This window comes from Streptomyces sp. NPDC043870 (assembly GCF_056435785.1).
In genome coordinates this window covers 342,369-391,157 of record NZ_JBWKDT010000003.1, presented here as the reverse complement: position 1 = coordinate 391,157, position 48,789 = coordinate 342,369, and the positions used below count along the sequence as shown (strand labels likewise).

Genomic DNA, 48,789 nt, shown 5'->3' with positions numbered 1-48,789 from the left:
TTGGGGGTGGTCCGTCCGGTCCTTTTCTGATCGCTAAGCGTTCGCAGTGTCGTCTTCGTGGTCCCTTGTGGAGTGGGGTTCACCTCCTGGGGGGCGCCCCCCCCCCCCCCCCCCTGGGTCCCACCAGGCGAAGCTCCGGGGGAGATCGAGGACACGACCGAAGGGCGTACGAAGGTCTGGGGGCTCCCCCCATGCGGCGGAGCCGCACATCGAGCACAGCCGGGAAGGGGCGGGGAGGGGAAACCGCACGCGCCCTATGGCTTGACGAGGACCTTCAGCGCGGTGCGCTCGTCCATGGCCCGGTAGCCGTCGGGTACACCGTCCAGGCCGACCGTCACGTCGAAGACCGGGGACGGGTCGACCATGCCGTCCAGGACGTCCGGGAGCAGCTCGGGGATGTACGCCCGGACCGGGGCGACGCCCCCGCGCAGTGCGATGTTGCGGTCGAACATGACGCCGAGGTCGAGACCGGTGCCGCTGCCGTGCGGGACGCCGACGTAGCCGATGGCGCCGCCGTCGCGGGTGATCCCGACCGCCGTGCGCATGGACTGCTCGGTGCCGACGGCCTCGATGACGGCGTGCGCGCCCTGGCCGCCGGTCAGCTCGCGCACGGCCGCGACGGCCTCGTCGCCGCGCGCCGCGACGACGTCCGTGGCACCGAAGGTCCGCGCGATATCGGTACGGACCTGATGCCGGCCGAGCGCGATGATCTGTTCGGCGCCGAGCCGCCTGGCGGCGAGCACCCCGCACAGGCCGACCGCTCCGTCACCGACGACGGCGACCGTGCTGCCCTTCGTGACGCCGGCGCCGACGGCGGCATGGTGGCCGGTACCCAGCACGTCGGAGAGCGCGAGGAGCGCGGTCAGCAGCCGGTCGTCGGAGGCGGCGGCCGCGGGGAGCTTGACGAGGGTGCCGTCGGCGAAGGGCACGCGCACGGCCTCGCCCTGGCCGCCGTCGCTGCCGGGCGAGCCCCAGAAACCGCCTCGCGGGCAGGACGTGTGCAGCCCCTCCGCGCAGTACTCACAGGTGCCGTCGGACCACACGAACGGCGCGACGACCAGATCGCCGGGCACGAACCCGGTCACCCCGGCGCCCGCCTCCTCGACGATGCCCAGGAACTCGTGGCCGATGCGCTGCCCGGGCTGCCGCTCCGACTCGCCGCGGTACGCCCACAGGTCGCTGCCGCATATACAGGCTCGCAGGACCCGCACCACGACGTCGCCCGGCTCCTGCAGCCTCGGGTCGGGCACGTCCTCCACGCGCATGTCGAACGGGGCGTGGATCGTGGTGGCGCGCATGTCGGACGGGTCCTTGCTGTTCAGACGGCGGTACGCGCCTCACGGTACGCCCGGTCGGGTACGGGCGCGCACCCGAGTGTGCCCAGGGCACCCCGCGTCAGCAGATACTGCGCACCCGCGTACGTGAGCATGATCCAGAAGTCGGGCGCGGGAAGCTGCGGCCATCCGGCGATCCCGGTCGCCAGGAGCAGGTCGGAGAGCAGGAACAGCGCTCCGCCCGCCGCGGCGGTGCGCCCGAGGGCGCTCGACCGGTAGGCCATGGCGGTCAGCAGCAGCGAGTACCCGGCGACGGGGATCCGCAACTCCGCCGGCAGGTCGGCCCAGAGCAGCCCGATGGCACCGGCGAGGACCGCGCCGTACGCGATGCCCAGGGCCTGGCTCGTGCCCCTCCGGCCGAAGAGCACGAGGTAGCAGACGTGCCCTGCGGCGAAGAGCCCCATCCCGACAAGGAACACCCAGTCGGCGTCGGCCATCAGGAACACGTCCCCGCCCCAGCCGCAGAGCAGCGCCGCGACGAGCAGCCGGGGCGCGCCCCGGGTCGCCGCGTATGCCGCGAGCAGCGCCATCAGCAGCGGCTTGGCGATCAGATGCCCGGAGTCCCGGCCGGCGAGCAGCGCGCTCAGGTCGGCGGCGAGCGCCACCCAGAACGCGCCCGGCAGCACGCGGGCCAGGCGCTCCCGGTTCACGAGGAACGCTCCTGCCCGGCGGCCGCGGCCACGACCCCCTCGGCGGGCTGCCATCCGGGCCCCCGGAACAGCCGCCCGGCGCGCTCGTGCCAGTTGCTCGCCGCCCGTACGTCACGGGCGATGGAGACGTACTCGTGCGTGGCGACGCGCAGCGGGTTGTATGTCGCGATGTTCTTGGTGAGCCCGTACACGGGCCGCTCGGTCTCGGCCGCGAACGACCGGAAGAGCCGGTCCCAGATGATCAGGATCCCGCCGAAGTTCCGGTCCAGATAGCCGCCTTGGGAAGCGTGGTGCACCCGGTGGTGGGAGGGGGTGTTCAGCACGTACTCGAAGGGCCGCGGCAGTTTGTCGATCCGCTCGGTGTGGACCCAGAACTGGTACACGAGGTTCGCGGAGGAGCAGAACGCGAGGGCGGCCGGGTGGACGCCGCAGGCGATCAGCGGCAGGTAGAACGGCCAGGAGGTGAACCCGGTCCACGGCTGGCGCAGCGCGGTACTGAGGTTGAACTTCCGGCTGGAGTGGTGGACGACGTGGCAGGCCCACAGGATCCGGATGACGTGATGACCGCGATGGGACCAGTAGTAGAAGAAGTCCTGCGCGAGCAGCATCAGCAGGACCGTCCACCAGAGGACGGGGACGCGGAGCGGGGTGAGCTCGTACACCCCGGTGTAGATCGCGACGACCGGGACCTTCCACAGGAGGTCGAAGCCGAGGCTGCCGAGCCCCATGCTGATGCTGGTGGCGGCGTCCTTGGCCTCGTAGCCGGCGGCGTCCTCGTCGGGATGGAGCCGGTAGCTCACCATCTCCACGACGGTGAGCAGGACGAAGGCGGGTATCGACCAGAGGACGGCATCGGGCAGGTTGGGCGGCATGCGGGCACCGTAGAGGCGGGTCCGGTGGCTCGGCCAGATGGTGTTACCGACAAGTTTGTGAGACGACTTGTCAGCAGGTTTTGGTGACTTCTGCCAAGGCGGCGGCCGTAGTCTTCTGTGTCCGGGGGACGAGACACGGGACACCTACGGGGGAACTGTCGTGCAGGGACTGGAAGTTGCGTTGGTCCGGCTCGCGGGGACGGTGCTCGGCGCCATGGCCAAGTCCCTCCTCGCGCCGCGGCCGGGGGCCGGCCTGGTGAAGGCGCCGGTGCGTCCCTTCCCGCGCCCGGCGGGCGCGGACCGGCTGGCGAAGGTGCTGGGCGGGCGGCTCACGAACGCGTACGCCGGGCTGCCGGAGCACGAGCGGCTGGCGGCGGTCGACGCGGTACGGGACACCTTCGCGACGGCGGGGGTCATCGACCCCGACCGGCTCTTCGCGGTGGACCTCGACCCCGGGCGGTTACGGGCCGAGCTGCGGGCGCCGGCCGGCGCCGGGCTGAGCGCTCGCGCGGCAGATTTGTACGAGGAGCTGCTGGGTCTGTGCTGCGCGCATGTGGTGGAGCAGGCGACCGCCCATCCGTCGTTCGCGGCGCGGGCGGCGGTGGAGCACGTACGGGCGGCGGGCCGGACCCGGGACGTGGTGGAGACGCTGACGGGGCGCAGCCCGGACGCGGTGGCGCTGGAGTTCGAGCAGCGTTACGCGGACTACGTGGCGGCGACGCACGGGCGGCTGGAGCTGTTCGGGCTGACGCTTGGGCGATCGGCGCGGGAGTGGCCGCTGGACACGGCGTACATCAGTCTGGCGGTGAGCGGTGGGCCCGTGCACCAGGAGGGTTTCGGTCTGCCGCGCACGGGCCAGGTGGCCGTCAGGGCCGAGCAGATCCTGACCACCACCGACCGGCTGCTGCTGCGCGGGCCCGCGGGCTCCGGCAAGAGCACGCTGGTGCAGTGGCTGGCGCTGAACGCGGCCCGGCGCAGCTTCCGGGGCGACCCGGGGGACTGGAACCTGTGCGTCCCTTTCGTGCTGCGGCTGCGCGCCTTCACGTCGGCCGCCGGTCTGCCCACCCCCGAGGACTTCCTGCGGGCGGCCGGGGTCCCGCTGAGCGCGCCCGCGGGATGGACCGAGCGCATATTCACCGAGGGCCGGGCGTTGATTCTGGTCGACGGCGTGGACGAGGTCCCGACGCGTCTGCGGACCCGTACCGAGGCATGGCTGAAGTCGCTGATCGCGGCCTATCCGGACGCCCGCTACGTGGTGACGACCCGGCCGTCAGCGGTGCCGGAGGACTGGCTCGCGCGGCTCGGTTTCACGGCACACTCGCTGCTTCCCATGGACCGCGACGACATCCGCTCGTTCATCGGCCACTGGCACGACGCGGCCCGCCTGGAATGCCTCTCCGATGCCGAGCACGGTGAACTGGAGGCATACGAGGCGTCTTTGCGCCAAGCCGTCGCCACCCGCCGGGATCTGGGCCGGCTCGCCACCAACCCGCTGATGTGCGCCCTGCTGTGCGCGCTGAACCGCGATCGCCGGATGCAGCTGCCACGGGCCCGGAAGGAGCTGTACGACGCGGCTCTGGACATGCTGCTCGTACGCCGTGACACGGAGCGGGAGATCACCGGCGTCGAGGGCGTCGGCCTCACGCGGGAGGAGCAGACGGCGCTGCTGCAGCGGCTCGCGTACTGGCTCATCCGCAACGGGCAGGTGGAGGCGGACCGGTCCGAGGTCGTGGAGATGCTGGCCGAGTGGCTGGCCGCGATGCCACAGGTGCAGGGCACGGCCGGGCAGGTTTTCGCGCATCTGCTGATCCGCAGCGGGCTGCTGCGCGAACCCGCGCCGGGCGCCGTGGACTTCGTGCACCGGACCTTCCAGGACTATCTGGGGGCCAAGGCGGCGGTGGAGTCCCGGGACATCGGGGTGCTGGTGCGCAACGCCCACGACGACCAGTGGGACGACGTCGTGCAGATGGCGGTCGGGCACGCACGGCCGGAGGAACGAGCCCGGCTGCTGAAGCAGTTGCTGCGACGGGCCGACCGGGCACCGAAGCTGCGACACCGGCTGGTGCTGCTGGCGGCGGCGTGTCTGGAGCATGCGCCGGAGCTGGACCCGCAGGTGCGAGCGGATGTGCAGGTGCGCGCGCAGGAGCTGGTGCCGCCGCGGAGCCTGGAGGAGGCGGAGGACCTGGCGAAGGTCGGCGAGCTGGTGCTGGAGCTGCTGCCGGGGCCGGAGGGGCTGGACGAGGACACGGCGGCGGCGGTGGTGCGGACGGCGGCCTTGGTCGGCGGTGATGCCGGGATGCGGGTGATCGCGCGGTTCGCCGGGGACACGCGCTTCAAGGTGGGTTACGAGGTGTCGTACAGGTGGAGCACGTTCGACACCCGGGAGTACGCGAGAACGGTGCTCGCGGACGCGAAACTGCACGAGACGTACCTCAAGGTGCACACGGCCGAGCAGCTCGCGGAGCTCGCACACCTGCGGCATCTCACCTGGCTACACCTCACGGGCAACCACTCGATTCCGTCCGAGATCGCGGAGCACACCACACTCAAGGCGCTGTTCCTCAACCGTGACAGCGGGCTGAACGATCTGTCCCTGCTCGCCGCACTGCCCCAGCTGGCTCAGCTCGGTGTCGCCGAATGTCCCGCACTCACTGATCTCGGCTCGCTGCGGGGCCTGGCACTGCGGAAGCTGTGGCTCTACGACCTTGTCGAAGGCCTTTCCCTCGCTCCGGTCGAGGACCTGCCCGCGCTCCAGTTGCTGGTGTTCAATTTTCCGGTGGATGCCTCCCGCGTCGCGGAGATACCCGCACCGGCGGGGCTCACACGGCTCGGTCTCTTCGACGGTGCCCGGACCATCAGTCTCGACGGCCTCGAACGCTGGCCCGGCCTGGAGTGGCTGACGATCGCCGGGGACGCCCAGGCCGAAGAGCTGTCCCGTCATCCGCATCACTTCCCGCTCGGCACTCTGCAGATCACCGACCAGTCCGCGCTTGACCTCGCCACTGTCGTGCGTCATCAGGAGCTCACCGAGTTGTACGTGGGTGGCAGCCGGCTGGTCTCCGGTGTCGAACCGCTGCGGGAACTACCCGAGCTGACCCGGTTGTCATTCGGCGACTGCGGTTTCGTGGACATCTCGCCGCTCGCGGGCAACCAGCAACTTGAGGTCGTCGCCCACAACGGGACGGTGCTCACCGGCGCCGAGCTGTTCCCGCCAGGCCAGGTGACCTGGAAGCCCTAAACCCCCGCCGCTCCCAGCAACGACCCCGCCGCGTACGTCACCCCCATCGCCAGCGCTCCCCCGCCCACGTTCCGCACCACCGCCCGCCCCACCGGCGCCGCCCCCAGCCGCGCGCTCCACCAGCCGGTGAAGCTCAGCGCGACGAGCACCGACACCACGGTCACCCACAGCCGCACGGACGCGGGCGGGAGCACGATGGCCAGCAGCGGCAGCAGCGCGCCCACCGTGAACGCGAGGAAGCTCGCGCCCGCGGCGTGCCAGGGGTTGGCCAGCTCGTCGGGGTTGATGCCCAGCTCGACCCGCGCATGCGCGCGCAGGGCGTCGCGTTCGGTGAGCTGGACCGCGGCCTCGCGGGCCACCTCGCGCGAGAGGCCGCGGTCCTGCAACAGGTCCGTGAGCTCGTCGAGTTCGGCCTCCGGCTGCTCCCGCAGTTCGCGTTTCTCGACGGCCAGCGCCGCCTTCTCGGAGTCGCGCTGGGTGGAGACCGAGACGTACTCGCCGGCCGCCATGGACATGGAGCCGGCGAGCAGTCCGGCGAGGCCGGCGGTGAGCAGGGCCGCCCGGTCGCTGGTCGCGCCCGCGACGCCGACGACGAGGCCCGCGGTGGAGACGATGCCGTCGTTGGCGCCGAGGACTGCGGCGCGGAGCCAGTTGAGGCGGGTGCCGAGGGGTTCGCCGTGGGGCTCGTGGTGCGTCGGTTCGGTCACTCGGGGAGGGTCTCATCCCGGGCGGTCACCAGACGCGTACCGACCCGCCCGGCGCGAAGGCGGGGCTCGTGGCGTCGGCCGGGACCTCCTTCAGGGGTTCGGCGATTTCCGAGACCGTGGGACCGACTTGCGCCGCGATGCCGTCCAGCAGATCGAGGTCGAAGCCGTACACCCGGGCGGCGTTCCCGCCCGCCATCGCCGCGATCTCCTCGCGCGGCAGGCCCGCGTAGGCGATGCGGAGGCCTTCGCGGGAGTACGGGGTCGTGCCCTCGTCGTGCGGGTAGTCGCTCCCCCACATGATCTTGTCGAGGCCGATCCGGTCGCGCAGCGGCACCTCGTGGGGGCGCATGAAGCTCGCGCCGACGAAGCAGTTGTCGCGCCAGACCTCGCTCGGGCCCTTGCCCATGGAGGCGGCGAGACCGGCGCCGAACTTGGACTCCGCGGTGGAGGCCCGGGAGGCCGCGGCGACGAGCCGCCCGTGGTAGTAGTCGAGCATCTCGACGACCGCCGGGATCCAGCCCGAGCCCTGTTCGGTCAGCACCAGTTTCAGCCCGGGGTGGCGGCGGAAGGCACCGCCGAAGATCAGGTGCCAGAGCGCCCGGTGCGAGAACCACGTCGTCTCCACCATGAAGACGGCCCGCGCGGCCGGTTCGTCGCCGAGCGGCGGGGAGGCGGACCCGCCGTGGTGATTGACCGGTACGTCGAGCTCCTCGCAGACCGCCCACAGCGGGTCGTAGGTCGCCGAGTACAGCTCCGGGACGCCGGACCCGGGCGGGGCGCCGGGCAGCAGGATCCCCCCGGTGAGGCCCGCCTCCCTGCTGCGGCGGACCTCGGCGACCGCCTCGTCCACGTCGTTCAGCAGGATCTGCGCGACACCCGCCCGGCGGCCGGGGACGAGGGAGCAGAAGTCGGCGAGCCAGCGGTTGTGGGCGCGCAGCCCGGCCCAGCGCTGCTCGTACTCCTCGCGTGTCGGCGCCGGAGCCATCAGCGATGCGGAGGGGAAGAACGGCGGGATGGTGTTGGGGAAGACGACCTCGGCGACGATGCCGTCGGCCTCCAGTTCGGCGACCCTGCGGTCCGAGTTCCAGTTGCGGTCGGCGGTGTCGGCGAGGAGGTCCTCGTACGGATTGACGTATGTCGCCGCCCATGCGTCGAAGTCGTCGTGGTGGCGCTTCTCCAGATACGGCTTGTAGTCGAGGAGATCGGCGCCCGCGTGGCAGTCGGCGGAGATGACCGTGTAGCGGTCCTCGCTCATGAGGACACCCCCAGGGACGGGAAGTCGTGGTCGGTCAGCCAGTGGCGGCCGACCTCGCGCGACCTGGCCCATGACGCCTCGACGGCCGACTGGTCGTCGGACTGGCCGAGATCGGCCGGGGTCGGGCCGATACGGCGGGCGATCGGGGCCAGCTTGTCGGTGTCGAAGCCGAAGACCTCGGCGGCCGCGAGGCCCAGGATGCGACGGGTCTCCGCGACGGGGATGTCATGGAAGGTGTTCTTCAGCCAGGCACGGGTGTTGGGCCAGGTGCCCTCCGGGTGGGGGAAGTCGGAGCCCCAGAGGATGTTGTCGACGCCGATCTCGTACCGCTGGGCGAGTTCGCGCCGTTTGGTGTTGGTGGCGCAGATGAAGATCTGCCGGTCCAGATACTCGCTCGGCGGCCGCTTCAGCTCGGCGAAGGGCGAGAGCTTCTTGCCGCCGTGCGCGCCGAGGTACAGCCGGTCCATGAACCACAACAGGTTGGGCAGCCACCAGCAGCCCGACTCGGCGACGCCGAACTTCAGTCCGGGGTGGCGCTCGAAGACCCCGGACCAGAGCAGGAACCAGAGCGGCCTGGCCGGCCACCAGGTGACCTCGGAGACGTAGATGCCCAGGTGGTCTCCGTACTCGTGGCGGGGAGCGGCGCCGGAGTGGGTGACCAGCGGCATGGCGGTCTCGGCGGCGGCCGCCCAGACGGGGTCGTAACGCCGGTCGTGGTACGGGGCCTTGTCCACCCACATGGAGGGGATCATGAGCGCGCCGAGACCGGTTTCCCTGGCCCGGTGGATCTCGGCGACGACACGGTCGACGTCGCCGGTGACGGGGAGGAGGGCGACTCCGCAGTGCCGCTCGGGATTCTCGGAGACGAACTCGGCGAGCCAGCGGTTGTGCGCCTGCGCGCCCGCCATGCCGAGGTCGGGGTCCTGGTCGCCGGAGAGACCGAGTCCGACGCCGAAGGGGGCGGCGGTCTGGCTGTCGACGGCGTCCGCGTCCGGGAAGACGACCTCGGCGGCCACCCCGTCGCCGTCGAGTTCCTTGAGCCGCTGCGCGGTGTCCCAGCCGCCGCGCAGGCCTTCCTCGTTGTCGCTGAACCACTTGCTCGCGAAGGCCTCGTTGCGTACGCCGAGGCGGGTCATCTCCTCGCGGCGGCGGTCGCGCCCGGCGAGGAATTCGTCGAAGTCGCGGTGGAAGCGGGAGTCGAGGTAGGGCCGGTACTGCTCGGTGGGCAGGCCGGCGTGGCAGTCGGAGGAAATGATCAGATACGGGTCGTTCGGCTCTGTCAACGGGCTCACCTCGATCGGGATCGCTGCGGGATGGCTGCGAAATGGCCGCGGGCTCGCCGCGGACTGCTGCGGATCGCCGCGGACCGCTGCGAAATCACCGCGGATTCGCGGGATCGCGGGGGATTCGCCGCGAATTCGCGGGGGATTCGCCGCGGACGTGCTCGACGCTCAGTCGAGAATGAAGCTCTCCAAGTAGTCCGGCGCGGAGCGGTTCAGCATCGACTGCGAGCGCGCCCGGATCTGCCGGTCGCTGTGCTCGCTCGCCGGGAGCATCCAGAAGCGGTCGGCCCTGATCCCGTCCACGACATGCGCGGCGACCTCCTCCACCGGTGTGAACGCCACCTCGTGCCCGGCGGCCCTCATCGCCGCCTCCCACTGGTCGAGGCTGCGGTACGGGGTCTTCCGCGGCCGCTCCTTGGCGTAGCGCGACGGCCGGTTGCGGTGCGATTCCCACAGGCCGGTGCGGAGCATGTGCGGGCCGGGAAAGAGGACCGAGGCCCCCACACACGCGCCTTCCGCCTTCAGATGCGCGTACAGCGACTCGGTCATCGTCACCACCGCCGCCTTGGTGACGGCGTACACGGACGCGGTGGGCAGCGGGGCGATACCGCCGTCTCCCGATGAGGTGTTGACCACGTGGCCGGGCTCACCGCCGGCGATCATCCGGGGGACGAAGGCCTGGATGCCGTGGAAGACACCCCACACGTTCACGGCGAACGCCCACTTCCAGTCGTTCGGCTCGTGCTCCCACATCCGGCCCTCCGCGCCGGAGCCGACGCCCGCGTTGTTGCACAGCACATGCACGGCGCCGAAGGCCTCGTAGGCCACGTCGGCCAGGCGCTGTACGGAGTCCCGGTCCGAGACGTCCACGACCTGTGCGAGGACGTCCGCACCGCCCGCACCGAGATCGTCCACGGCCTTGCGCAGCGCCCCCTCCTCGACGTCCGCGAGAACGACCCTCAGGCCCTCCCCCGCGAACCTCCGCGCCATCGCCAGTCCGATGCCGCTCGCCGCGCCGGTGACGACGGCGACCTGTCCAGGCGCCAGCCTCATCGGACGCTCCCCTCCGGCGGCCCGTCGAGGATCTGCTGCGGGTCGTCGTAGCGCTGATGGACGTACGGCAGGAGAGCCTGTGCGCTGACCCGTTCCGCCACGCGACCCTTCTGGTCGGTGGTCTTCTCGCCGATGGTGAGCTCCACCAGCTTCCGTACCGGCAGGTCGGCGACCGGGTCGTACATCGACTCGCGCAGCACGACGTCGCCGGTGAGCTGCTCCAGTTTGCGGATCTTCTCGTTGCGCCCGCAGTGGACGAGGACCGGCTCGGCGTCGAAGCCGGAGCCGGCACCGTCCACGGCCGGAAGGAACTTGAAGTAGAAGTCCACCTTCTCGGTGGGCTCGGGCAGTGGCAGCGGGCCGCTCACCGCGCCCCGCACCTCCACGAAAGCGATCCCGTGCCGGGCGAGGGCCGCCCGGACGAGCAGGCCTTCGCGGTCGACGGTCACCTCGCCCAGCTTCTTCGGCTCACCGAAGACCTCACGGCCGCCGATGAGCGCCCGCTCATGGGTCATCGGCATGACGAGCGGATACCAGCCCTGCTGGTCGCCGTGGGCGGCGGCGACGGCGACAGAGCCCGCGCCGAGCGGATAGCCGGGCAGATCGACCTTGCTGATGTTGGCTCGTACGAGAGGGCGTTCGGTGGGTTTGAGCGGCGGCGGCAGAACGGCCGCGACCACGTCCGGGTCGGTCTCCCACACCGCCACGACGCCCGTGGACCAGATGTCGGGGAGTTTTGCGCCGGCTGCGCGGGCGGCCGCGATCTCGGCCTCGGTGCGCGCGCCGTACCGTACGCGTGTCATGTCGTACCACCCTTCGTCGTTCGTCGTCGGGGGTCGTCGTCGGGGGTTGGGGCTGCGGTTCTGTAACACAGTTACACCGGCCTCGATGAAGGGTAAAGAGCCGTGCACGTACTGGATTTGGGGGCTTCATGCCACGCACCGCGCTGACCCGCGACGAGGTGTTGGAGGCGGCTGCGGACCTCGTCAAGCAGCACGGCCCGGACGCCCTCACGATGCGCAAGCTCGCGGCCGAGCTGGGCACGGCCGTCACATCGATCTACTGGCACGTCGGCAATCGCGAGTCGCTGCTCGACGCGCTCGTCGAGCGGACGGTCCAGGAGATGGGCGCGATCCGTCCCACCGGAGGCACTCCGGCCGCCCGGATCGTCTCCGTGGCCCGTCGGCTGCGCCGCGAACTGCGGGCCCGTCCGCATCTGATCGCGATGGTCCATGAACGGGGCCTGACCGAGCGGATGTTCCTTCCCGCGCAACGGGCGCTCGTCCATGAGGTGCACGCCGCCGGGCTGCGCGGGGCGCGCGCCGCCGAAGCCGTGCGGGCCGTGCAGTTCCAGATCGTCGGCTTCGTCCTGGTGGAGCGGAACCGGGAGCGCGGGCCCGTGCAGTCACCCGGCGAGGAGGAGCTGTGGGGCACCGAGAGCGCGGAGGACGACCCCGCCCTGGCCCGCGCGCTGGCCCGTCCGACCGACCCGGAGAAGCTGTTCGCCACGTCCGTGAAGGCGCTGGTGGAGGCGCTGCTCGCATGACCGGGGGCAGCCCGCCGGCCCCCGCCCCTCCGCATCACCCGATGCGGTGGCAGCCCGCGCCCCAGATCCCTCACCCGTACGGGCAGGATCAGGGCCGCCCCCAGGGCCGCCCCCGGGTGACTCAGGGGCCGTCATGTGCCGTGCGAACGGAAGCTGTTCTCCTGACCGGCTGCCGCCGGGTTCCCGGACGGGCCGGGACAGCGCTGTCAGTGGTGGCCCGTAAGCTCTGTGACCATGCTCGACGACCGTACGACAGCAGCAGCGTGGCCGACCGCGTACCCACAGGGGTATGCGGTCGTCGACGTGGAGACCACCGGACTCGCCCGCGACGACCGGATAGTGTCGGCTGCCGTCTACCGGCTGGACGCCCTGGGCAATGTCGAGGACCACTGGTACACGCTGGTGAATCCCGAGCGGGATCCGGGTCCGGTGTGGATCCACGGCCTGACGAGCGATGTGCTGGAGGGCGCACCCCTCTTCAGTGATATCGCCCATGAGTTCGCGGACCGACTGGAGGGCCGGGTGCTCGTCGCGCACAACGCGATCTTCGACTGGTCCATGATCGCCAGGGAGTACGCACGGGCGGAGCGCGTCGCGCCCGTACGGCAGCGCCTGTGCACCATCGCACTCTCCAAGGAGCTGGCGCTCCCGCTGCCCAACCACAAGCTGGAGTCGCTCGCGGCGCACTTCGGCGTCGTGCAGCGGCGCGCACACAACGCGCTGGACGACGCACGGGTGCTGGCCGAAGCGTTCCGGCCGAGTCTGCACAAAGCGGCGGAGCGCAATGCGCGGCTGCCGCTTCTGGAGTGCCGGCCCCTGACCGAGTGGTCCTCGGCCCCTCCCGCGCCGCGCGTCGGCCACCAGACGTCGTACCGGCAGAACAGCTGGCGTCCCGCACGCAGGCGGCCCGCATGCCCGTACCCCAACCCCGGGCGTTACGAAGCAGACAAACCACTCAAGCAGGGCATGAGGGTGGCGTTCTCCGGTGATACGTCCATCGAGCGGGAGCTGCTGGAGGACCGCGCGATCGAGGCGGGCCTCCATGTCGCGACGAGCGTCTCCCGGCTGACGAGTCTGCTCGTCACGAACGATCCGGACGCGGCGACGTCGAAGACGGTGCGGGCCAAGTCGTTCGGCACGCCGATCGTCGACGAGGCCGCGTTCACGCAGTTGCTGAGGGACGTCGCTCCGGCGGAGGCCTGACGGCGCGATGTCGCCGGAGGTCCGCTGCGCCGGTCGGGTGCAGCCTCGCCGACCCGCCCGTCCGGATCTTGCTCCGGTCTCCCGTGCTCCGGACGATGCGGCGCATGGCACGTTGCGAGGTCTGCGGAAACGACTACAGCATGTCCTTCGAGGTGCACGCGCAGGGCGCGGTGCACGTCTTCGACTGCTTCTCCTGCGCCATCCACCGGATGGCGCCCATCTGTGAGCACTGCCGGGTCCAGATCATCGGCCAGGGCGTCGAGGTGGAAGGCCACTGGTACTGCGGCGGTCACTGCGCCCGCGCGGAGGGAAAGGCGGGCATCGTCGACAAAGTGTGAGCCCGCCCCCGGCAGGCCGCCCCGGGCCGCTCCCCGGAGCGCCACCCGCCAGTCCCCCGGACCGGGTCCCGGGCCACCCCGCCCCGTCCCCGGACCCTCCCTCCGAGCACCCCACGACCGAGTTGTACGGTCGTGGGGTGTACCGCTTCCTGTTGTCCCGGCAGTGGGTGATCCTCACCCTCGTCTTCCTCGTCCTCATTCCCGTGATGGTCGAGCTGGGCTTCTGGCAGCTGCACCGGCACGAGCACCGGGTCGCCCAGAACAAGCTGATCTCGGACAACCTCACCGCGCGGCCGCTCCCCGTCACCGAACTGACCGCCCCCGGTCACACCGTGCCGCGCGCCGACTACTGGCGGCGGGTCACCGCGAAGGGGACGTACGACACCGCGCACGAGGTCGTCGTACGCCGGCGCACCAACAGTGACGAACGGGTCGGCGTCCATGTGCTGACCCCGCTGGTCCTCGCCGACGGCCGCGCCGTCCTGGTCAACCGCGGCTGGGTGCCCGCCGCGGCCGACCAGACGGCGTTCCCCGTCGTGCCGCCCGCGCCCAAGGGAGAGGTCACCGTCACCGGCCGGCTGATGGCCGACGAGACGACGGATGCCAGCGGCATCAAGGACCTGCGCGGGCTGCCGCCCCGTCAGATCATGCTGATCAACAGTGAGCAGCAGGCGAAGGGCCTCGGCAGGCCCGTGCTCGGCGGCTATCTGCAGCAGACCGCGCCCGAGCCGCCCGGAAGCACGCCCGAGCTGATCCCCGACCCGGACCACGACTCCATCGGCCCTCACATGGCGTACGCCGTCCAGTGGTGGCTGTTCGCGGCCGGTGTGCCCGTCGGCTGGGTCGTTCTCGTACGCCGTGAGAAGCGGGACCGGGCGGCTGCGGCCGCGCAGCCCGCAACCGGACCCGCATCCGCATCCGCATCCGCATCCGAGCCGGCGGCCCCGGCCGAGTCGGTGTCGGCGTCCACTCCAGCGCAGGGCCCTTCCTAGGGAAGCGCGCCGCGGGAACACTCGGGGCGCGTCGGCAGCCGGTCTGCCGAACTGCCGAACTGCCGGGCTCTGACGGAACGTCCTCAGCCATATCGGACTGTTGGGATCCGGCCTCGCCCAGGCCGCGTACGAGACGGCAGGATAGGCCCATGGATCTTGGACTGAAGGACCGTGTCTACGTCGTCACCGGAGCCACCCGGGGCCTGGGGAACGCCGCTGCCCGGGCGCTGGCCGCCGACGGCGCGAAGGTGATCGTCACCGGGCGGGACGAGAAGGCAGCCGCGGACGCGGCCGCCGCGCTCGGCCCGGACGCCGTGGGCATCGGGGCGGACAACGCCGACCCGGCGGCCGCCGGGAACCTGATCGCCGCGGCGCGCGAGCACTTCGGCCGCTTCGACGGCGTTCTGATCAGTGTCGGCGGACCGGCGCCCGGGTTTGTCGCGGACAACACGGACGAGCAGTGGCAGTCGGCGTTCGATTCGGTCTTCCTGGGCGCGGTGCGGCTGGCACGCGAGGCCGCGGCGGCGCTGAGTGACGGAGGGGTCATCGCCTTCGTCCTGTCCGCCTCGGTCCACGAACCGATCCCGGGGCTGACGATCTCGAACGGCCTCCGCCCCGGCCTGGCCGGCTTCGCCAAGTCCCTCGCCGACGAGCTGGGCCCGCGCGGCATCCGCGTCGTGGGCCTCCTCCCGTCCCGCATCGACACGGACCGCGTCCGCGAACTCGACGCCCTCTCGGGCGACGCGGACGCGGCCCGCACCGCCAACGAATCCCGCATCCCGCTGCGGCGCTACGGCACCCCGGAGGAGTTCGGGCGTACGGCGGCGTTCCTGCTGTCCCCCGCGGCGTCGTACCTCACGGGCCTGATGCTCCCGGTCGACGGCGGCGCCCGGCGCGGCTTCTGACACGCCGGCTGCTCGGGTATCCGCTGCTCGGCTCGTTTCGTGCGTACGGCGCCGTCGGCTGCGTGAGGGGAATGCGCGCCCCTACGGCGCCCGGGCCGGTGCCGCTCGCGTCCGATCGTCGCGAGCCGCACCGGCCGATGACTGACTGGGGCAGGGGTCACTCCATAGGGTAAATGTCCCCCGAACCCATGGCACTCTCCTGCTCGCTCTGCTCCTTCAGCTTGCGGGCCTTGTCCTTGAGCCGCTGACGCTCCTCAGGGTCGCTCACCCTCTCCGCGGCCTGGTCCAGTTCCTCCGCCTTCTGACGCATCTGCCGGACGCGTCCGCGGGATTCGTCTGAAGCGCTCATGGTCACTCCTCGGGCGTCTGTATGAGCGGGCACCATCAGCGAACCAGCGCCTTCACGGCCTCGCATCCCGAGCGCTCACCGAACTCGATCTCCGCAGGTCGAAGCGGGTCCGCAGGGGCCACGCCACGACGTGACCACGCCACGAAGAACCGGCCCCGTCCGCCCCGCCGGCCCGGAGCCCGACCGCCACCATGGTCGGGAGACACCCGTACGCGGTGCGCGAAGCCGGCGCTCCGGGCCCCGTCACCTCACGCGGCCGCTCCAGGCCCTCGTCACGTCACGCGTTGCGCACGATGTTTCTCGGCGCGGAGGCGGACCTCCGAGGGAAGCGTCGCCAGGCCCGCCGACTCACGGGCGTGGGTCAGCGCCTCCGACGAGAGCCGTTCCAGGGTTTCGCACGGGGAGGCGTGGGGCTCCAGGAGGAGACGTACCCGGGCCGCCGGGGCCGTGCGGCGGCCGTGGAGGGCGACCTGGGCGCGGGCCACGCCTTCCAGATGCTCCGCTTCACCGGTGAGGACGGACTCCAGGGCGCGGCCCCGCAGCAGCGCGCCTTCTCCGTCACCGCTCTCGACCAGGACCTCGGCCAGCCGGGAGCGGCGGAACTGTGCGAGGAGCCACCAGAGCGCGAGTAGCACGACGATCACGAGCGCCGCGACGACCGCGGGCCACCACCAGACCTCGTCCCGCCACCGCCCCCGGTCGCCGGCGCTGAGCAGGACGTCGTCGGGCCCGTTCCAGGGCCACCAGGACGGCACCCCCAGGCCGAGGCCGGCGGCCAGCGCCGCTCCCCCGGCGGCCACCAGCACCAGCCCGGCGAGCCCCAGCAGTACGCGGTTGACCACCCCGAGCATCCTGCTCACCCCTTCTTCGGAGGCCGTCGCACATGCACGGACAGGGCCGGCGCGTGCACCAGCCCCAGCTCGCGGATCCCGACGGCGAGCACAGTGTCCAAGTCGGCGCGCACGTCGTCGAGTTCACGGAAATGGGACACCGCACGGACCGTGACCCGGGAGCGCCCCATCCGTACCCGCACGGACTGCACCCCGGACACGTCCATCGCCCGGTCGCGCAGTACCAGCGCCGCCGCCTCCCGGTACAGCCCGGCCCGGACACCCGCGGCGGCCGCGTCGCGGCGCATCGTCAGCAGCCCCCGCAGCCCCGGCGTCGTGGCGAGCACGATCAGCCACACCCCCAGCGCCACGGCGACGCCCGCGCCCACCAGCACCCAGATGTCGTCCAACTGGCGCTGCTCCAACTGACCGGCGAGGGAACGCCGCCACTGCATCCCGGGCCGGTCGGCCCGTACCGAAGCCACGTCGAACAGCAGCAGCCCCGCGCCGCCGGTCAGCACCACCGCGAGCAGCGCGGCCGGGATCCGCCGTTTGGACCAGAACCGTCCGGGACGACCGCCGTCGTCCTGTCCGGCCACCGGCACCGGCACCGGCCGGTACGCGGCGGCGGAGGCCGACTGGTCCAGTTCCCTTTCCTTGACCGGTCCGCTCTCCTTGGCCGGTCCGCTCTCCTTGACCCGTCCGCTCTCCTTGACCGGTTCGCTCATCGGAGCCTCCCCTGGGCCGCCCGACGCGTATGGACGGAGTGCAGCCGCTGGACCTCCACCGCGACTTCGGGCACCTCCATCCCCGCCAACGCCTCTACCCGCTGCGCGACGTGCCGACGCACCGCTCCGCACTGCCCGCCGATGTCGGAGGGATAGCCGAGTTCGAGGCTGATCCGTACCCGGGCGCGGTCATGGTGCACCGTGACCGCGGCGTGCGGGGCCGAGCCACCCTCCGGTGGGTGGCCGAGGGCCTCGCGCGCCGCCTGCGTGGCGATCTTCGCGACGACCCGGTCGGCGATGGTGGTCGCTCCCCGCTCGGCCGCCGCGATTCCCGTCGTCGCCGGGAGCCCGGTGGAGTCCGCGGCCACGGCGTGTCACCTCCGCCGTTCACCGTGCTCGCGGCCCCGGAAGAACTCACGCGCGTCGAGGTCGCCGTCCAGGAACCGCCCGGCCACGAACCCGACCGCCCCCAGCGCGGCCACCAGCAGAAAGGCCCCGAAGCCACCGAAGTATCCGGCGAAGCCCAGTCCCATGCCGGCCAGCAGGCCGACCACCGCCATGCTCATCGTGAGCTCCTCTCACGAGCTCCGTTCACTGGATCCGCGGCTCGGACTCTTCCTCTTCCTCTTCCGGCAGTTTCACATCGCCGACCGCGATATTGACCTCGACGACCTCGAGACCGGCCATCCGCTCGACCGCGGAGATGACGTTCTCCCGGACGGCGCGGGCGACATCACCGATCGAGACGCCGTAGTCGACGACGATTTCGAGGTCGAGCGCGGTCTGCTTCTCGCCGACCTCGGCGCTCACCCCACGGGTGACGGACGGTTTGCCGCCGGGCACCCGGTCGCGCACCGCGCCGAAGGTACGGGAGGCCCCGCTTCCCATGGCGTGGACGCCGACGACATCCCGGGCCGCGAGTGCGGCGATCTTCTCGACGACACCGTCGGCGATGGTGGTGCGGCCCCGGGTGGCCGGATCGCCGCCGCCCCGCCTGACGGGGCCGGACGGCTCCTTGGTGACATTGACGTCAGTGTCGGTCATCGCCATTCCTCCCTTTCCCAGGTGGTGGTGAACTCGGACCTCGCTGACCACACTAAGTGTGGTTACCCGGTATTGCGCCGGGGAAGCAGCAGGCTGGAGCAATGACGAGGCGAGAGCGATGACGACGGCACACGGATGGGCCGGGGCGGTACGGGCCCGGCTGGGCCTGGGCAGACTGCTTCCCCTCGGCGGCGTCGCGGACGGCGCCTGGCTGGCGGAACGGGCCGCTGACACGGTGCTCCATACGGCGGCCCAAGAGGTTCGCGGGGTGGTGCTGGGGAGCCTGCGGATCGCGCTCGCCGACCCCGCGGCGGCCGGGACGCCCGCCGTCCCGCCCCCGCCGGGCGCGCTACCGCCCGGCCCTCTCCGTATCGAGGCGGAGTTCGCGGCGGCCGGTGACGAACCCCTTCCGGCGGTCGCGGAACGGCTCCGCGCCGCCCTCTTCACCGCCTCCGTGGAGCGGCTGGATCTCGCGGTCACGGAGATCGATCTGCGGGTGACGGAGCTGCTGGACACCGCACCGGAGCCGAGCGCGGTGCCTCGCCCGTCCGGGGTGAGCGCCGCCGCATCGCCGCAGGGAGAGGTGGGCAGCACGGCGGCCGCGGTGCGGGGCGTCGCTCACCTCACGGACACGCTGGGCGTACCGGTCCGGATCGAGGAGTCCCACGTCCGCGTCGAATGTGCGACGGCACCGGGCCACCGCCCGTTGGTGGTGGCCCTGGCCGTTCGGGAGGCGGTTGCCCCGGTGCTTCCGGCACCCGTCCCGGTGGTAGTGCTGATCACGGACGTCGCCGGCTGGAGCGTGTCTTCAAAGTAGCGTCGCCCGGGCAGACGGGACTTTGAAGACGCGACCCAGGCCCAGGGCGTCGCGGACGGCGACACCTCTGCAACACGCCTCGGGCCGGCCACACCCTGGTCCTGTCCGGGCGATGTTCGAGGGGCCCGACAAGATCGCCCGGACAGGCCCTAGTCCGCGAGACCCGCGAGATCGCGAAGGCGCCGGGCCTGGGCTGCCCGCTCGGCCGTCCGCTGGTCCTCGTACGTACGGGACTGCGCGCCCCGCAGCAGTGCCTTCGTCTCGATCACGGCATCACGCGGCGCCGCAAGCAGCGCGGCGGCCAAGTCCCGTACGGACGCGTCGAGTTCCTCGCCGGGCACGGCGAGGTTGGCGAGGCCGATGCGCTGCGCCTCGTCGGCGTGGACGAACCGGCCCGTGGCGCAGATCTCCAGCGCACGGGCGTAGCCGACGAGCGAGACGAGCGGGTGGGTCCCCGTGAGATCGGGGACCAGGCCCAGGCTGGTCTCGCGCATGGCGAACTGCACGTCCTGCGCCACGACCCGCAGATCGCAGGCGAGGGCAAGCTGGAAACCGGCACCGATCGCATGCCCCTGAACCGCCGCGATCGACACGATGTCGTTGCGGCGCCACCAGGTGAACGCGTCCTGGTACTCGGCGATGACGGCGTCGAGCTCCTCGTCGGAGCCGCGCGCGAGATCGAGGAACGACGGCTCGCCGTCAAAGCCCTCGGGCGTGAACGCCTGCCGGTCGAGCCCCGCGGAGAAGGACTTGCCCTCGCCACGCAGCACGACAACCCGCACACTGCCCGGCAGCGACCGCCCGGCTTCCGCCAACGCCCGCCAGAGAGCGGGAGATTGGGCATTGCGCTTGGCCGGATTGGTGAGGGTCACCGTGGCCACCGCGTCATCGACGGTGAGCCGTACGCCGTCCTTGTCGAGCACAGAGTCGAGCGAAGTCATGAGGGCCTCCGGTTCCGGTGCGGTCAGTGCAGCACAGATTAAGCGACTGCACAGTAACCACCCGGCCGACCGCACGATCGGCCGGGTGGCCGACACCGGAAACCGGCCGGCCTCAGACGCCGCTCAGGATCGTCTGGCGTCAGGCCGTGGCGGCCTTCTTGCCTCGTGTCGCTCCGCCGCGTCCACGCAGCGTGACTCCGGACTCGCTGAGCATCCGGTGGACGAATCCATAGGAGCGGCCGGTCTCTTCGGCCAACGCCCGGATGCTCGCACCGGAGTCGTACTTCTTCTTCAGGTCTGCCGCGAGCTTGTCGCGCGCGGCGCCGGTCACCCGGCTGCCCTTCTTCAGAGTCTCGGCCACCCGTGCCTCCTCATGGGAAGTGCGCTCTGGACTCTCATGATCACCCCTCAAGGGCTTCATGGCCACCCATTCGACAAGGTCTGTGCGACCAGCTTTTGCGGCCACAAGGCCGCCAGCGCCTCCGGAATCAAACATTCCGGGTAAGGGCGCCGTGACGTTTCGGCGCCCCAGAGGACGAAATTCCAGGTCAGGGCCACAGTCGTCCGGACCGGACGGTTCCGCATGCCTGCCCGGGCGTGGCGGACCGTTTCAGCGGACCGCCACGCCGGGGTACGAGACGCACTCACTCAGATGAAGGATCACCCGTGAGCCGAATGATCCATATGGAGTGGATCAATCCGGTTGGATCACTCGCAGACAGCCCGGCCGGGCGAGCGCGACGGGGCCGGGCAGGAACGACAGGGCCGGGGCGGGAGCTACAAGGTCAGGCGAGAGCGACGAGATCCGCGTAGTCCGCGCCCCACAGGTCCTCCACGCCGTCCGGCAGCAGAATGATCCGCTCCGGCTGCAGCGCCTCGACCGCGCCTTCGTCGTGGGTGACCAGGACGACAGCGCCCTTGTACGTGCGCAGCGCGCCGAGGATCTCCTCGCGGCTGGCCGGGTCCAGGTTGTTCGTCGGCTCGTCGAGCAGCAGCACGTTCGCCGAGGAGACCACCAGCGTGGCCAGGGCCAGCCGGGTCTTCTCACCGCCGGAGAGCACCCCGGCCGGCTTGTCGACGTCGTCGCCGGAGAACAGGAAGGAGCCCAGCGTCTTGCGGATCTCGACCAGGTCGAGGTCCGGCGCGGAGGAGCGCATGTTCTCCAGGACCGTGCGGTCCGGGTCGAGGGTCTCGTGCTCCTGGGCGTAGTAGCCGAGCTTGAGGCCGTGGCCCTCGACGACCTGGCCGGTGTCGGGGTTCTCCACACCGCCGAGCAGGCGCAGCAGCGTGGTCTTGCCCGCGCCGTTGAGGCCGAGGATGACGACGCGGGAGCCCTTGTCGATGGCGAGGTCCACGTCGGTGAAGATTTCGAGTGACCCGTACGACTTGGACAGCCCCTCGGCCATCAAGGGCGTCCTGCCGCAGGGCGCGGGCTCGGGGAAGCGCAGCTTGGCGACCTTGTCGGCGACCCGGGCCTCCTCGAGGCCGGAGAGCAGCCGCTCGGCGCGCCGCGCCATGTTCTGCGCGGCGACGGTCTTGGTGGCCTTGGCACGCATCTTGTCGGCCTGGGCGTTGAGCGCGGCGGCCTTCTTCTCCGCGTTCTGACGCTCGCGCTTGCGGCGCTTCTCGTCGGCCTCGCGCTGCTGCTGGTAGAGCTTCCAGCCCATGTTGTAGACGTCGATCGTCGAGCGGTTCGCGTCGAGGTAGAACACCTTGTTGACGACGGTCTCGACGAGGTCCACGTCGTGGGAGATGACGATGAAGCCGCCCCGGTACGTCTTCAGATAGTCGCGCAGCCAGACGATCGAGTCGGCGTCGAGGTGGTTGGTCGGCTCGTCGAGCAGGAGCGTGTCGGCGTCCGAGAAGAGGATCCGGGCGAGCTCGACACGGCGGCGCTGACCGCCGGAGAGCGTGTGGAGAGGCTGGCCGAGCACGCGGTCGGGCAGGTTGAGCGCGGCGGCGATGGTGGCGGCCTCGGCCTCGGCCGCGTAACCGCCCTTCGTCAGGAACTCGGTCTCCTGGCGCTCGTACTGCTTCATCGCCTTGTCGCGCGTGGCGCCCTTGCCGCTGGCGATGCGCTGCTCGTTCTCACGCATCTTGCGGATCAGGACGTCGAGGCCGCGCGCGGAGAGGATGCGGTCGCGGGCGAGGACGTCGAGGTCGCCCGTGCGCGGGTCCTGCGGGAGATAGCCGACTTCGCCGGAGCGGGCGATCTGGCCGGCGGCGGGGATGCCCTCACCGGCGAGGCACTTGGTGAGGGTGGTCTTGCCCGCTCCGTTGCGGCCGACCAGGCCGATGCGGTCGCCCTTGGCGATACGGAAGGTGGCGGACTCGATGAGGACGCGGGCGCCGGCACGCAGCTCGACGCCGGAAGCGGTGATCACGGAAAGACTCCAGAACGGATGGACGGCGGAAGGACGACGGGGCGTGCGGAAGCTTCGACGCCGTCTAATCCATGAGGAGAATTGCCATACGGCCAGTCTACCGGGACTGTGCAACTGGTTTTCTGTGGTGCTGCCCACGGTCGCGGCCGCGGGCGGGCTCCCCCGGGGCCGGGGCGAACAGGGCGACAAGCCGGGGCGAGCGGGGCGACAAAAGGGGCGGGACATACCCCACTGATCGATACTCGGGACATGCAGTTCGACGACGACGCCGACCTGGACACTTCAGAGGTCCAGGATGTGCGTCGCAACCGTGTCCCGGGCGGGAGGGCCACCATCGGGGGCGGCATTGTCGGCGTCATCGCGGTGATCCTGAGCCTGCTCTTCGGGGTGGGCCCGGACCAGCTGGGGCTGACGGACGGTGGCACGGCCCCGGAGCCGTACGCGTCGTCCGCCGGGCAGGTCGACCGGACCTGCATGAAGGGCAGGGACGCGAACACTCGGGAGGACTGCCGGATCGTCGCGGTGGTCAACAACGTGCAGGACTTCTGGCGCGAGGAGCTCGCGCGGCGCGGCGGGAACTACATGAACGCGACGACCGTCATGTTCACGGGCCGGGTGGCCACCGCGTGCGGCACGGCCACGGCGGAGGTCGGGCCGTTCTACTGCCCCGCGGACCAGAAGGTCTATCTGGACCTCGACTTCTTCAACGATCTGCGGGACAGGTTCGGGGCGACCGGCGGCCCGTTCGCGCAGGCGTACGTCGTCGCTCACGAGTACGGCCACCACATCCAGAACATGACGGGCACGCTGGCCCGGGCGCAGGACAGGCAGCAGGGTGCGGGCAGCAACGCGGTGCGCGTGGAGCTGCAGGCGGACTGCTACGCCGGGGTGTGGGCGCGCCACGCGACGACCTCCCCGGACGAGAAGACGGGGCGTCTGCTGCTGACGCGGCTGACGGACGCCGACATCCAGGACGGCCTGAACGCTGCCGCGTCGGTCGGCGACGACCGGATCCAGGAGAAGCTGCAGGGCCGGGTCACTCCCGAGTCATGGACGCACGGTTCGGCGGCGCAGCGCCAGCAGTGGTTCTACAACGGCTACCGCACGGGCGACATGGCCCGGTGCAACACCTTCCGCTGACTGTCAGTGGGCCCTGCCAGACTGAGACTCAGATCACATTCCTGTCGTCGAGCGAGGAGAAGGAGTGGTCGAGATGGCGGAGGCACCGGGCATCTGTCCGACGCTGCTGTACGCGGACGCCACGGCCGCGATCAAGCAGCTCACCGAGGCCTTCGGCTTCACCGAGAACGCGGTGTACGAGGGCGAGGACGGCAAGGTCGTCCACGCCGAGCTGTCCTACGGGAACGGGATGGTGATGCTGGGCAGCAAGGGCACGGGCAGCGAGTTCGGCAAGGTGATGGAGGGGGCAGGGCCGGCCGGTGTGTTCGTCCACGTCGACGATGTCGACGCGCATCACAACAGGGCTGTGGAGCACGCCGTGGAGATCCTGATGCCGCCCACCGACCAGGACTACGGCTCCCGGGAGTACATGAGCCGTGATCTGGAGGGGAACGTGTGGAGCTTCGGGACGTACAGGCCGGGGGCGGCGGAGTCGTAGACCGCCCGCCCTTCCGCGTCCTCGTCCTCGTTCCTCTCTTCGTTCGTTCTCGTCCTCGTTCGCGAGCGTCCGCCCGCGGGCGGACCCGCGGTCAGGCTCCTCCGGTGTGCACCTGGAAGGCCGCGCGGCGGACGGCCTTGGCCAGCGCAGGGTCGGGATGGGCGGCCGCGAGAGCCACGAGGACCTGCACGGTGCGAGGGTGGCCGACGGCTCTGACCTCGTCGAGCAGTGCGGGGACGGTGCCCTGGACCGCCGAGTCGAGATGGCGGACCAGCAGGGCGCTCTCGCCGTGGTCGGCCACAGCCGCCGCGGTGTCCACCCAGAGCCAGGTCGTCTCTTCGCGGGTGAGCACCTCGGTGGCGTCCTCCGGGTCCGCTCCCTCGTACTCGGCGAGCCAGAGCAGGGCGTACGGCCGCAGGGAGGGCTCTTCGGCGGCGGCGCGCACTCCGGCCTCAGCGGGAGCGCCGACGACGCGGAGCGCCTCGAACGCGAGCCCGCGCAGCAGGGCGTCCTCACCGCGGGCGGCGGCGAGCAGTTCCGTGACGGCGCTGGAGACGGTGCGGGCCGCGAGCCACGCGCGGTACTCGGCGCGGGCGGGTCCCGGGGTGAGCCGGGCGCAGCCGCGGAGCATGTCCTCGGCGGACTGCTCGATATGGCCTGCGGGGCTCTGGGCGGCGACGCAGATCTGTTCGAGTTTGACCCAGACCGCCCAGTTGCCGAGCGGGGTGAGGGTGGCGCAGCCCTCGCCCAGGGTCAGCGCGCCCACGGCGGCCAGGCCCTCCAGGGCCCAGTCGAGCAGGGCGGAGAGGGGGACGTCGGCGGGCGGGCCGTCGGGCGCGGCCGCGGCCGGGCCGGACTGCGGACCGTAAGGCACTTCGCAGCGCTCCTCGCGGAGTTCCGCGACGCGCTGCTGGAGCAGATCGAGCAGGGCCGGCACGAGCACGGGTCCCGCGGAGAGCTGGAGGAGGGAGAGCACCTGGGGGAAGGCCTCGACGACCTCCGCGACGGCGGCGGGGGCGACGCCGGCGGGGGCGGGATGGACGAGGGACCAGGCGTCGAAGAGGGCGACCCAGCCGCGCAGTACGGCGGTGTCGTCGCGGTCCCATGCGTTCAGCCGCCAGCCGGGGCGAGCGGTCCCGCCGTGCAGTTCGACGAGTCCGGCGAGCCGGGCGCGGTCCCAGCCCGCGTGTGTCTGGTCCGGCGTCAGTTCCAGCTCCTCGGCGGCCCGTTCCCGCTCGGCGGGTCCGCCCGCCGCGCTGTGTGCGGCCGCCCAGCGGGCGACACGTACCGCGTCGGCGAGGACTCCGCGCGCCTGGCGGGCCAGTTCCGCGGGGGGCGGGGTGCCCTCGGGCGGGCGCGGAGCAGGTCGGGTACGCCGGTTCGTCACGGCGTGGCGCGCCGTGGCGGTGGGCCGTGGGCGGACAAGACGGAGCCTGGAGTCGCGCAGGTTACGGGACGTCACGGGGAGCAGTCTTCCCGCTGTCGGCCCGAAAGCCCAATCGGAATGCGGGATCCCCTGGGAAGGGCCTGCTGCGGGCAGCTGGATCAGCCGTGCAACACCACTGGATCAAGCGTGCTCACCGCGAGATCAAGGGGTGAGGAAGCGGCTAGATCAAGGGGGTGAGGAAGCGGCGGAGGGCCTCCTCGTAGCGCGCCGGGCCCGCGTTCCACATGGCGGCGTGCGGGGCGTGGGGCACGGTCTGGAGGGTGACCAGGTCGGGGCGGCGGGCCGCGAAGTCGCGGGAGGGCCCCCACGGGGCGAGGGTGTCGTCGGGGCCGTGGAAGACGATGGTGGGCACGCGCAGCGCGTCCGGGTCCGCGGCTGCCTTCAGCCGGTCGGCGTGCAGTCCGGTGCGGCCTTCGGCGGCGTGCACGGCGAGCGGCAGCAGGGGGCCCGGGAGGCGCCGGGCGGCGGCGAGGGCGCGCAGCGTCGCCTCCCAGTCGAGCACCGGGGAGTCCAGGACGAGCCCGGCGATCCGGTCCCGGAGCGCGGAGTTGGCGGCCGCGTGGAGAGCCATCGAGGCGCCGGTGGACCAGCCGTGCAGGATCACGCGCTCGGCGCCGTCGCGGACGGCGAAGCGGATGGCCGCGTCGAGGTCGCGCCATTCGGAGTCGCCGAGGTGGCCGAGGCCGTCCGGGGAGCCCGGTGCGCCGGGGTCGCCGCGGTAGGCCAGGGCCAGCACGGGGAAGCGCCGTTCGGCGAGGAACGGCATGAGGTTCATGGCGTGTTCCCGGGTGGCGCCGAGGCCGTGCACCGCGATGATCCAGGTGGAGCGGGGGCCCGGGACGAGCCAGGCGGGCAGGGAGCCCAGTTCACCGGGGATCTCGACGTCCTCGTGGTCGATCCCCAGGGCTTCCGCCGGGTTGCCGGTGTGGACCTGCGGGGTGAACCGCACCTTGGTGCCGGTGTCGAGACTGCCGTGCTCGACGCGCTCCAGCCGGCGGACGACGGTGTCCGCGGCGTGCGGCACATTGTCGAGGACGGGGCCCACGACCGCGTGCAGACCGGGGCCGGTGAGTCCGTAGGTACCGGGCCGCAGGGAGACGAGGCTGCGGGTGAGTGTGATCCGGCCGGGTCCGGTGGCGTGCACCGTGAGCCGGGACTCACCGGGCAGGGGCCGTCCCGGGGACGCCTTGAGCGCGGCGTCGCTGGCGTACCGGCCGGCCGCGAAAGCGGCCGCGCCGATACCGATCAGGGTGGTGACGGCCGCTGCCGTCGCTGTAGCCGGGCGCACCGTTCCAGTGTCGGTACGTCTTCGCCGGGCTGCCAGTGGGCGGGTACGGCACGGGTGATGCCGCAGGGGCCGGCGTCAGCGCGACTGGCCGTAGCCGCGGAGCTTCTCCGCCACGTCCTGGAGCTGGGAGCGGGAGAGCAGGGAGGGTTCCCGGCCGGGCAGCGAGCCGGCGGCGAGCCAGAGCCGGCACATCCACTCCAGCTGGGCGGTCCGGTCGTAGGCCTGGTCGAGTGAGTTTCCGTAAGTGATGGTTCCGTGGTTCTGGAGGAGACATCCCGTGCGGTCCTGGAGCGCCCGGAGCACGTTCTCGGCCAACTCTTCCGTTCCGTACAGGGCGTACGGAGCGACGCGGACGGGGCCGCCGAGGGCCGCGGCCATGTAGTGGATCAGCGGCACCTCGCTGACCAGGGTGGAGACGGCGGTGGCGTGCACGGCGTGGGTGTGCACGACGGCGACGGCGTCCGTTCCGCGGTAGATCGCGAGGTGCAGCGGCAGCTCACTGGTGGGCGTGAGGTTCCCGAGGATCTGCCGCCCGTCGAGCCCGACCCCGACGGCGTCCTCGGCGGCGAGCCGGTCGTACGGCACTCCGCTCGGCGTGACCAGGACGATGTCGCCCGCGTCGGTCGCGACCCGTACGGAGACGTTGCCCGAGGTCCCGACGACGAGTCCGTCGGCGGCGGTTCTGCGGGCGGTGGCCACGAGCTCCGCCCACGCCTGCGAAATCGCTTCCTGCCCCTGCTGTGTCATGGGGCGATCCTGTCAGGCCGCCCTGCCGGACCGGTCCTCGGGCGAGGCGGCCCGCTGCCGGCGGGCCGGTCGTACCGGACGATCCGGCAGTACGACAGCGGCGGCGGAAGCCTGCCGGGTGACCAGGATCTCTTCAACGGATCCGCGGCGCAGCCGAGGGGGTTCGCCGCGCGGTGGCGAAATGTCCCCAGCGGCCGTACTGGGGCCGGTTCTGCCGGGTTTCCGCTGCCCGCCCCGCTTCGCCTCCGTCGCTCCACTTCACAAGCGGAGTGACGGAAACTCACCCGGCGACACTGCGAAGCCGGACTCAGTTCACCTTCCGTTCATCCAGGTTGCCTACGTTCAGCGCGCCACTGACGTCCAATAGAAGCCTGGGCAAATGGAAAACATCACGCTTCTCCTCGGGATCGTGATCATTACCGCTCTCGTGTTCGATTTCACGAACGGTTTCCACGACACAGCCAACGCGATGGCGACGACCATCTCGACCGGTGCACTCAGACCAAAGACGGCGGTGGCCATGTCCGCCGTGCTCAATCTCGTAGGCGCCTTCCTGTCCGTCGAGGTCGCGAAGACGATCTCCGGCGGGATGATCAACGAGAGCGGCATCCGCACGGAGGTGATCTTCGCGGCGCTCGTGGGCGCGATCCTGTGGAACCTCTTCACCTGGCTGCTCGGCCTGCCGTCCAGCTCCTCCCACGCGCTGTTCGGCGGCCTCATCGGCGCCGCCGTGATGTCCGCCGGCTTCTCGGCGGTGAACGGCGGCACCATCGTCACCAAGGTCCTGATCCCGGCCGTCGCCGCGCCGATCGTCGCCGGTCTCGCCGCGCTGCTCGCGACGAAGCTGACGTACAAGATCGGCAGCAGGGCCGACGACAAGGCCACCTCGAAGGGCTACCGCGCCGGCCAGATCGCCTCCGCCGGCCTCGTCTCCCTCGCCCACGGCACCAATGACGCGCAGAAGACCATGGGTGTCATCACGCTGGCCCTGGTCACCGGCGGCGTCCTCGCCCCCGGCTCGAACCCCCCGATGTGGGTCATCGTCTCCGCCGGCCTGGCGATCGCGCTCGGTACGTACCTGGGCGGCTGGCGCATCATCCGCACCATGGGCAAGGGCCTGACCGACCTCCGGCCGCAGCAGGGCTTCGCCGCCCAGACCAGCGCCGCGACGGTCATCCTGGCCTCCTCGAACCTCGGCTTCTCGCTCTCCACCACCCAGTCCTGCTCCGGGGCCGTGATGGGCGCGGGCCTCGGCCGCAAGGGCGGCGTGGTCCGCTGGTCCACCGCCACCCGGATGTTCGTCGCCTGGGGTCTGACCCTGCCGGCCGCCGGTCTGGTCGGTGCCGGGGCCGAGTTCCTGACCAGTCAGGGCACCTGGGGCGTCGTCGCCGTCGGCGTGCTGCTGGTCGCGAGCTCCGCTGTGATCTGGTCGCTCTCGCGCCGCAAGCCGGTCGACCACACGAACGTCACCGACGACGAGGCCGCCGACGCCGAGCAGGCAGGCGCCACGGCGCTGGACGGCCTGAAGGTCACCATCCCCGCCCCGGCCGCCCCCGCCGGCGAGCCCGCCCCCACCGCCGCGGTGTAAGGAGGAAACGAAAGCATGAAGATCGACTGGGCAGCTCTCGGCTCCGTCTTCGGCGTGAGCCTCGTCGTCACCGTCGCCCTGGTGGGCTTGTTCACCCTGGGCATCGTGGGCCTCTCCAAGCAGGAAGCCGCCTCCGCGCAGGGAGGCTCCGCGGTCCTGGCCCGCACGGGTGCCTACGCCTGCTTCGCGCTGTGCGCGGCGGCGGTCGCGTACGGGATCTTCCTGATCGTCGCCTGATCCGGCAGCCCGCTTCGTCCGGTCCTGTGCCCCATCACCGGGGCGGAGGACCGGACGAAGGCCGTTGCAGCGCGGAAGGCCGGGCCCCCACGGCTACTGCCGCGGCGCAGGTCAGTGTTGATGACTGGAGTAGTCGAGGTACCCGGTGTCGCCGCCCTGGTACCACGTCTCCTGGTCGCTCTCGCGCAGCGGGAGTCCGAGACGGAGCCGCTCCACCAGGTCCGGGTTGGCGAGGTAGGCGCGGCCGTAGCTGATCAGGTCCGCTCCGAGGGCGAGCCAGTGCTCGCCGAGCGCCTTGTCGGTCGGCTTCGGGCCGATCTGCCCGCCCGGGTTGACGACGAACGCGCCGGGCCACGCCTTGCGCAGCCCGATGAGCACGTCGTCCTCGGCTGTGACCAGCGTATGGACGTAGGCGAGACCGATCGGGGCGAGCGCGTCCAACAGGGCCCCGTACAGCTGCGGCACGTCGTCCTCGACCATGTCCCAGACCTGGCCCCCGGGGGAGAGACGGATGCCGACACGGTCGGCGCCGATGGCGTCGGCGGTCGCCTCCACCGCCTCGACGGCGAAGCGGATGCGTCCGGTGATGGAGCCGCCGTAGGCGTCGGTGCGGCGGTTGGCGTTGGAGGACAGGAACTGCTGGATCAGATAGCCGTTCGCCCCGTGCAGCTCGACGCCGTCGAAACCGGCGTCGATCGCCCGGCGCGCCGCGTCGGCGAACACTTGCACCTCGCGCTTGACCTCGTCGGTCGACAGGGCCCGGGGGACGGGGGCGGGCAGGAGTCCCTTGGGGCCGGTGAACAGTTCGCCCTTCAGCGCGATCGCGGACGGTGCGACGGGGTGGTGGCCGACGGTCTCGGGATGCGCGACCCGGCCGGAGTGCATGAGCTGGGCGAAGATCCTCCCGCCGTTGGCGTGCACCGCGTCGGTCACCGGCCGCCACGCCGCGACCTGCTCATCACTGTGCAACCCGGGGGTGTTGGGGTTCGACTGCCCCTGCAGGCTCGGCTGCACCCCTTCGCTGACGATCAGGCCGGCGGTGGCGCGCTGGGCGTAGTAGGTCGCCGCCGACGCGGCGGGTATGCCGTCCTGTGTGGCGCGAGCCCGGGTCATAGGGGCCATCACGACCCGGTTGGGCAGTCGGAGGTTTGCTAGCTGGTAGCTCTCGAACAGGCTGGTCACAGTCATTCCCTTTGCTCTCGAGGAGGTGCTGGCCGGTCGTGAGTTACGCTAAAACCTGACGTTGACGTCAGAGGCAAGTCCTGTGGTCCGGATCATCGGTGGGGTCCCGATCACCGGGGAGGCATCGGGAGGCAATGTGCGCATCGGCGAGCTCGCCACCAGGACGGCCGTGAGCGTGCGCGCCCTGCGGTACTACGAGGAGCAGCAACTGCTCGCGTCGGAACGCAGCCCCAGCGGACAGCGCCGGTATCCGGAGAGCGCGATCGAGCGCGTCATCCTGATCCAGCAGCTGTATGCCGCGGGGCTGTCGAGCAAGACGATCCGGGGGCTCCTTCCCTGCATCAACACGGGAGTCAGCACACCGGAGTCCCTGGCGCTGCTGAAGGCCGAACGCGACCGGATCGGCGACCGGATCGGCGAACTGGTCAGCACCCGGGACCGGCTCGACGCCGTGATCGCCGCGGCCGAGGGGACGGAGCACTAGGTCGCGCGCCCGCGTGTGGGACTCCGTGCGGCTCCGTGTGGGACTCCGCACACTGTCCCGTCGCAGGTCAAGGGCGAGTTGACGGGTGTTCTCAGCCCGTGGTGGACTTCCGGAGCCATTTACGGCGGCAGAAGAGGAAGCCGGTGCGAATCCGGCGCGGTCCCGCCACTGTCACGGGCGCGTCCCCCTTCAACGGGACGCTCCCCGAAGCCAGGAACTCTCTCCCGCCGGTCACGTCGAGCCAGGGCGCGGACCCTGAGTGAGGACGAACATGCGTACAGAGCGGACCTTTGCATGCGGTGCCGCTGCCGGACTCGCCGGCGACCTGCTCCTCGGCGATCCGCGCCGTGGGCATCCGGTCGCCGCGTTCGGCCGGGCCGCCGCTGCCGTCGAGCGGGCGCTGTGGCGCGACCACCGAGGGTGGGGCGCGGTGCACACCGCTGTGTGCGCCGGGGGCGCCGTCGTCGCGGGCGCGCTGGCCGCTGCTTCCGTGCGCCGTTCCCGTACGGCATCGATCGCGCTGACCGCGGCCGCCACCTGGGCCGTGGTCGGCGGCACGTCGCTGGGGCGGGAGGCCCGGGCGATCGGCGGGGCGCTGGCGGCCGGGGACATCGAAGTCGCCCGGGAGCGGCTGCCCCATCTGTGCGGGCGTGACCCGCAGGCGCTGGACGGACCGGGGATCGCCCGGGCGGTCGTCGAGTCCGTCGCCGAGAACACCTCCGACGCGGTCGTCGGCGCCCTGGTGTGGGGGGCGCTCGGCGGGGTGCCGGGGCTCGTGGGCTTCCGTGCCGTGAACACCCTGGACGCGATGGTGGGCCACAAGTCGCCCCGCTACCGGCGGTACGGCTGGGCGTCGGCGCGGCTCGACGACGTCGCGGGCTGGCCGGGCGCCCGGCTGACTGCGGCACTGGCGACGGTCGCCGGCGGGAATCCCCGGGGTGCGGTACGGGCCTGGCGCGTGGATGCCGCGAAGCATCCGAGCCCCAACGCCGGCCCGGTGGAGGCGTCGTTCGCGGGGGCGCTCGGAGTGAGGCTCGGCGGGACCCTGTCCTACGGTGGGCGGGTCGAGCACCGGCCCGTACTCAACGGGGACGGCCGGGCCGTCGAAGTCGCGGACATCGAACGTGCGGTGCGGCTGTCGCGCCGCGTGGGGGTGCTGGCACTCGCGGCGTGCGCGGGCGCTCGGCTCGTATACGGGGCTGTCAGGGGGAGGCGTACATGAGTGGCGGTGGACTGCTGGTCGCCGGGACGACGTCGGACGCGGGCAAGAGCGTCGTCACGGCGGGGATCTGCCGATGGCTGGTGCGCCAGGGCGTGAAGGTCGCGCCCTTCAAGGGACAGAACATGTCCCTGAATTCGTTCGTGACGCGCGAGGGCGCGGAGATCGGCCGTGCGCAGGCCATGCAGGCGCAGGCGGCGCGGGTGGAGCCCTCAGCGCTGATGAACCCCGTACTGCTCAAGCCGGGCAGCGACCGGTCCAGCCAAGTCGTGCTGATGGGCAAGCCGGTGGGCGAGATGAGTGCGCGCGGGTTCTTCGGGGGGTCCGGGCCCACGGCGCAGCCGCAATCAGGTGCTGTGTCCCCCGGGAAAATGCTGCACGGCGGGCGGCAGCAGGCGCTGTTCGGGCCCGTCATGGAGTGCCTGGAGGAGCTGCGGGGCACCTATGACGCCGTGATCTGCGAGGGAGCCGGCAGCCCGGCCGAGATCAATCTGCGGCGCACGGACATCGTGAACATGGGCATCGCCCGGGCTGCGGGCTTCCCCGTGGTGGTGGTCGGGGACATCGACCGGGGCGGGGTGTTCGCGCAGTTCTTCGGTACGACGGCGCTGCTCGCCCCTGAGGACCAGGAGCTGATCGCCGGCTATCTGGTGAACAAGTTCCGCGGTGACGTCACGCTCCTGGAGCCGGGGCTGGAGATGCTGCACGGGCTCACCGGGCGGCGGACGTACGGTGTGCTGCCCTACGCACACGGGCTCGGCATCGACGAGGAGGACGGCCTGCGCGTCTCCCTGCGGGGTGCGGTACGCGAGTCCGTCGTCGCCCCGCCGGTCGGTGAGGACGTGCTGCGCGTCGCGGTCTGCGCCGTACCGCTGATGTCCAACTTCACCGATGTGGACGCACTGGCTGCCGAGCCGGGCGTGGTCGTGCGCTTCGTGGACCGCGCCGAGGAGCTCGCCGACGCCGACCTGGTCGTCGTGCCCGGAACACGCGGCACCGTGCGCGCCCTGGAGTGGCTGCGCGAACGGGGCCTCGCGGACGCGATCGCCCGCCGCGCGGCGCAGGGCCGTCCGGTGCTCGGCATCTGCGGTGGCTTCCAGGTGCTGGGCGAGCGGATCGAGGACGAGGTCGAGTCACGGGCCGGGTCCGTGGCGGGGTTCGGGCTGCTGCCGGTGCGGGTGCGGTTCGCGCCCGGGAAGACCCTCGCACGGCCGGTGGGCGAGGCGCTCGGCGAGCCGGTCGAGGGGTACGAGATCCACCACGGTGTCGCCGAAGTCCTCGGCGGAGAGGCCTTCTTGGACGGCTGCCGGGTCGGATCGGTGTGGGGCACCCACTGGCACGGCTCGCTGGAGAGCGACGGCTTCCGGCGGGCGTTCCTGCGCGAGGTGGCCGCGGCCGCCGGGCGCCGTTTCGTACCGGCCCCCGACACGAACTTCGGCGCGCTGCGCGAGGAACAGCTGGACCGGCTCGGCGACCTGATCGAGGAACACGCCGACACCGACGCGCTGCTCGGCCTGATCGAGGGCGGCGCGCCGTCCGGGCTGCCGTTCATCGCGCCGGGCGCGCCGTGAGCGCCCGCGGCGGGGCTCCTTCGGAGCCCGCTCGGGGGTACCTCCACGACGCTGGGGGTCCCCCCATGCCCGCAGGGCATAGGGGGAGCTTGAGGACGGGCCCCGGAGAAGCCCCGCCCCACCCGGCGCTACCGGTTCCGGACGGAGCCGAACGGAGTCGGCAGGGTACGAACGAGCCGCGCAACCGGCGTGGCTCCAGCGAAGGAGTGATCACCCGATGAGCACCCCCTACCCGTTCACCGCGATCGTCGGAATGGACGATCTGCGGCTCGGGCTCCTGTTGAACGCGGTCTCGCCCGCGGTCGGCGGTGTGCTCGTACGCGGTGAGAAGGGCACCGCCAAGTCGACCGCGGTGCGGGCGCTCGCGGCGCTCATGCCGGATGTCGACGTCGTCGCCGGGTGCCGGTTCTCCTGCGCGCCCGGTGCGCCCGACCCGACGTGTCCGGACGGGCCGCACGAGGCGGCTCCCGGTACGCCGCGGCCCGCCCGGATGGTCGAACTCCCCGTCGGCGCTTCGGAGGACCGGCTCGTCGGCGCGCTCGACATCGAGCGGGCGCTCGCGGACGGCGTGAAGGCCTTCGAGCCGGGGCTCCTCGCGGACGCGCACCGCGGGGTGCTGTACGTCGACGAGGTCAACCTGCTCCACGACCACCTGGTGGATCTGCTGCTGGACGCCGCCGCGATGGGCGCGTCGTACGTCGAGCGCGAAGGTGTCTCCGTACGGCATGCCGCGCGCTTCCTGCTGGTCGGGACGATGAACCCCGAAGAGGGTGAACTGCGGCCGCAGTTGCTCGACCGGTTCGGCCTCACCGTGGAGGTCGCGGCGTCGCGGGAGCCGGAGCAGCGGGTCGAGGTCGTGCGGCGGAGGCTCGCGTACGACGAGGACCCGGCTGCCTTCGCGACGCGCTGGGCGGACGAGGAGGAGGCGCTGCGCGAGCGGATCGTGGCGGCGCGGACGCTGCTGCCTTCCGTCGTACTCGGTGACGCCGCGCTGCGGCAGATCGCGGCGACGTGCGCGGCGTTCGAGGTGGACGGTATGCGCGCCGACATCGTGATGGCCAGGACCGCCACGGCACTGGCCGCGTGGGCAGGGCGTACGGACGTCCTCGAGGAGGACGTACGGCAGGCCGCGCTGCTGGCGCTCCCCCACCGGCGGCGCCGCAACCCGTTCGACGCACCGGGCCTCGACGAGGACAAACTCGACGAGACGCTGGAGCAGTTCGGCGGGGACGACGAGCCGGAGCCCGATCCTGAGCCCGATCCGGACCCCGGCCCGGACGGCGGCCCGGACGGCGGGCCCGGCGGCGGCATTCCGCCGCAGGGACAGGGACCCGATGCCGCGCCGCCCGCCGAGCAGCCGGGGCAACCGCAGCCGTCCGCCTCCCGGACCCCCTCCGGTGCGGGCGAGCAGGCCGCCGTACGGGCCGCCGAGCCGTTCCGTACGAAGATGCTGAGCGTGCCCGGCCTCGGCGAAGGGGCCGCGGGGCGTCGCTCCCGGGCGCGTACCGAGCACGGCAGGACCACCGGTGCCCGCCGCCCCCGGGGAACGCTCACCAAGCTGCACTTGGCGGCGACGGTGCAGGCCGCGGCCCCGCACCAGCGGGCGCGCGGGCGTTCGGGCCCGGGGCTCGTGGTCCGGCGCGACGATCTGCGCCAGGCGACCCGCGAGGGCCGCGAGGGCAATCTCGTGCTGTTCGTCGTGGACGCCTCCGGCTCGATGGCGGCCCGGCAGCGCATGAGCTCCGTGAAGGGCGCGGTGCTGTCGCTGCTGCTCGACGCCTACCAGCGGCGCGACAAGGTCGGTCTGGTCACCTTCCGCGGCACGGGCGCGGACGTGGCGCTGCCGCCGACGTCGTCCGTGGACGCGGCCGCCGCACGCCTGGAGCAGCTGCCGACGGGCGGGCGGACCCCGCTGGCCGCAGGCCTGCTCAAGGCGCACGACGTGTTGCGCGTGGAGCGTCTGCGCGATCCGTCGCGCCGGCCGCTGCTGGTGGTGGTGACGGACGGCCGCGCGACCGGCGCACGCGGCGGTGACGCCCTCGCGCTCGCGGCACGCGCCGCACGGCTGCACGCCGACGGGAACACCGCGGCCGTGGTCGTGGACTGCGAGGCGGGGCCGGTACGGCTCGGGCTCGCCGGGAATCTCGCCCGCGAACTCGGCGGTACCGCCGTCACCCTCGACGAGCTCCGCGCCGACAGCATCGCGGGGCTGGTCAGAGACGTACAGGCAGCAACCACGGGAAGCAACAGGAGGGCCGCGTAGTGCCACAGGGACAGCCGACCGTCGTTCCGGACGACGGACTCACCACCCGCCAGCGCCGTAACCGCCCGCTGGTCATGGTGCACACGGGCATCGGCAAGGGGAAGTCGACGGCCGCCTTCGGAATGGCGCTGCGCGCCTGGAACCAGGGCTGGCCGGTCGGGGTGTTCCAGTTCGTCAAGTCGGCGAAATGGAAGGTCGGCGAGGAGAACGCGCTGAAGGTCCTCGGCGCGAGCGGCGAGGGCGGCGCCGTCGACTGGCACAAAATGGGCGAGGGCTGGTCCTGGATCCAGCGGGCCCCGGCGGACGGCGAGCAGTCCCACGAGGACAAGGCGCGCGAGGGCTGGGAGCAGGTCAAGCGGGATCTGGCCGCGGAGAAGTACACGTTCTACGTCCTCGACGAGTTCGCGTATCTGCTGCACTGGGGCTGGATCGACACGGCCGAGGTGATCCAGGTGCTGCGCGACCGTCCCGGCACCCAGCACGTCGTCATCACCGGCCGCAACGCGCCGCAGGAGCTGGTCGACTTCGCCGATCTCGTCACCGACATGTCCAAGGTCAAGCATCCGATGGACGCCGGCCAGAAGGGCCAGCGGGGCATCGAATGGTAGGCACCCAGTGGTAGGCATCAAGTGGTAGCACGTCTCGTCATCGCCGCACCGGCCTCCGGCAGCGGCAAGACCACCGTCGCGACGGGCCTGATGGCTGCCTTCGCGGCGGCCGGTCTTGCCGTGTCCCCGCACAAGGTGGGCCCCGACTACATCGACCCGGGCTATCACGCGCTGGCCACGGGCCGCCCGGGCCGCAACCTCGACGCGTACATGTGCGGTACGGACCTGATCGCGCCGCTCTTCGCGCACGGCGCGCGCGGCTGCGACCTGGCCGTGATCGAGGGCGTGATGGGGCTGTACGACGGCGCGGCGGGCGCCGGTGAGCTGGCGTCGACGGCTCAGGTCGCGAAGCTGCTGCGGGCGCCGGTGGTGCTGGTCGTGGACGCGTCGTCGCAGTCGCGGTCGGTGGCGGCGCTGGTGCACGGCTTCGCGTCCTGGGACCCGGAGGTCCGGCTCGGCGGGGTGATCCTCAACAAGGTCGCCACGGACCGGCATGAGGCGCTGCTGCGGGAGGCGCTGGAGGAGTCGGGCGTACCGGTGCTGGGCGTGCTGCGGCGCGCCCCCGCGGTCGCGACGCCCTCCCGGCACCTGGGGCTGGTGCCGGTGGCGGAGCGGCACGCGGATGCGGTCGACGCGGTGGCCGCGCAGGCGGAGCAGGTGCGGTCGGGCTGCGATCTGGAGGGGTTGCTGGCGCTGGCGCGGAGTGCGCCGCCGGTGAGCGCAGAGGCGTGGGAGCCCGAGGTCGCTGTCCGGGCGCACGCCGGTGGCAGGGTGGTGCCCACCAGTCCCGGCCTGCGGAACGACTGCCCACAACGGCCTGTGATCGCCGTGGCCGGAGGAGCCGCGTTCACGTTCTCGTACGCCGAGCACGCGGAGTTGCTGAAGGCCGCGGGCGCGGAGGTCGTCCCCTTCGATCCCCTCCGCGACGAAGAACTGCCCGACGGCACCCGCGGCATCGTCATCGGGGGCGGTTTCCCCGAGATGTACGCCCCCGAGCTGTCCGCCAACTCCCGGCTCCGCAAGGCGGTCGCCGAGCTGGCACAGGCGGGCGCGCCGGTCGCCGCCGAGTGCGCCGGGCTGCTGTATCTGGCGCGTTCACTGGACGGGAAGCCCATGTGCGGGGTGCTGGACGCCGACGCGCGGATGTCGGAGCGGCTCACCCTCGGCTACCGGGACGCGGTCGCCGTGAGCGACAGCGTGCTGGCCGCGGCCGGGACCCGGATGCGCGGGCACGAGTTCCACCGCACGGTACTGGAGCCGGGTGCGGGCCCGAGCCCGGCCTGGGGGCTGCGGCAGCCGGAGCGGCGTGTGGAGGGCTTCGTACAGCAGGGTGTGCACGCGAGTTATGTGCATACGCACTGGGCGGCCGTGCCCGACACGGCGAGCCGCCTCGTGCGGCGGTGCGCGGAATGGTCCGGGCAGGCATGAGGTACGGCCGGGGGTGGGCATGAGGCACGGGCGGCCGTCACTCCGCCAGGCCCGTCACCAGCCAGATGAACGCCACACCCGCGATCGTGCACAGCAGGGTGGAGCGGGCGGGATGCTCATGGTGCGCCTCGGGCAGGATCTCGGCGGCGGCGAGGTAGAGCAACGCGCCGCCGAAGAAACCGAGGTAGCTGCCGAGCAGCTCCTGCGGCATCGTGAACAGCAGGGTGGAGGCGGCACCGACCACCGGGGCGAGGGCCCCGGCGAAGAGCATCGCGAGGGCCTTGCGGCGTTCGTTCCCGTAGAGGCTGGCGATCGTGTACGTGTTGAATCCGTCCGCGAAGTCGTGGGTGATGACGGCGAGCGCGACGGTGGGGCCCATTCCGCCGCCCACTTGGAACGCCGCGCCGATGGCGATGCCGTCCATGAGGCTGTGGAGCACCATGGCCGCGGCGGCGGTCATCCCGACCTGCGGTACGCGCTCGTGCCCGCCGTGGGTGTGTCGTCCGCCGTTGTACGCCCCGTGCGCCGCCTGCCGTGCCGCCAGCAGCCGCTCCACCACGTGGGCGAGGAGAAACCCGCCGACGAAGAGCAGCATGGCCTGCGGTACGGCGAAGAGCTCCTCGCCCGCCGCGGCCATCGCCTCCGGCAGCAGATCGAGCCCGGCGGCACCGAGCATCAGCCCGCCCGCGAGCCCCAGTACGAGATGGCGCCGGTCGGTGACGCGTTGCGCCGCCCAGCCGCCGAACAGCGTCATCAGGAACGCGCCGAGCGCGACGAACACCGCCATGCGTTCTTGCTAGCCGACAGCACCCCGTCGGCGCTGGGTGCCACGCCATGAGCGGGCTCGTGGTCGGGGTCGGTGCGCGCCGGGGTGCGCCGTTCGAGGAGGTGCTGGGGCTGATCCGCGACGCCCTGGGAGAGACCGGGGAGGGGACCGGGGCGGTCGTCGCACTGGCGACCGTGGAGGCCAAGGCGACCGAGCCGGGCATCGTCCGGGCCGCGGCGGCGCTCGGTGTACCGCTGTGGGCGTACCCGGCGCCGGAGCTGGCCCGAGTCGCGGTGCCGCACCCGTCCGGAGGGACGCGGGAGGCGGTGGGGACTCCCTCGGTGGCGGAGGCCGCGGCGCTCGTGGGCGGGGGCGGGGGCGAACTCCTCGTACCGAAACGCACGTCACAGCCGCGGGGGCGACCTGCGGGGGTGACCTGTGCGATCGTGCGGCTTGCGGATGCTCCGGTTCCGGAACTGGCTTCCGTACAGACTGGATCCGGTCGCGTTGGACATGATCTCGGTCATGAACGTCGGCGGCCCGGTCAGCCGGCACCGGCGACACCCGCAGCACTTGCACCAACCGCAGCACCGGCAACACCCGCAGCACCGGCAACACCGGCAACACCGGCAACACCGCGCCGACCGCAAGGAGACCGTGTGACTTCCCCGCCCGCACTGCTCATCGCCGCCGACGGCGCCCGGCACGACGCTGCGGCCGCGGCGTTCCTGGTCCTCGTGGAGCAACTGGGCAGCCGCTACCCCGAGATCCCCGTTGCCGGCGGCCTCGTCGGCGCCGACCGCTGGCCGCTCACCGAGGCCGTGGCCGAGCTCGTCGCGGCGGGCGCCGAGCGGCTGGCCACCGTGTCGCTGGCGCTGGTGCCCGGCGGGCGGGCCGAGGAGGGCCTGTCCGAGGCGCTGGCCGCCGCCCGGCAGGACCACCCCGGGCTGTCCCTGGCGAGGGGACGCGCGCTCGGCCCGCATCCGACACTGCTCGCCTTGCTGGAGCGACGGGTGGACGAGGCGCTGGGCGTGGCGGCCCGTACGCCGAGGGACCGGGCCGAGGTGACCGTACTGCTGGTGGCTCCCGGGTCGGCCGATCCGGAGGCCAACGCCGAGGTGCACCGGGCGGCGCGGCTGCTCTGGGAGGGCCGTGGGTACGCGGGGGTCGAGACGGCCTTCGTGTCGACGGCCGCGCCCGACGTGCCGGCCGGACTCGACCGGTGTGTACGGCTCGGGGCGCGCCGGATCGTCGTCCTGCCGTACGTCCTCTTCGACGGTGGTCCTGTGGAGCGGGCCCAGCTGCATGCCGAGGGGTGGGCGGCGGCCCATCCGGAGACCGACGTGCGGTACGCCGAAGTGATCGGTCCTGCCGAGGAGTTGGCCGACGTGGTCGTGGAGCGCTTCCGGGAGGCGGTCGCCGTTCCCGTACCGCCACAGGCCCGACACGCGCAGGACGACCATGAACTCGCACGCTGACTTCCACGATCTGCGGCATCACGGTGACGCGGAGGTGAGGGACGGGCGGCTGACCGATCTCGCGGTCAACGTCCGCACGGGCACTCCCCCGGTGTGGCTGCGCGAGCACATCGCCGAGTCGCTGATGTCGCTCGCGGCCTACCCGGACGGGCGGGCTGCGCGCGCCGCCGTCGCCGCGCGGCACGGGCTGCCGGTGGAGCGGGTACTGCTGACGGCGGGCGCGGCGGAGGCGTTCGTACTGCTCGCGCGGGCGCTGCGGGTGCACCGGCCGGTGGTCGTGCATCCGCAGTTCACCGAGCCGGAGGCGGCGCTGCGGGACGCGGGGCACGCGGTGACGCGGGTCGTGCTGAGGGAGGAGGACGGCTTCCGGCTGGATCCGGAGGCCGTGCCCGAGTCGGCGGACCTCGTCGTCATCGGCAACCCGACGAATCCGACGTCGGTCCTCCATCCCGCTGCCGCGATCGCCGGGCTGGCGCGGCCTGGGCGGGTCCTGGTGGTCGACGAGGCCTTCATGGACGCGGTGCCGGGTGAGCCGGAGGCACTGGCGTCGCGGACCGACGTCCCCGGTCTCGTGGTGCTTCGCAGCCTCACCAAGACCTGGGGGCTGGCGGGTCTGCGGATCGGTTACGTGCTCGCCGCCCCGGAGACGATCGCGGAGCTGGAGCGGGCGCAGCCGCTGTGGCCGGTGTCGACGCCGGCGCTCGCGGCGGCGGAGGCGTGCATGTCGCCGCGAGCGCTTGCGGAGGCCGCCGTGGCGGCCGGACGCGTCGCGGCGGACCGGGTGCATCTGCTGGCCGGGCTCGCGGAGTTCGACGAGGTGCGTGCGGTGGAGGCGGCCGAGGGGCCGTTCGTCCTGGTGCGCATCGACCGGGCCGACGAGGTCCGCGACCGCCTGCGCGCCCTCGGCTTCGCGGCCCGCCGCGGCGACACGTTCCCCGGCCTCGACCGCCACTGGCTCCGCCTGGCGGTCCGCGACCGTACGACGACGAACCGCTTCCTCCAGGCCCTCGACCAGGCGCTCACGGTGGTGGGCGCGGCTCCGGTGGGCGGCTGACGCGGGGTGCCGCCGGCGGGGCCCCGCCGACTGCGGGCCGGTGGGTGGTTTGTGCCCACCCGTTCCGCCCCAGCGGAACGACGGCCCACAAACCACGTGAACGCTCCCCACGGGCAACCCCGTCGACCGCACACCCCCGCCGGAGGCGCTCAGTCGCGCGCCCGGCTGCGGGCCAGGACCACCGCACCGCCGCCCGCGACCAGCAGCACGACCGCGCCGCCCGCGAAGTACGGGGTCAGTCCGTTGCCACCGGTCGCCGCGAGGTTCTCGGCGGCGGGCGCGGGGGCATCGGCGGGGGCCTTCGCCGGGCCGGCGCCGGTCTGGGGCTTCACGTCCGGCTCCACCGTGCGGGGCGTGGGTGACTCACAGTTCGCCGCGGCCAGCGTCACCGTGCCCTCGACCTCCGCGACGTTCAGCTTGAGCGGGTTGACGGACACCTTCAGTTCGAGCGCGGTGGCCGCGGCCGTACGCGAGGTGGTCTGCGTCTTCGACAGGTCGAGGGTGACCTCGCCGACACCGGGCACCTCGACCCGCGTCGTACCGCCCGTCGTCAGCTTGGTCTTCTTGCCGAGGACGGTGACCGCGCCGAGCAGATTCGATTCGGCGACCGGCTTCCTGCCGGCCACGCAGACCGCCTTCGACGTGACCTTCTCGACCTCGATGAGGGAGAGCAACGGCAGTCCGGGGACATGGACCTTGGCATGGGCGAGGTTGGCGTGGCCCTCGGCCCGCTGCCGGTCCGCGGTCGCCGTCGCGGTCGCCGCGTCCGCGTGCAGCAGGCTGAACGGCCTGCCCTGGTCGACACCCTCCACCTGGACGGTCAGCGCGGTCTTCTCGGCGCTCTCGGGGGCCTGGACCTCGTTGAGGGAGACCTTCAGCGGCACATGGACGGCCCTGTTCAGCAGGGAGACGTCGAGGCCGGTACGGAGCACGACCGCGCTCGCGCGCCCGACTCCGCCGCCCGTCGCCCGGGCCGGGGCTGCGAGCACCAGCGGGCCGGCGGCCAGCGCGGTGGCGGCCATGACGGCCGCGGAACGGCGTACGGGCATGCGGAAGGTGTTGCTGTTCACGGTGGTGGAACCCCCACAGGAGAATGGCGTCGCCGGGCCGCCGGCCACAGGGACTCGTGGGCGGCTGCGACTGAGAACACCAAAATCCTTACGCACTGAGAGTGAACCGACAGATACCTGAGGTGAGTTCACTCCAAAGTGGCGTTTCCGCGCCCCCATTCGATTCACGGGGTACGGGCGTTCCCCCGGGTCGCTCCTGGGGTGGGCGTAACAGGCGCACGGCAGTTGACCCGCGGGGGCGCACGCGAAGTGGTTCAACGAGCGGCAGGAGCCCGGCGTCACGCTCCGTCAACCGATGACGCGTCCCCGCAGGATCACCAGGCGCGGCGCCGCCAGTACCCGTACGTCCGCCCGTGGATCGGCCTCGTACACCACCAGGTCCGCCGGCGCCCCCTCCTCGAGGCCCGGCCGGCCCAGCCAGCTCCGCGCCCCCCACGCCGTCGCCGACAGCGCCTCGACCGGCGGAATGCCGGCCTTCACGAGCTCGGCGACCTCCGCCGCGACCAGGCCGTGCGCCAGCGAGCCGCCGGCGTCGGTGCCGACATAGACCGGGATGCCCGCGTCGTACGCCGAGCGGACGGTGTCGTACCGGCGCTCGTGCAGCCGCCGCATATGGTCCGACCAGCGCGGGAACTTGCTCTCGCCGCCCGCCGCGAGCCGCGGGAACGTGGCGATGTTGACGAGTGTCGGGACGATCGCGACGCCCCGCTCGGCGAACAGCGGAATGGTCTCCTCGGTCAGCCCGGTCGCGTGCTCGATGCAGTCGATGCCCGCCTCGACCAGGTCGCGCAGCGAGTCCTCGGCGAAGCAGTGCGCGGTGACGCGGGCGCCGAGGCGGTGCGCCTCGGCGATGGCCGCCTCGACGGCATCACGCGGCCAGCAGGCGCCCAGATCGCCCGTTCCCCGGTCGAGCCAGTCGCCGACCAGCTTGACCCAGCCGTCGCCGCGCCGCGCCTCCTGGGCGACGTAGGCGACGAGATCGCCGGGCTCGATCTCATGAGCGTAGTTGCGGATGTAGCGGCGGGTGCGGGCGATGTGCCGGCCGGCCCGGATGATCTTCGGCAGATCCTCGCGGTCGTCGATCCAGCGGGTGTCGGCGGGCGAGCCGGCGTCCCTGATGAGCAGGGTGCCCGCGTCCCGGTCGGTCAGCGCCTGCTTCTCGCTGGTCGCCTCGTCCACCGCGCCGTGCGCGTCGAGCCCGACATGACAGTGGGCGTCGACGAGGCCGGGCAGCACCCAGCCCTCGACGGTCTCCGCTTCGGCTGCCGGCCGCCGATACGTGATGCGGCCGTCGACCACCCACAGCTCGTCCCGCACCTCCTGCGGCCCGACGAGCACCCGCCCCTTCACATGCAGCACCACGTGATCGCTCATGCACAGCACTCTACGAGCCCTGCTCTACCCTCGGCCAAGGACAGCCGAAGACCGCCGAGAACCTCCGTTTCGAAGAGAGCACCGCCGTGACGCACCCGTTTCTGGACCTGGCTCCCCTGACCGCCTCGCACTTCGCGGCGATCGAGCGCCGGGTCGCCGCCCTGCTCTCCACCGAGGCGGACGTGGTGATCACGCAGGGCGAGGCGCTGCTGCCGCTGGAGGGCTGCATCCGCAGCGGCGCCCGGCCCGGTTCCGCCGCGCTGAACGTGGTGACGGGACCGTACGGACAGACCTTCGGGAACTGGCTGCGGGACTGCGGTGCCGCGGTGATCGACCTGGAGGTGCCGTTCCACTCGGCGGTGTCCGCGGCACAGGTCGCACGGGCACTGGACGAGCACCCGGAGATCGACTTCGTGTCCCTGGTGCACGCCGAGGCGGCCACCGGCAACACCAACCCGGTGGCGGAGATCGGCGAGGCCGTACGGGCCCATGGCGCGCTGTTCATGCTGGACGCCGTCGCCTCCGTGGGCGCCGAGCCGCTGCTGCCGGACGCGTGGGGCGTGGACCTGTGCGTGATCGGCGCGCAGAAGGCGATGGGCGGCCCGGCCGGGGTCTCGGCGGTGTCGGTGAGCGAGCGTGCCTGGGAGCGGTTCGCGGCGAACCCTGCCGCGCCCCGCCGCTCCTATCTCTCGCTGCTCGACTGGAAGGAGCGCTGGATCGACGGCGGCCGCAGGGCGCTGCTGCACGCGCCGGCCCAGTTGGAGATGCTGGCGCTGGAGGCTTGCCTGGAGCGCATCGAGGCGGAGGGTCCGGACTCGCTCATGGCGCGGCACGCGCCGGCCGCGGCGGCAACGCGCGCGGGTGCGCTCGCGCTGGGCGGCGGGCTGGCCCCGTACGTCCACGAGGCGCGGTACGCGGCGCCGGTGGCGACCACGCTGCGCGTCCCCGCCGGAGTCGATGCCTCCGATCTGGTGGCGAAGGCGCTGGCGGCCGACCCGTCGCTGCCGCTGATTGCCGGCGCAGGGGCGCTGTCCGCGGAGATGATCCGGGTGAACCACTACGGCACGGACGCGCGCCGTGACGCCGTGCAGTCCTCGCTGGCGGCGCTCGGTGCGGCGCTCGGGGAGTACGGCCACGAGGTGGACCTGGAGGGCGCCCGCCGGGCGGCTGCGGACACCTGGCAGAAGTGATACCCACGACCCCTGTCCCGAATCCCACCGAAAAATAAATAGCGCATTAATTCAAGAATGCGGGGAGCTACTTTATCGCGAGTAGCTCCCCGCATTCTTCTGCCCGGTTTCCCCGACCCTAAACACTAAATTTCCTTCAGGACCGACCACCCCATTCCGGACGCGTTCCACGTACGTTACGAGCATGTGACCGACCCCACACCAAAGATCTTTTGTACCGATAACTCCCGGTCAAACGGGGAGAGTTCACCGCAGGCTCGCGCCATGCGCGCGCCCGCGCGATAACACAGAAGGGCGCCTCACCCAACCCCTCCCCTCGATGCAATTTGCGAATTCGCTCGGTAAATTCAATCCGCATGACCACCGCACTGAGCATCGACAGCCCACGCGTGGAGGACGGAGCCGCGATCTGGCGAATCGCCCGCGACTCCAAGGTTCTGGACCTGAACTCCTCGTACAGCTATTTGCTGTGGTGCCGCGACTTCGCCGCGACCTCCGTGGTGGCCCGCGGCACGGACGGTGAACCGATCGCGTTCGTCACCGGATACATCCGGCCGGAGCGCCCGGACACGCTGGTCGTCTGGCAGGTCGCCGTCGACGACGCGCACCGCGGTCGCGGACTGGCCGGCACACTCCTCGACGCGCTGAGCCACCGCGTCGCCGCCGTACACGGCCTCCGCACGATCGAGACGACCGTCACCCCGGACAACACCCCTTCCGACCGGCTGTTCACCTCGTTCGCGGCCCGGCGCGGCGCGTCCCTGGAGAGAGAAGTGCTCTTCGGTGGAGGGCTGTTCCCCGACGACGGACACCAGCCCGAGGTGCTGTACCGCATCGGCCCGATCACCGGCTGACCTCCCTCCGTCCGATCACCGACCTCCCTCGGCCGGAGTCCGGTCCGGCCTCCGTCCCACCCCCACATCAGGAGTGAAACGCTGTGACCATCACCCCGCCCGCCCTGAGTGTCTTCGAGACCCTGGAGTCGGAGGTGCGCAGCTACTGCCGTGGTTGGCCTGCCGTGTTCGACCGCGCGCAGGGCGCCCGCCTCACCGACGAGGACGGCCACACCTATCTGGACTTCTTCGCCGGCGCAGGATCACTCAACTACGGCCACAACAACCCCGTACTCAAACGCGCGCTGCTGGACTATCTGGAGCGCGACGGCATCACCCATGGCCTGGACATGGCGACGACCGCGAAGCGCGCCTTCCTGGAGTCCTTCCAGAACGTCGTGCTGCGGCCGCGCGATCTGCCGTACAAGGTGATGTTCCCCGGCCCGACCGGCACCAACGCGGTCGAGGCGGCGCTGAAACTCGCCCGCAAGGTGAAGGGCCGTGAGTCGATCGTCTCCTTCACCAACGCCTTCCACGGGATGTCGCTCGGCTCGCTCGCGGTGACCGGCAACGCGTTCAAGCGCGCCGGCGCCGGCATCCCGCTGGTGCACGGCACGCCGATGCCGTTCGACAACTACCTCGACGGGCAGATCCCGGACTTCCTCTGGTTCGAGCGACTGCTGGAGGACCAGGGCTCCGGCCTCAACAAGCCGGCGGCCGTGATCGTCGAGACCGTGCAGGGCGAGGGCGGCATCAACGTGGCCCGCGCCGAGTGGCTGCGGGCGCTCGCCGATCTCTGCCACCGCCAGGACATGCTGCTGATCGTCGACGACATCCAGATGGGCTGCGGCCGCACCGGCGCCTTCTTCTCCTTCGAGGAGGCGGGCATCGCCCCGGACATCGTCACCCTGTCGAAGTCCATCAGCGGCTACGGACTGCCCATGTCGCTCTGCCTGTTCAACCCGGAGCTGGACGTCTGGGAGCCGGGCGAGCACAACGGCACGTTCCGCGGCAACAATCCGGCCTTCGTCACCGCGGCCGCCGCGCTGGACGCGTACTGGTCCGACGGCCAGATGGAGAAGCAGACCCTCGCCCGCGGCGAGCAGGTCGAGCAGGCGCTCCTCGCGATCGCCGACGAGAACTCCGCCGACGGGGCCCACTACCGGGGCCGCGGGCTGGTCTGGGGCCTGGAGTTCACCGACAAGGCCCGGGCGGCCGCCGTCTGCGCCCGCGCCTTCGAGCTGGGGCTGCTGCTGGAGACCTCGGGGCCGGAGAGCGAGGTGGTGAAGCTGCTGCCGCCGCTCACCGTGACGCCCGACGAGCTGGACGAGGGGCTCCGCACGCTCGCACGCGCGGTCCGCGAGACGGCCTGACCTCCGGCCGCCCGACGGCCCGACGACCCGTCCGACCGACCGTCCCACCGTCCCACCGTCCGACCGCCCCGAACTACGTACGTACGAAAGGAAGCGCACCACCGTGATCGTCCGATCGTTCAAGGACATCGAGAACACCGACCGGCACGTCAAGGCGAAGTCCGGCACCTGGGAGAGCAAGCGCATCGTGCTCGCCAAGGAGAAGGCCGGTTTCTCCCTGCACGAGACCGTGCTGTACGCGGGTACGGAGACGTCGATGTGGTACGCGAACCACGTCGAGGCCGTGCTCTGCGTGGAGGGCGAGGCCGAGCTCACGAACGACGAGACCGGCGAGGCGCACTGGATCGAGCCCGGCACGATGTATCTGCTGGACGGCCATGAGCGTCACACCCTGCGCCCCAAGACGGACTTCCGCTGCGTCTGTGTCTTCAACCCGCCCGTCACCGGACGCGAGGACCACGACGAGAACGGCGTCTACCCCCTGCTGACCGAGACCGAGGAGGGCTGACCATGACCACCGCGCTCACCGATCTCTACCCGACCCGCGGCGCCGCCGAGACGGCCGTCCCCCGCCAGGACCCCGTGGTCTGGTCCCCGCCCGGGGCGCCCGGCCCGATCGCCCCGTCCGCACTCCAGTCGTACGAGCGCGACGGCTTCCTGGCGATCGAGGAGCTGATCACTCCGGACGAGGTCGCGGTCTACCGCGCCGAGCTGGAGCGCCTGATCTCCGACCCGGCGGTACGCGCCGACGAACGCTCGATCGTCGAGCCGAAGTCCCAGGACGTACGGTCGGTGTTCGAAGTACACCGGATCAGCGAGGTCTTCGCGGCGCTGGTGCGCGACGAGCGGGTCGTGGGCAGGGCGCGGCAGATCCTCGGCTCGGACGTGTACGTCCATCAGTCCCGGATCAACGTCAAGCCGGGGTTCGGGGCTTCGGGCTTCTACTGGCACTCGGACTTCGAGACCTGGCATGCCGAGGACGGTCTGCCGCGGATGCGGACCGTGTCGGTGTCGATCGCGCTGACCGAGAACTTCGACACCAACGGCGGGCTGATGATCATGCCCGGCTCGCACCGGACGTTCCTGGGGTGCGCCGGCGAGACGCCGAAGGACAACTACAAGAAGTCGCTGCAGATGCAGGATGCCGGGACGCCGTCGGACGGCGCGCTCACCGCGTTCGCCGACCGCCACGGCATCCGGCTCTTCACCGGCAAGGCGGGCTCGGCCACCTGGTTCGACTGCAACGCGATGCACGGCTCCGGGGACAACATCACCCCGTACCCGCGCAGCAATGTCTTCATCGTCTTCAACAGCGTGGAGAACGCGGCACAGGAGCCCTTCGCGGCGCCGGTGCCACGGCCGTCGTTCATCGGGGCGCGGGACTTCACTCCGGTGCGGTAGCGGCGGGGTGTGCCGGGGGGGGGGGGGGGGGGGGGGGGGGGGGGGGGGGGGGTGTGTGGGGGGGGGGGGGGGCTGTCACCACAGTCACCTCCCCGCGCCTA

The 48,789-nt window shown here is 71.8% G+C and carries 48 protein-coding genes, 1 pseudogene and 1 riboswitch; of the genes and pseudogenes, 25 read left to right on the top strand and 24 right to left on the bottom strand.

The features are described 5' to 3' along the window. Positions 1-254 precede the first annotated feature (254 nt). Genes AC0699_RS06315 through AC0699_RS06305 form a run of 3 tightly spaced genes read right to left on the bottom strand, consistent with a single transcriptional unit; the run spans position 255 to position 2,856 of the window. A complete protein-coding gene (locus AC0699_RS06315) occupies positions 255-1,298 on the bottom strand; it encodes a zinc-dependent alcohol dehydrogenase family protein (protein WP_478656287.1) in 1,044 nt (347 codons plus the stop codon). A 20-nt stretch (positions 1,299-1,318) separates the two neighbouring features. Continuing rightward, positions 1,319-2,038: a lysoplasmalogenase family protein gene (locus AC0699_RS06310; protein WP_478656284.1), complete on the bottom strand. Its 720-nt coding sequence runs from the start codon at positions 2,036-2,038 to the stop codon at positions 1,319-1,321. Beyond that, a complete protein-coding gene (locus tag AC0699_RS06305) occupies positions 1,981-2,856 on the bottom strand; it encodes a sterol desaturase family protein (RefSeq protein WP_478656282.1) in 876 nt (291 codons plus the stop codon). The genes AC0699_RS06310 and AC0699_RS06305 overlap by 58 nt, the downstream gene beginning before the upstream one ends. Before the next feature lie 160 nt (positions 2,857-3,016). Here AC0699_RS06305 and AC0699_RS06300 point away from each other — a divergent pair, with 160 nt between their 5' ends. Beyond that, complete coding sequence (locus tag AC0699_RS06300; protein ID WP_478656279.1) at positions 3,017-6,094, top strand: NACHT domain-containing protein; 3,078 nt, start codon at positions 3,017-3,019, stop codon at positions 6,092-6,094. Here the strand turns inward: AC0699_RS06300 and AC0699_RS06295 are convergent. From AC0699_RS06295 to AC0699_RS06275, 5 genes are all read right to left on the bottom strand, one after another. After that, on the bottom strand, positions 6,091-6,801 hold the full coding sequence (locus AC0699_RS06295) for a VIT1/CCC1 transporter family protein (RefSeq protein ID WP_478656277.1): 711 nt from the start codon (positions 6,799-6,801) through the stop codon (positions 6,091-6,093). The two genes, AC0699_RS06300 and AC0699_RS06295, sit on opposite strands and share 4 nt — an antisense overlap. Positions 6,802-6,826: 25 nt before the next feature. Further along, positions 6,827-8,056, bottom strand: a complete 1,230-nt coding sequence (locus AC0699_RS06290; protein ID WP_478656274.1) for an amidohydrolase family protein — start codon at positions 8,054-8,056, stop codon at positions 6,827-6,829. Further along, the gene (locus tag AC0699_RS06285; RefSeq protein ID WP_478656271.1) at positions 8,053-9,339 is read right to left on the bottom strand and encodes an amidohydrolase family protein; all 1,287 of its coding nucleotides are present in this window, start codon (positions 9,337-9,339) and stop codon (positions 8,053-8,055) included. Before AC0699_RS06285 ends, AC0699_RS06290 begins: the two co-directional genes overlap by 4 nt. A gap of 168 nt (positions 9,340-9,507) precedes the next feature. Further along, positions 9,508-10,392: an SDR family NAD(P)-dependent oxidoreductase gene (locus AC0699_RS06280; protein WP_478656268.1), complete on the bottom strand. Its 885-nt coding sequence runs from the start codon at positions 10,390-10,392 to the stop codon at positions 9,508-9,510. Further along, on the bottom strand, positions 10,389-11,195 hold the full coding sequence (locus tag AC0699_RS06275; RefSeq protein WP_478656266.1) for an acetoacetate decarboxylase family protein: 807 nt from the start codon (positions 11,193-11,195) through the stop codon (positions 10,389-10,391). Before AC0699_RS06275 ends, AC0699_RS06280 begins: the two co-directional genes overlap by 4 nt. A gap of 128 nt (positions 11,196-11,323) precedes the next feature. On the opposite strand from AC0699_RS06275, the gene AC0699_RS06270 reads away from it, so the two are divergent. The 5 genes from AC0699_RS06270 to AC0699_RS06250 all read left to right on the top strand — a co-directional run bounded on the left by AC0699_RS06270 (position 11,324) and on the right by AC0699_RS06250 (position 15,376). Beyond that, on the top strand, positions 11,324-11,938 hold the full coding sequence (locus AC0699_RS06270) for a TetR/AcrR family transcriptional regulator (RefSeq protein WP_478656264.1): 615 nt from the start codon (positions 11,324-11,326) through the stop codon (positions 11,936-11,938). Positions 11,939-12,166: 228 nt separating this feature from the next. Further along, positions 12,167-13,141, top strand: a complete 975-nt coding sequence (locus AC0699_RS06265) for a DEDDh family exonuclease (protein ID WP_478656262.1) — start codon at positions 12,167-12,169, stop codon at positions 13,139-13,141. A gap of 104 nt (positions 13,142-13,245) precedes the next feature. Beyond that, a complete protein-coding gene (locus AC0699_RS06260; protein ID WP_453662537.1) occupies positions 13,246-13,479 on the top strand; it encodes a hypothetical protein in 234 nt (77 codons plus the stop codon). 137 nt (positions 13,480-13,616) lie between these two features. Continuing rightward, the gene (locus tag AC0699_RS06255; RefSeq protein WP_478656261.1) at positions 13,617-14,471 is read left to right on the top strand and encodes an SURF1 family cytochrome oxidase biogenesis protein; all 855 of its coding nucleotides are present in this window, start codon (positions 13,617-13,619) and stop codon (positions 14,469-14,471) included. 149 nt (positions 14,472-14,620) lie between these two features. Further along, positions 14,621-15,376 (top strand): SDR family oxidoreductase, encoded by a 756-nt coding sequence (locus AC0699_RS06250; RefSeq protein ID WP_478656259.1) that lies wholly within the window; start codon positions 14,621-14,623, stop codon positions 15,374-15,376. A gap of 157 nt (positions 15,377-15,533) precedes the next feature. On the opposite strand, the gene AC0699_RS06245 is transcribed toward AC0699_RS06250, so the two are convergent. The 6 genes from AC0699_RS06245 to AC0699_RS06220 all read right to left on the bottom strand — a co-directional run bounded on the left by AC0699_RS06245 (position 15,534) and on the right by AC0699_RS06220 (position 18,327). Next, entirely contained in the window at positions 15,534-15,725 is a 192-nt protein-coding gene (locus AC0699_RS06245) for a DUF6381 family protein (RefSeq protein ID WP_478656257.1), read from the bottom strand. 272 nt (positions 15,726-15,997) lie between these two features. Next, a complete protein-coding gene (amaP, locus tag AC0699_RS06240) occupies positions 15,998-16,576 on the bottom strand; it encodes an alkaline shock response membrane anchor protein AmaP (RefSeq protein WP_478656406.1) in 579 nt (192 codons plus the stop codon). Between the two features lie 5 nt (positions 16,577-16,581). Next, the gene (locus AC0699_RS06235) at positions 16,582-17,283 is read right to left on the bottom strand and encodes a DUF6286 domain-containing protein (protein WP_478656254.1); all 702 of its coding nucleotides are present in this window, start codon (positions 17,281-17,283) and stop codon (positions 16,582-16,584) included. Further along, a complete protein-coding gene (locus tag AC0699_RS06230; RefSeq protein ID WP_478656251.1) occupies positions 17,280-17,651 on the bottom strand; it encodes an Asp23/Gls24 family envelope stress response protein in 372 nt (123 codons plus the stop codon). The genes AC0699_RS06235 and AC0699_RS06230 overlap by 4 nt, the downstream gene beginning before the upstream one ends. Positions 17,652-17,657: 6 nt before the next feature. After that, positions 17,658-17,849 carry a hypothetical protein gene (locus tag AC0699_RS06225; RefSeq protein ID WP_478656248.1) on the bottom strand — a complete coding sequence of 64 codons (192 nt, stop codon included), beginning with the start codon at positions 17,847-17,849 and terminating at the stop codon, positions 17,658-17,660. A 25-nt stretch (positions 17,850-17,874) separates the two neighbouring features. Beyond that, the gene (locus tag AC0699_RS06220) at positions 17,875-18,327 is read right to left on the bottom strand and encodes an Asp23/Gls24 family envelope stress response protein (RefSeq protein ID WP_478656246.1); all 453 of its coding nucleotides are present in this window, start codon (positions 18,325-18,327) and stop codon (positions 17,875-17,877) included. 118 nt (positions 18,328-18,445) lie between these two features. Here AC0699_RS06220 and AC0699_RS06215 point away from each other — a divergent pair, with 118 nt between their 5' ends. Beyond that, a complete protein-coding gene (locus AC0699_RS06215; protein ID WP_478656243.1) occupies positions 18,446-19,144 on the top strand; it encodes a hypothetical protein in 699 nt (232 codons plus the stop codon). Between the two features lie 149 nt (positions 19,145-19,293). On the opposite strand, the gene AC0699_RS06210 is transcribed toward AC0699_RS06215, so the two are convergent. The 3 genes from AC0699_RS06210 to AC0699_RS06200 form a co-directional block, all read right to left on the bottom strand. Continuing rightward, positions 19,294-20,085, bottom strand: coding sequence for an enoyl-CoA hydratase/isomerase family protein (locus AC0699_RS06210; RefSeq protein ID WP_478656241.1), 792 nt, complete (start codon positions 20,083-20,085; stop codon positions 19,294-19,296). 139 nt (positions 20,086-20,224) lie between these two features. Beyond that, the gene (locus AC0699_RS06205; protein ID WP_018518904.1) at positions 20,225-20,446 is read right to left on the bottom strand and encodes a helix-turn-helix domain-containing protein; all 222 of its coding nucleotides are present in this window, start codon (positions 20,444-20,446) and stop codon (positions 20,225-20,227) included. A gap of 424 nt (positions 20,447-20,870) precedes the next feature. Beyond that, the gene (locus tag AC0699_RS06200) at positions 20,871-22,469 is read right to left on the bottom strand and encodes an ABC-F family ATP-binding cassette domain-containing protein (RefSeq protein WP_453661358.1); all 1,599 of its coding nucleotides are present in this window, start codon (positions 22,467-22,469) and stop codon (positions 20,871-20,873) included. 249 nt (positions 22,470-22,718) lie between these two features. On the opposite strand from AC0699_RS06200, the gene ypfJ reads away from it, so the two are divergent. Beyond that, entirely contained in the window at positions 22,719-23,609 is an 891-nt protein-coding gene (ypfJ, locus tag AC0699_RS06195) for a KPN_02809 family neutral zinc metallopeptidase (protein ID WP_478656237.1), read from the top strand. A 73-nt stretch (positions 23,610-23,682) separates the two neighbouring features. After that, the gene (locus AC0699_RS06190; RefSeq protein ID WP_478656235.1) at positions 23,683-24,087 is read left to right on the top strand and encodes a VOC family protein; all 405 of its coding nucleotides are present in this window, start codon (positions 23,683-23,685) and stop codon (positions 24,085-24,087) included. A 91-nt stretch (positions 24,088-24,178) separates the two neighbouring features. Here AC0699_RS06190 and AC0699_RS06185 read toward each other — a convergent pair whose 3' ends face one another. The 3 genes from AC0699_RS06185 to AC0699_RS06175 form a co-directional block, all read right to left on the bottom strand. After that, positions 24,179-25,549 (bottom strand): hypothetical protein, encoded by a 1,371-nt coding sequence (locus AC0699_RS06185; RefSeq protein WP_478656233.1) that lies wholly within the window; start codon positions 25,547-25,549, stop codon positions 24,179-24,181. A gap of 145 nt (positions 25,550-25,694) precedes the next feature. Next, positions 25,695-26,822: an alpha/beta hydrolase gene (locus AC0699_RS06180; RefSeq protein WP_478656230.1), complete on the bottom strand. Its 1,128-nt coding sequence runs from the start codon at positions 26,820-26,822 to the stop codon at positions 25,695-25,697. A 75-nt stretch (positions 26,823-26,897) separates the two neighbouring features. Next, positions 26,898-27,569: a class II aldolase/adducin family protein gene (locus tag AC0699_RS06175; protein ID WP_478656227.1), complete on the bottom strand. Its 672-nt coding sequence runs from the start codon at positions 27,567-27,569 to the stop codon at positions 26,898-26,900. Between the two features lie 379 nt (positions 27,570-27,948). Between AC0699_RS06175 and AC0699_RS06170 the strand changes: the two genes are divergently transcribed. Beyond that, positions 27,949-29,157 carry an inorganic phosphate transporter gene (locus AC0699_RS06170; protein WP_478656224.1) on the top strand — a complete coding sequence of 403 codons (1,209 nt, stop codon included), beginning with the start codon at positions 27,949-27,951 and terminating at the stop codon, positions 29,155-29,157. Positions 29,158-29,172: 15 nt separating this feature from the next. Next, complete coding sequence (locus AC0699_RS06165) at positions 29,173-29,394, top strand: hypothetical protein (RefSeq protein WP_478656222.1); 222 nt, start codon at positions 29,173-29,175, stop codon at positions 29,392-29,394. Positions 29,395-29,505: 111 nt separating this feature from the next. On the opposite strand, the gene AC0699_RS06160 is transcribed toward AC0699_RS06165, so the two are convergent. Further along, positions 29,506-30,576 (bottom strand): alkene reductase, encoded by a 1,071-nt coding sequence (locus AC0699_RS06160; protein WP_478656404.1) that lies wholly within the window; start codon positions 30,574-30,576, stop codon positions 29,506-29,508. A gap of 136 nt (positions 30,577-30,712) precedes the next feature. On the opposite strand from AC0699_RS06160, the gene AC0699_RS06155 reads away from it, so the two are divergent. The 6 genes from AC0699_RS06155 (at position 30,713) to AC0699_RS06130 (ending at position 38,149) form a co-directional block, all read left to right on the top strand. Next, positions 30,713-31,060, top strand: coding sequence for a MerR family transcriptional regulator (locus tag AC0699_RS06155; RefSeq protein WP_478656402.1), 348 nt, complete (start codon positions 30,713-30,715; stop codon positions 31,058-31,060). An 85-nt stretch (positions 31,061-31,145) separates the two neighbouring features. After that, positions 31,146-31,300, top strand: a riboswitch (cobalamin riboswitch). A 31-nt stretch (positions 31,301-31,331) separates the two neighbouring features. Beyond that, positions 31,332-32,282 carry a cobalamin biosynthesis protein gene (locus tag AC0699_RS06150; RefSeq protein WP_478656219.1) on the top strand — a complete coding sequence of 317 codons (951 nt, stop codon included), beginning with the start codon at positions 31,332-31,334 and terminating at the stop codon, positions 32,280-32,282. Further along, positions 32,279-33,850 carry a cobyric acid synthase gene (locus AC0699_RS06145; RefSeq protein WP_478656217.1) on the top strand — a complete coding sequence of 524 codons (1,572 nt, stop codon included), beginning with the start codon at positions 32,279-32,281 and terminating at the stop codon, positions 33,848-33,850. The genes AC0699_RS06150 and AC0699_RS06145 overlap by 4 nt, the downstream gene beginning before the upstream one ends. Before the next feature lie 217 nt (positions 33,851-34,067). Further along, on the top strand, positions 34,068-36,113 hold the full coding sequence (locus AC0699_RS06140) for a putative cobaltochelatase (RefSeq protein WP_478656215.1): 2,046 nt from the start codon (positions 34,068-34,070) through the stop codon (positions 36,111-36,113). Next, positions 36,113-36,721, top strand: coding sequence for a cob(I)yrinic acid a,c-diamide adenosyltransferase (gene cobO / locus AC0699_RS06135; protein WP_453661338.1), 609 nt, complete (start codon positions 36,113-36,115; stop codon positions 36,719-36,721). The genes AC0699_RS06140 and cobO overlap by 1 nt, the downstream gene beginning before the upstream one ends. Before the next feature lie 21 nt (positions 36,722-36,742). Next, entirely contained in the window at positions 36,743-38,149 is a 1,407-nt protein-coding gene (locus AC0699_RS06130) for a cobyrinate a,c-diamide synthase (protein ID WP_478656211.1), read from the top strand. A gap of 37 nt (positions 38,150-38,186) precedes the next feature. On the opposite strand, the gene AC0699_RS06125 is transcribed toward AC0699_RS06130, so the two are convergent. Then, positions 38,187-38,936: a ZIP family metal transporter gene (locus tag AC0699_RS06125; protein ID WP_478656209.1), complete on the bottom strand. Its 750-nt coding sequence runs from the start codon at positions 38,934-38,936 to the stop codon at positions 38,187-38,189. Between the two features lie 47 nt (positions 38,937-38,983). Between AC0699_RS06125 and AC0699_RS06120 the strand changes: the two are divergent. The 3 genes and pseudogenes from AC0699_RS06120 to cobC form a co-directional block, all read left to right on the top strand. Beyond that, positions 38,984-39,349: pseudogene (locus AC0699_RS06120) on the top strand (cobalamin biosynthesis protein); the annotation flags it as partial. A gap of 225 nt (positions 39,350-39,574) precedes the next feature. Next, complete coding sequence (locus AC0699_RS06115) at positions 39,575-40,393, top strand: sirohydrochlorin chelatase (RefSeq protein ID WP_478656399.1); 819 nt, start codon at positions 39,575-39,577, stop codon at positions 40,391-40,393. Next, the gene (gene cobC / locus AC0699_RS06110; protein ID WP_478656207.1) at positions 40,377-41,447 is read left to right on the top strand and encodes an Rv2231c family pyridoxal phosphate-dependent protein CobC; all 1,071 of its coding nucleotides are present in this window, start codon (positions 40,377-40,379) and stop codon (positions 41,445-41,447) included. Before AC0699_RS06115 ends, cobC begins: the two co-directional genes overlap by 17 nt. A 149-nt stretch (positions 41,448-41,596) precedes the next feature. Here the strand turns inward: cobC and AC0699_RS06105 are convergent, their stop codons facing one another. Both AC0699_RS06105 and AC0699_RS06100 read right to left on the bottom strand, forming a co-directional pair. After that, entirely contained in the window at positions 41,597-42,517 is a 921-nt protein-coding gene (locus AC0699_RS06105) for an SCO1860 family LAETG-anchored protein (RefSeq protein WP_478656205.1), read from the bottom strand. A gap of 288 nt (positions 42,518-42,805) precedes the next feature. Next, entirely contained in the window at positions 42,806-43,891 is a 1,086-nt protein-coding gene (locus AC0699_RS06100) for an amidohydrolase family protein (protein WP_478656202.1), read from the bottom strand. Between the two features lie 86 nt (positions 43,892-43,977). On the opposite strand from AC0699_RS06100, the gene AC0699_RS06095 reads away from it, so the two are divergent. The 5 genes from AC0699_RS06095 (at position 43,978) to thpD (ending at position 48,688) form a co-directional block, all read left to right on the top strand. Further along, on the top strand, positions 43,978-45,081 hold the full coding sequence (locus AC0699_RS06095; RefSeq protein WP_478656199.1) for a pyridoxal-phosphate-dependent aminotransferase family protein: 1,104 nt from the start codon (positions 43,978-43,980) through the stop codon (positions 45,079-45,081). A 356-nt stretch (positions 45,082-45,437) separates the two neighbouring features. Beyond that, complete coding sequence (gene ectA / locus AC0699_RS06090) at positions 45,438-45,935, top strand: diaminobutyrate acetyltransferase (protein WP_478656197.1); 498 nt, start codon at positions 45,438-45,440, stop codon at positions 45,933-45,935. A gap of 83 nt (positions 45,936-46,018) precedes the next feature. After that, the gene (gene ectB, locus AC0699_RS06085; RefSeq protein WP_478656195.1) at positions 46,019-47,287 is read left to right on the top strand and encodes a diaminobutyrate--2-oxoglutarate transaminase; all 1,269 of its coding nucleotides are present in this window, start codon (positions 46,019-46,021) and stop codon (positions 47,285-47,287) included. 103 nt (positions 47,288-47,390) lie between these two features. Next, positions 47,391-47,795: an ectoine synthase gene (locus AC0699_RS06080; protein ID WP_453668630.1), complete on the top strand. Its 405-nt coding sequence runs from the start codon at positions 47,391-47,393 to the stop codon at positions 47,793-47,795. A gap of 2 nt (positions 47,796-47,797) precedes the next feature. Beyond that, on the top strand, positions 47,798-48,688 hold the full coding sequence (thpD, locus tag AC0699_RS06075) for an ectoine hydroxylase (protein ID WP_469770187.1): 891 nt from the start codon (positions 47,798-47,800) through the stop codon (positions 48,686-48,688). The last annotated feature ends 101 nt before the right edge of the window (positions 48,689-48,789 follow it).

Excerpts from the sequence above, each read along its gene's own strand:
- AC0699_RS06315 (WP_478656287.1), bottom strand. The coding sequence starts at position 1,298 with ATGCGCGCCACCACGATCCACGCCCCGTTCGACATGCGCGTGGAGGAC.
- AC0699_RS06310 (WP_478656284.1), bottom strand. The coding sequence starts at position 2,038 with ATGGCAGCCCGCCGAGGGGGTCGTGGCCGCGGCCGCCGGGCAGGAGCG.
- AC0699_RS06305 (WP_478656282.1), bottom strand. The coding sequence starts at position 2,856 with ATGCCGCCCAACCTGCCCGATGCCGTCCTCTGGTCGATACCCGCCTTC.
- AC0699_RS06290 (WP_478656274.1), bottom strand. The coding sequence starts at position 8,056 with ATGAGCGAGGACCGCTACACGGTCATCTCCGCCGACTGCCACGCGGGC.
- AC0699_RS06280 (WP_478656268.1), bottom strand. The coding sequence starts at position 10,392 with ATGAGGCTGGCGCCTGGACAGGTCGCCGTCGTCACCGGCGCGGCGAGC.
- AC0699_RS06275 (WP_478656266.1), bottom strand. The coding sequence starts at position 11,195 with ATGACACGCGTACGGTACGGCGCGCGCACCGAGGCCGAGATCGCGGCC.
- AC0699_RS06270 (WP_478656264.1), top strand. The coding sequence starts at position 11,324 with ATGCCACGCACCGCGCTGACCCGCGACGAGGTGTTGGAGGCGGCTGCG.
- AC0699_RS06260 (WP_453662537.1), top strand. The coding sequence starts at position 13,246 with ATGGCACGTTGCGAGGTCTGCGGAAACGACTACAGCATGTCCTTCGAG.
- AC0699_RS06250 (WP_478656259.1), top strand. The coding sequence starts at position 14,621 with ATGGATCTTGGACTGAAGGACCGTGTCTACGTCGTCACCGGAGCCACC.
- AC0699_RS06245 (WP_478656257.1), bottom strand. The coding sequence starts at position 15,725 with ATGAGCGCTTCAGACGAATCCCGCGGACGCGTCCGGCAGATGCGTCAG.
- amaP (WP_478656406.1), bottom strand. The coding sequence starts at position 16,576 with ATGCTCGGGGTGGTCAACCGCGTACTGCTGGGGCTCGCCGGGCTGGTG.
- AC0699_RS06235 (WP_478656254.1), bottom strand. The coding sequence starts at position 17,283 with ATGAGCGAACCGGTCAAGGAGAGCGGACGGGTCAAGGAGAGCGGACCG.
- AC0699_RS06225 (WP_478656248.1), bottom strand. The coding sequence starts at position 17,849 with ATGAGCATGGCGGTGGTCGGCCTGCTGGCCGGCATGGGACTGGGCTTC.
- AC0699_RS06220 (WP_478656246.1), bottom strand. The coding sequence starts at position 18,327 with ATGACCGACACTGACGTCAATGTCACCAAGGAGCCGTCCGGCCCCGTC.
- AC0699_RS06215 (WP_478656243.1), top strand. The coding sequence starts at position 18,446 with ATGACGACGGCACACGGATGGGCCGGGGCGGTACGGGCCCGGCTGGGC.
- AC0699_RS06210 (WP_478656241.1), bottom strand. The coding sequence starts at position 20,085 with ATGACTTCGCTCGACTCTGTGCTCGACAAGGACGGCGTACGGCTCACC.
- ypfJ (WP_478656237.1), top strand. The coding sequence starts at position 22,719 with ATGCAGTTCGACGACGACGCCGACCTGGACACTTCAGAGGTCCAGGAT.
- AC0699_RS06190 (WP_478656235.1), top strand. The coding sequence starts at position 23,683 with ATGGCGGAGGCACCGGGCATCTGTCCGACGCTGCTGTACGCGGACGCC.
- AC0699_RS06175 (WP_478656227.1), bottom strand. The coding sequence starts at position 27,569 with ATGACACAGCAGGGGCAGGAAGCGATTTCGCAGGCGTGGGCGGAGCTC.
- AC0699_RS06170 (WP_478656224.1), top strand. The coding sequence starts at position 27,949 with ATGGAAAACATCACGCTTCTCCTCGGGATCGTGATCATTACCGCTCTC.
- AC0699_RS06165 (WP_478656222.1), top strand. The coding sequence starts at position 29,173 with ATGAAGATCGACTGGGCAGCTCTCGGCTCCGTCTTCGGCGTGAGCCTC.
- AC0699_RS06150 (WP_478656219.1), top strand. The coding sequence starts at position 31,332 with ATGCGTACAGAGCGGACCTTTGCATGCGGTGCCGCTGCCGGACTCGCC.
- AC0699_RS06145 (WP_478656217.1), top strand. The coding sequence starts at position 32,279 with ATGAGTGGCGGTGGACTGCTGGTCGCCGGGACGACGTCGGACGCGGGC.
- AC0699_RS06140 (WP_478656215.1), top strand. The coding sequence starts at position 34,068 with ATGAGCACCCCCTACCCGTTCACCGCGATCGTCGGAATGGACGATCTG.
- AC0699_RS06125 (WP_478656209.1), bottom strand. The coding sequence starts at position 38,936 with ATGGCGGTGTTCGTCGCGCTCGGCGCGTTCCTGATGACGCTGTTCGGC.
- cobC (WP_478656207.1), top strand. The coding sequence starts at position 40,377 with ATGAACTCGCACGCTGACTTCCACGATCTGCGGCATCACGGTGACGCG.
- AC0699_RS06100 (WP_478656202.1), bottom strand. The coding sequence starts at position 43,891 with ATGAGCGATCACGTGGTGCTGCATGTGAAGGGGCGGGTGCTCGTCGGG.
- ectA (WP_478656197.1), top strand. The coding sequence starts at position 45,438 with ATGACCACCGCACTGAGCATCGACAGCCCACGCGTGGAGGACGGAGCC.
- thpD (WP_469770187.1), top strand. The coding sequence starts at position 47,798 with ATGACCACCGCGCTCACCGATCTCTACCCGACCCGCGGCGCCGCCGAG.